This is a genomic window from Streptomyces oceani, from assembly GCF_001751245.1.
GTDB classification, from domain to species: domain Bacteria; phylum Actinomycetota; class Actinomycetes; order Streptomycetales; family Streptomycetaceae; genus Streptomyces; species Streptomyces oceani.
Map to the genome: position 1 here is coordinate 57,672 of NZ_LJGU01000127.1, position 57,671 is coordinate 115,342.

23 protein-coding genes, 2 tRNA genes and 2 pseudogenes (2 of these 27 cut by a window edge) are annotated in these 57,671 nt (G+C 71.5%); 16 read left to right on the forward strand and 11 right to left on the reverse strand.

Annotation, left to right across the window (positions count from 1 at the left end; genetic code table 11):
* From AN216_RS13890 to AN216_RS13915, 6 genes are all read left to right on the forward strand, one after another.
* Positions 1-1,537: the end of an alpha-(1->3)-arabinofuranosyltransferase domain-containing protein gene (locus tag AN216_RS13890; RefSeq protein ID WP_070196992.1), read on the forward strand. Its footprint begins 3,140 nt before the window's first position; the window shows 1,537 of its 4,677 coding nt (coding positions 3,141-4,677); its start codon lies beyond the left edge, outside the window; its stop codon occupies positions 1,535-1,537.
* On the forward strand, positions 1,534-3,066 hold the full coding sequence (locus tag AN216_RS28225) for a condensation protein (RefSeq protein WP_212732700.1): 1,533 nt from the start codon (positions 1,534-1,536) through the stop codon (positions 3,064-3,066). Before AN216_RS13890 ends, AN216_RS28225 begins: the two co-directional genes overlap by 4 nt.
* 252 nt (positions 3,067-3,318) lie before the next feature.
* The gene (locus AN216_RS13900; protein WP_070196993.1) at positions 3,319-4,098 is read left to right on the forward strand and encodes a class I SAM-dependent methyltransferase; all 780 of its coding nucleotides are present in this window, start codon (positions 3,319-3,321) and stop codon (positions 4,096-4,098) included.
* The gene (locus AN216_RS13905; protein ID WP_070196994.1) at positions 4,098-5,273 is read left to right on the forward strand and encodes a DMT family transporter; all 1,176 of its coding nucleotides are present in this window, start codon (positions 4,098-4,100) and stop codon (positions 5,271-5,273) included. The genes AN216_RS13900 and AN216_RS13905 overlap by 1 nt, the downstream gene beginning before the upstream one ends.
* Before the next feature lies 1 nt (position 5,274).
* Positions 5,275-5,502 carry a Trm112 family protein gene (locus AN216_RS13910; protein ID WP_070196995.1) on the forward strand — a complete coding sequence of 76 codons (228 nt, stop codon included), beginning with the start codon at positions 5,275-5,277 and terminating at the stop codon, positions 5,500-5,502.
* The gene (locus AN216_RS13915) at positions 5,499-6,263 is read left to right on the forward strand and encodes an FkbM family methyltransferase (protein ID WP_070196996.1); all 765 of its coding nucleotides are present in this window, start codon (positions 5,499-5,501) and stop codon (positions 6,261-6,263) included. Before AN216_RS13910 ends, AN216_RS13915 begins: the two co-directional genes overlap by 4 nt.
* Before the next feature lie 17 nt (positions 6,264-6,280).
* On the opposite strand, the gene AN216_RS26985 is transcribed toward AN216_RS13915, so the two are convergent.
* On the reverse strand, positions 6,281-6,475 hold the full coding sequence (locus tag AN216_RS26985) for a DUF397 domain-containing protein (protein WP_079166574.1): 195 nt from the start codon (positions 6,473-6,475) through the stop codon (positions 6,281-6,283).
* Positions 6,472-7,287, reverse strand: coding sequence for a helix-turn-helix domain-containing protein (locus AN216_RS13920; protein WP_070197283.1), 816 nt, complete (start codon positions 7,285-7,287; stop codon positions 6,472-6,474). The genes AN216_RS26985 and AN216_RS13920 overlap by 4 nt, the downstream gene beginning before the upstream one ends.
* Before the next feature lie 172 nt (positions 7,288-7,459).
* On the opposite strand from AN216_RS13920, the gene AN216_RS13925 reads away from it, so the two are divergent.
* Positions 7,460-7,948 (forward strand): ATP-binding protein, encoded by a 489-nt coding sequence (locus AN216_RS13925; RefSeq protein ID WP_070196997.1) that lies wholly within the window; start codon positions 7,460-7,462, stop codon positions 7,946-7,948.
* Between the two features lie 56 nt (positions 7,949-8,004).
* Here AN216_RS13925 and ku read toward each other — a convergent pair whose 3' ends face one another.
* Positions 8,005-9,090 (reverse strand): non-homologous end joining protein Ku, encoded by a 1,086-nt coding sequence (ku, locus tag AN216_RS13930; RefSeq protein ID WP_070196998.1) that lies wholly within the window; start codon positions 9,088-9,090, stop codon positions 8,005-8,007.
* Positions 9,091-9,120: 30 nt separating this feature from the next.
* Here ku and ligD point away from each other — a divergent pair, with 30 nt between their 5' ends.
* Positions 9,121-10,017 carry a non-homologous end-joining DNA ligase gene (gene ligD / locus AN216_RS13935; protein ID WP_070196999.1) on the forward strand — a complete coding sequence of 299 codons (897 nt, stop codon included), beginning with the start codon at positions 9,121-9,123 and terminating at the stop codon, positions 10,015-10,017.
* A 71-nt stretch (positions 10,018-10,088) separates the two neighbouring features.
* Here the strand turns inward: ligD and AN216_RS13940 are convergent, their stop codons facing one another.
* A complete protein-coding gene (locus AN216_RS13940; RefSeq protein ID WP_070197000.1) occupies positions 10,089-10,415 on the reverse strand; it encodes a hypothetical protein in 327 nt (108 codons plus the stop codon).
* A gap of 147 nt (positions 10,416-10,562) precedes the next feature.
* On the opposite strand from AN216_RS13940, the gene AN216_RS13945 reads away from it, so the two are divergent.
* The 5 genes and pseudogenes from AN216_RS13945 to AN216_RS13965 all read left to right on the forward strand — a co-directional run bounded on the left by AN216_RS13945 (position 10,563) and on the right by AN216_RS13965 (position 15,024).
* Positions 10,563-10,635: transfer RNA gene (locus tag AN216_RS13945), tRNA-Asn, on the forward strand.
* Between the two features lie 220 nt (positions 10,636-10,855).
* Positions 10,856-10,929 (forward strand) — tRNA-Ile (locus AN216_RS13950).
* 268 nt (positions 10,930-11,197) lie between these two features.
* Positions 11,198-13,417: pseudogene (locus tag AN216_RS13955) on the forward strand (Tn3 family transposase); the annotation flags it as partial.
* A 156-nt stretch (positions 13,418-13,573) separates the two neighbouring features.
* The gene (locus AN216_RS13960) at positions 13,574-14,701 is read left to right on the forward strand and encodes a tyrosine-type recombinase/integrase (RefSeq protein WP_070194549.1); all 1,128 of its coding nucleotides are present in this window, start codon (positions 13,574-13,576) and stop codon (positions 14,699-14,701) included.
* Positions 14,698-15,024: a helix-turn-helix domain-containing protein gene (locus AN216_RS13965; protein WP_070194550.1), complete on the forward strand. Its 327-nt coding sequence runs from the start codon at positions 14,698-14,700 to the stop codon at positions 15,022-15,024. The genes AN216_RS13960 and AN216_RS13965 overlap by 4 nt, the downstream gene beginning before the upstream one ends.
* 77 nt (positions 15,025-15,101) lie before the next feature.
* Here AN216_RS13965 and AN216_RS29245 read toward each other — a convergent pair whose 3' ends face one another.
* Positions 15,102-15,263, reverse strand: a complete 162-nt coding sequence (locus AN216_RS29245) for a hypothetical protein (protein ID WP_212732657.1) — start codon at positions 15,261-15,263, stop codon at positions 15,102-15,104.
* 696 nt (positions 15,264-15,959) lie between these two features.
* Here AN216_RS29245 and AN216_RS28230 point away from each other — a divergent pair.
* Both AN216_RS28230 and AN216_RS13975 read left to right on the forward strand, forming a co-directional pair.
* Positions 15,960-17,345, forward strand: a complete 1,386-nt coding sequence (locus AN216_RS28230; protein ID WP_079166094.1) for a hypothetical protein — start codon at positions 15,960-15,962, stop codon at positions 17,343-17,345.
* A gap of 10 nt (positions 17,346-17,355) precedes the next feature.
* A pseudogene (locus AN216_RS13975) lies at positions 17,356-18,192 on the forward strand (Tn3 family transposase); the annotation flags it as partial.
* Between the two features lie 173 nt (positions 18,193-18,365).
* Here AN216_RS13975 and AN216_RS13980 read toward each other — a convergent pair.
* The gene (locus AN216_RS13980) at positions 18,366-19,625 is read right to left on the reverse strand and encodes a PP2C family protein-serine/threonine phosphatase (RefSeq protein ID WP_244502459.1); all 1,260 of its coding nucleotides are present in this window, start codon (positions 19,623-19,625) and stop codon (positions 18,366-18,368) included.
* 197 nt (positions 19,626-19,822) lie between these two features.
* Between AN216_RS13980 and AN216_RS31055 the strand changes: the two genes are divergently transcribed.
* Entirely contained in the window at positions 19,823-20,008 is a 186-nt protein-coding gene (locus AN216_RS31055; protein WP_420855735.1) for a zinc finger domain-containing protein, read from the forward strand.
* Here AN216_RS31055 and AN216_RS13985 read toward each other — a convergent pair.
* The 5 genes from AN216_RS13985 to AN216_RS28245 form a co-directional block, all read right to left on the reverse strand.
* Positions 19,936-20,910 (reverse strand): tyrosine-type recombinase/integrase, encoded by a 975-nt coding sequence (locus AN216_RS13985; RefSeq protein WP_070197001.1) that lies wholly within the window; start codon positions 20,908-20,910, stop codon positions 19,936-19,938. The genes AN216_RS31055 and AN216_RS13985 overlap by 73 nt on opposite strands.
* 629 nt (positions 20,911-21,539) lie before the next feature.
* Positions 21,540-22,679, reverse strand: a complete 1,140-nt coding sequence (locus tag AN216_RS13990; RefSeq protein ID WP_070197002.1) for a MupA/Atu3671 family FMN-dependent luciferase-like monooxygenase — start codon at positions 22,677-22,679, stop codon at positions 21,540-21,542.
* Between the two features lie 17 nt (positions 22,680-22,696).
* Positions 22,697-36,676: an SDR family NAD(P)-dependent oxidoreductase gene (locus tag AN216_RS28235; protein ID WP_070197003.1), complete on the reverse strand. Its 13,980-nt coding sequence runs from the start codon at positions 36,674-36,676 to the stop codon at positions 22,697-22,699.
* Positions 36,673-49,323, reverse strand: coding sequence for an SDR family NAD(P)-dependent oxidoreductase (locus AN216_RS30695; protein ID WP_070197004.1), 12,651 nt, complete (start codon positions 49,321-49,323; stop codon positions 36,673-36,675). Before AN216_RS30695 ends, AN216_RS28235 begins: the two co-directional genes overlap by 4 nt.
* A protein-coding gene (locus tag AN216_RS28245) for an SDR family NAD(P)-dependent oxidoreductase (RefSeq protein WP_070197005.1) crosses the window boundary here: on the reverse strand, positions 49,320-57,671 show its 3' portion. It continues 4,503 nt past the right edge of the window; only the last 8,352 of its 12,855 coding nucleotides appear in the window; its start codon lies off the right edge, out of view; the stop codon is at positions 49,320-49,322. The genes AN216_RS30695 and AN216_RS28245 overlap by 4 nt, the downstream gene beginning before the upstream one ends.

The window sequence follows — 57,671 nt, forward strand, 5'->3', positions numbered from 1 at the left end:
CCGCTTCGGCGAGATGGAGACGGACTCACTGGACATCACGGTCACCGAGACCGAGCAGAAGACGGTGCACAACCCCTTCGCCGAGGAGCAGATGCAACTGCCCGTCGGACTCAGCGAGGTGCACATCCCCGCGCTGGACGAACTGCGGGCCGCCGCTCCGGACCCGGACAAGGAGTTCGAGTTGTCCTGCGGCTCGGGCCCCGTACTCGCCGTCGACGGCAAGCTGCACGCCACCAAGGCGTCCGGCAAGGTCAGCGACCTGACCGAAGGTCGACCCGTCGACGTCGAGTTGTGCGCGGGGAAGGCGAGGGACGGGACTCTGTCGCTGAACAGCGGACAGCACACCGTGGAGGCCGGCGGGGTCGGCCCGCTCGCCATCTCCCAACTGCGGCTCGGACGCGGAGACGCGGTCCAGGCCGGTTCCGAGACAGAGGCCGGGGGTGGTGACGCGGTGCGGACCCAGCGGTCCGCCTCGGAGCGCGCCGAGGGGCGCGACGTCACGGCGACCGACTGGACGGGCGACGACCGTACGATACGGGTCGGCGCCGGCGACGCGTCGTACCTCCAGACCCACCAGAACGTCAACGACGGCTGGAAGGCCACGCTGAACGGCGAGGAACTCACGCCGCTGCGGCTGGACGGCTGGCAGCAGGGCTTCCTGGTGCCGGCGGGCGAGGGCGGTGTCATCACGCTCGAGTACGAGCCCGCCGGTTGGTACACGGGCTCGCTGGTGGCCGGCGGCTTCGGCCTTCTCGCCCTGCTGGGTCTGGCGTTCGTACGCCGCCGCTCCGGTACGCCGCTGGGCGCGCAGGACCGCGCGTACGACGGCGCCTACGACGACGGAGAGCACGGCCGGTGCGGCCCCGGTGCGCCGCCTCGGCCCAGCTGGGTGCTGGGCACGGTGGTGGTGACCGCGGTGTTCGCGCTGGTCACGGGCCCGTACGCGCTGATCGTCCCACTGCTCGCGCTGTTGGCCCGGTTCCGGCCGGCGCCGTTGGCGCCGCTCGCGCTGCTCGCGATGCTCGGCGCGGGCGTCACCGCCGCTGTCGGCGCCGCAACCGCGGACTCCGGGATTCCCGTGGACGAGGGCGCCTTCGGACGGGTCGCGCAGGCGCTGGCGTTGCTGGCGCTCGCGGCGGCGCTGGTGACGGCGCCGGTCCGGGAGCGGGACGATACGGCGGAGGACTCGGCCGCCGATGCGGAGGGGGACGACGGTCCCGGCAGGGGAGGCGCAGGTTTCGGACCCCGACCGTACGAGTTCGACGAGCCGGCGACCAGCCAGTTGCCCGTGCTCCCCGGTCAGGCCGTGCCGGCCCCGGGCGGCACCCGGGAGCAGGCGCCGCTGCCGCAGCGGCATCCCGAGGCCGGCACGGAGCCGCCCGCCGGGCAGACCCGGCAGCTGCCACAACAGCCGCCACCGTCCGGGTCCCAGCGGCAAGCACCCCCGCAACACCCGACACCACAGCACCCGCCGCGCACTCGGCCGGCGCCGCCGCCACCGGCGCCACCACGGCGGGGGGAGGAACCCGGTCGATGACACAACAGCGCTTCGACGGCATGCCACCGGTCTCGCCCGGGGCGGACGCGCCACACGCCGCGTCCGCCCCGGGGGGCCTGGGCGCCCGGACCGACACCCCGGCCGGGCCGTCCGCTGACGGGCCGCCTTCGGCCGAACCGCCCGGTGGCACCAGCGCGGAGACCCCGCGTCAGCCCGGTGAACGGCCTCCCGAGGAGCGTCCCGCGGAACCGGGACGCGTCCCCTTCCCCACCGTCGACGAGATCTCCCGGCACTGCCTAGCCGACGGCGAGCCGGAGACCGTACACATCGAGATCCACCTGCCCGGCTCGCTCCGACCCGAGCGGCTACGGGCGGCCGTACGCGCGGCGCTGCGCCAACACGCCCGTATCCTCGTCCGGCAGGCTCCGCACCGCTGGTGGCACCGGCACTACTGGTGGGAGCTGACGGACGGCCCGGACCGTGACCCGGTGTCCTACCCGGGCGGCACCCTGGAGGAGGCCCGTCGGCGTGCCGTCACCGACTGCCCGCCACTCGACTCCGCGCCGCCGATCCGGATCGAGGTGATCGAGCACGACACGGGCACGGTGCTGCTCGCGGTCATCAACCACACCGCGCTGGACGGCCCGGCCTGCCTCCGGGTGCTGGCCACCGCTGCCGAGCGGTACGGCCAGGCGGACAACGCGCCCACTCCCGCGCCCGTACGCGCCCCGCACGGCGGCCAGGGTGCCCCGGAACCAGCGCCGTCCACGTCCTCCTGGACCCGGCCCGCCCGGATCAGCGCCGAAACCCGCCGGCCGGCGGCGAGCGGCAACGGCATGCTGGTCGTGGAGTTGCCGCTGCCGACCCGCCCGCCCCGCGCGCCCGACGGCGCGGCCGCGTACACCGTCAACGACCAGTTGCTGGTGGCGACCTGGCTGATGTCCGCGCGCTGGAACCGGCTGCACCAGCGAGCGTTCCGGCCCGTGCGTATCACCATGCCGGTGGACGACCGACCCCGTACCCTCGACATGCCCATCGGGAACGGCACCCGGCTCGTCGAGGTCACCTTCGGCGCGGAGGAGCGGGACCTGCACGAGGCCCTGGTCGGCGCCGAGACCCCGGACCCGGCCGCCGTGACCCGGATGCTGCGGACGACCGCGGCCCGCACCCGTGCGCTCAAGGCGCTGCGGCGTCCGCAACTCGGCTTCAGCGGGGGCCTGCTGACCACCGGTCTGCTGCCGATCGGGCTGCGCGCCGCGTACACCCGGGCGCTGCGGGGGCTGGCCGGGCCCTGGGCGTCGACCACGCTGCTGTCCAACATCGGCCGGGTGCCGTATCCGATGGACTTCGGCGACGCGGGACGGGCCACCGCAGTGTGGTTCTCAGCGCCCGCCCGATCGCCGCGCGGACTGTCGGTGACGACGGTCTCCACCAACGGACGACTCCAGCTCGCGCTGCGCTGGTCACACGCGCGGCTCGACGACGACGCCGGCCGGTCGCTGGGCGAACTCTTCGCACGGGCGCTGGAGTCGACCGCGCACCGGCCGGAACCGGGAGGCACGGAGTGACAGGTACACCGAACGGACTGCCCGACACCCCGGCGGAGGGGGTGTCTGCCACGGCGGCCGCGCCGACGGACACTCCGGCGGACGCGCCGTCGCACGCCTCCCCGCCACGGCCCGGCCACCCGACCCGACTACGCGACCTGTACGAGGACCCCGCCACCCCGGTGGCCTCCGGCCCCGACCGGAGCCGCCGACAGGCCGCGATCCTGCGGCGCGCCCCTGCNGAACGGACTGCCCGACACCCCGGCGGAGGGGGTGTCTGCCACGGCGGCCGCGCCGACGGACACTCCGGCGGACGCGCCGTCGCACGCCTCCCCGCCACGGCCCGGCCACCCGACCCGACTACGCGACCTGTACGAGGACCCCGCCACCCCGGTGGCCTCCGGCCCCGACCGGAGCCGCCGACAGGCCGCGATCCTGCGGCGCGCCCTGGGCAGCGCCCCGCAGACCGTCCTCGACATCGGCTGCGGTGACGGCAGCGCCGCGGCCACCGCCGCCCGTACGCTCCACCAGCACCGCATGATCGGCGTCGACTGGTCCCAGGACGCGCTGCGCCGGGCCTCCCGCCACCTCACCGCCGTACGCGGCGAACTCACCCACCCCGGCCTGCCGTTCGCGGACGGCGTCGCGGACGCCGCGCTCTTCAGCGAAGTCATCGAGCACCTCGTCGACCCGGACGCCGCCCTGGAGGAGCTGCATCGGGTGCTGCGGCCCGGCGGCCATCTGCTGCTCTCCACACCCAACCTGGCCGCCTGGTACAACCGCGGGCTGCTGCTGGCCGGGGTGCAGCCGGTGTTCTCGGAGGTCAGCATGCGCGGCATCCACGGCCGGCCCGGCTCCCAGGTGGTGGGCCACCTGCGGCTCTATACCGCGCGGGCGCTCCGCTCGCTGCTGCCCGCGTCCGGCTTCGAGGTGATGTCGATCACCGGGGCGCCCTATCACGACGTGCCACGGCCCCTGCGTCCCTTGGATCGGCTGGCCTGTCGCGCTCCGTCACTCGCCTCGATCCTGCTCGTCCACGCCCGGCGGCAGTGATGATCTGGGGGGTCGCCTCGGCCCTGCTGGCGAACGTCCTCTTCAGCGCGGGCTTCGTGGTCGAGAAGCGGGCGTTGGCCGGGCTGCCGCCGCTGTCCGCCGCCCGACCCGCGCAGGTGGTGTTGTCGCTGTTGCGCAGCCCCCTGTGGATCGTCGGGGCCACCTCGCTGCTGCTGGGCTTCGCCGCCCAACTGGCCGTCTACCGGACGCTGCCGCTGATCGCGGCCCAGGGGCTGTTCGTCACCGGACTGGTGATGCTGCTGCTCCTGTCGGCGCGTTTCCTGGGTGAGCGGCCCACCGGGCGCGAGCGACAGAGCATGGTGGCGATCGTCCTCGCCCTCGTGATGATCGTCTTCTCCCTGCGCGGCAGCGACGAACAGATCAGCAGGCTGGCGCCGGTGCCGACCATGCTGCTGATCTGCGTCCCCTCGCTGGCGGTCGGCCTGGGCGTCTTCCTGTCCGCCGAGCGGCGCGCCAAACGGCGCCACCGGCTGCCGACGGCGGGCGTGCCGTACGGCGTGGCGGTCGGCTTCCTGTACGGCGTCAGCTCCCTGGCCATCAAGGGAGTGGCCGGGCTGCTGGACTTCGGCGACCTCGCCGGCACCGTGTCGGCCATCCTGACCTCGCCCTACCCGTACCTGCTGATGGTCACGGGCTCCACCGGGCTCGTGCTCTCCCAGACGGCGTTGCAGCGCTGTCGGGCCTCGCTGATCGTGCCGGTGTGCACCACAGTCACCTTCCTGTACACGGTGGTCAGTGGCACCGTCGCGTTCTCCGAGCCGCTGCCGGAGGAACCGCTGCGGTTCGGGCTGCGGGTGGGCGGCGCGCTGCTCGCGGTGTCCGTGCTGCTGGCCCTCCCCCGGCACGACGAGCCGAGCGAGCAACCGGAAGGCGACTCGGGCACGCCCTCCACTGGTACGGCCGCCACCCCGGCTGACCCCGCCACCGCCGGCGCCACCGAGGACCCGCCGGCCCCCCGCCCCGAACTGCCGCTCGCCGGCCCCCCGATCTCCGCCGCGGGCCGTACGACGCCGGTGACACCGGTCGAAGCCACCACCGCTTTCGTACGACCAGCACCGCCGCTGCCGCGCCGCCGCCCCACTGCCGCCGAACCCCCGGCCACCCGCCGTTCCGAGTCCGAATCCGACCCGACCCCCCTCCGGAAAGGGCGCTGACATGTCTCCCGACGACCCACTGCTGAAGATCCTGGCGTGTCCCCTCGACAAGGGGCCGCTCAGCCTCGTCCAGCCCGAGGACACGCTCTACAACCCTCGGCTGCGCAGGAGTTACCCGATCGTCGACGGAGTGCCGCAGCTGCTGCCCTCGTCCGGGCAGCCCGTCACGGAGGAGGAGCACGCCCAGCTGCTGAAACGGCTCGCCGCCCCCGAGGAGCAGCCCTCATGACACTCGCCGCCCGCCTCGCCCCCCATCTGCCCCCGGCCATGCTGGCCTCCGCGACGGACCTGCTGTACCCGCGCTTCGAACCGGAGTTGCGGCGCCTCGCGGACTTCTGCCCGCTGGGCGGCACGGCGGTGGACATCGGGGGCTGGTACGGGCCGTGGAGCCGGCGGATGGCCGCGCGCGCCGAACGCGTGGTGACAATCGAGCCGGTGCCGCACCTGGCGGACCGGCTGCGCGCCACCACCCCCTCCCACGTCGAGGTCCTCCAGGCCGCGGCCACCGACCACAACGGCACCGCCACCCTGTGGCTGCCGCCGAACGGCCGTGGTGACCGAGGGGTCTCCTCCCTCGTACGCCGCGAGGTGCACGACGTGACCCTGGACGTCCCCTGCCTGCCGCTGGACGAACTGTCGCTGGCCGGAGTGTCGCTGCTGAAGGTGGACGTGGACGGCAGCGAACTCGCCGTACTACGCGGTGCGGAGGACACCATCCGACGCGAACGACCCGCGTTGTTCATCGAGTTGGAGGTACGCATCCAGCCGCTGGGCCCGGTGCTGTCCCTGCTGCGGGAGCACGGCTACACCGGCTGGGTGCTGCCGGGGCGCGAGTGGCTGAAGCTGGACGACTTCGACCTCGCCACGCACCAGAGCCGCACGGCGCACGTCGCCGAGGACGGTCTGCTACGGCGCTCGCTGGCCCCACACCGGCGCTACGTGAACTCCGTGCTCTTCCTGCCGGACGGCAGCCGGCCGGGCGCGGTGTGAGGCGTACGCGGGCGGCTCTACCGCGTGCCCACGAACGCCCGCCAGGCAGCGGGCGAGAACGCCAACGCCGCACGCCCCACCTCCTTGGAATCCCGCACCCGAACAGCGTCGGAAGCAGCGGCGACCTCAACGCACTCGCCACCATCACCACCGCTGTAACTACTCTTGAACCACGTCGTTTCGGCGTCGTCGGCAAGTTGCCTGATATTCATGCCTCTCCCATCACCCGGTCGACGAGGGCCAGCGACTCCTCGGGGTCCAGCGCCTGAGCACGGAGAATGCCGTACCGCTGTGTGAGCACGCTGACCTCCTCCTTCTCAGAGATCAGGAAACTGCCCCGCTGGCCCTCGATATAGGCGAGGTTACGTCGCTCAGGCGTCTCAAGCAGCACCATGGGCCCCTCCAATCCAGCATGCGACTCCCGCTCGGTGGGCATGACTTGCAGCGAGATATGACGCATGCGGGCACATTCGGCCAGGCGCTCCAGCTGTGCCTTGAGCACCGTTGGGCCGCCAATGGGGCGCCGGATCACCACTTCCTCGAGGACGAAGCCGAGAACAGGCAGTGGCCTGCGCGTCAGCAGATTCTGTCGGTCGATCCGCGCCGCGATCCGACGATCGGTTTCCTCGTCGTCCGGTGGCGGACAACTGCCGGAGATCACCGCACGCGCGTAGTCCTGGGTTTGCAGCAAGCCAGGAATGATGTGATTGCTGTAGAGGTACAAGCTCACCGCGTCCGCTTCCAGAAGCGCGAAGTCCTGGAACCAGGACGGGAACCGAGCCTCCACCAAGTACGCCCCGCCGGCCCGCAACAACCCACCGGCGGCGAGCGCTTCGTCCACCCGCTCGATGAGTTCCTGCTGTGGCACGCGCCGGCCCTGCTCCACAGACGCGATCGTGGACTCCGAGTATCCCGCCCGGTCCGCCAGTTCGGCCCTGGACAGGCTGGCGCGGGTCCGTAGGAGCTTCAGCTGACTGCCGAAGTACTTGAGCGTCGTGGACGCCGAGTCGCTGTGTTGCCCCATCCTCACCACCGTCTCCCGTGACGCGTCGCTCCGGCGACTCGCCAAGCTGCCCTCTGCGACGGGCAGGTGGTTACGGACCACCGCACGTACACGCCACAACTGTCCGCGTACTTCGCTGCCCGTACACCCAGTGCCCATCCACACACTACGCAGCGTTGCCGAAGCTTGCGGCATGACAGCAGAACTTCCCTCACCCAGAGTGATCCAGCACCGCCCGCACGACGAGTCCGCGCGGCGCGCGCAGTTCCGTATGCGCTTCTCCTCCACCGCTCGCGGAGCCCGGCTCGCCCGACGCCTCACGACCGTACGGCTCGACGAGTGGGGCGTCCCGTACGACAGCGACGCTTCCCACACCGCTGCGTTGATCGTCGGCGAGCTGGCGACGAACGCCACCGTCCACGGGCACACCTCGGGACAGGACTTCGCCCTGTCCCTCTCCCTCACGACCGTGGAAGGCACGCGCGTCCTGCGTATCGAGGTGTCCGACACTGTCGGCCGCGCTGGTCTCCCGGAAACCGTGACCCCGCCGGACCCCTCGGTCGAGACCGGTCGCGGTCTGCTCCTGATCTCGGCACTCGCCCGCCGATGGGGCAGCACCGAGCGCGCACACCCCACGGCCGCCGGTGGGAAGACGGTCTGGGCGGAGCTGGAAGTCGGTTGAGCCAGCAGGGCAGCAACACACAGGCCAGTCGCCAGACGTGCACACCCGGGTCAGCATCAGGCGGACTTGCGCGGCGCCCGCTTGGTCGCCGGCTGCTGCCCGGTCTGCTTCTTCCGGGTGGCGGGCTCCTCCGAAGCCCGCTTCGTGGCGCCCTTCTTCGCGGTCGTCTTCTTCGTGGCCGTCTTCTTCGTGGCCGTCTTCTTCGCTGCCCCCTGCTTCGCCGCGGACTTCTTCTCCGCCGTCTTCCGCTGTGCCGACTTGCGCGCGGCCCGCTTCCCGCCGGACCCGGCCTCCGCCGGTGCCTCGGCAGGCCCCTCCTGCTGCCGCAACTCGTGCACCGTCGCCTCGGCGTCCTCGGCATGGGACTCCTTCGCGGCCTGTACGGAGCTCTCCAGCACGGCCATCAGGTCCACCACCTTGCCCCCGGAGGCGGCCGGCGCGCCCGCGCCCTCCTCCCCCACCGGCTCGCCCTGCTCCTTGGCGGCGATCAGCGCCTCCAGGGCCTCCCGATACTCGTCCCGCAGCTCGGAGCGGTCCAGCTCGCCCAGCGTCTCCATCAGGGTGTCCGCGAGGTCGAGCTCCGCGTCCCGTACCGCCACGTCGCCACTCGGGGCCATGCCTTCCGCGGAGCGGATCTCGTCCGGCCAGAGCATCATGTGCAGGGCCAGCGTGTCCCCGTACACCCGCAGCATGGCCAGGCTCTCGCGACCACGCAGGGCGAGCTTGGCGATGGCGACCTTGCCGGAGCGGTTCAGCGCCTCGCGCAGCAGCACGTACGGCTTGCTGGCGCTCTGCCCGTCCCCCGCCAGGTAGTACGTACGGTCCAGCTGGATCGGGTCGATCTCCTCCGCCGGCACGAAGGACAGGATCTCCACCGTCTTGGCCGTGGGCAGCGGCAGCGAGGCCAGGTCCTCGTCGGTGAGCTGGATGCGCGAACCGTCCGCCGTCTCGTACGCCTTGCCGATCTCCTCGCTGGGCACCTCCTCGCCATCCAGGTCACACACCTTGCGGTAGCGGATACGGCCGCCGTCCGTCGTGTGTACCTGGCGGAAGGACACACTGTGGTTCTCGGTCGCGGACACCACCTTGATCGGGATGGAGACCAGGCCGAAGGATATGGACCCTTTCCAGATGGAACGCATCTTTTGTCCCTTCTATGGGACTCTCAGGGTATGCCCACTGTGGAGATCGAGGGCCGTCGAGTGGCGCTCAGCAACCTCGACAAGGTGCTGTACCCGGCGACCGGCTTCACCAAGGGCGAGGCGGTGCACTACTACGCCGAGCTGGCCGGCAGCGTGCTTCCGCACCTGCGGGATCGTCCGGTGTCCTTCCTGCGCTATCCGGACGGGGTGGAGGGCGACCGGTTCTTCGCGAAGAACGTGCCGCCCGGCGCCCCCGAGTGGGTGACGACCACCGATATCCCGCACAGCGGCGGCACCTCGGTGCGGCACGTGCTGTTGCAGGACCTGCCCTCGCTGGTGTGGGCGGCCAACCTCGCCGCGCTGGAACTGCACACCCACCAGTGGCGGGCCGCGACCCCGCGGCGGGCTGACCGCATCGTCTTCGACCTCGATCCCGGAACCGGCGCCGGCGTGCTCGACTGCCGTACGGTCGCGATCTGGCTGCGGGACCGGCTGGCCACGGACGGGCTGACCGCGCTGCCCAAGACCTCCGGCGCCAAGGGACTCCATCTGCTGGCGGCGCTGGAGCCCGCCGACTCCGCACGGGTCTCGGCGTACGCCAAGCAGCTCGCCCGGGAAGCCGAACGGGCGATGCCCGAACTCGCACTGCACCGGATGAACCGGGCCCTGCGCGCCGGCAAGGTCTTCGTGGACCACTCCCAGAACTCCTGGTCGAAGACCACCGCCGCGCCGTACACACTCCGTGCCCGCGGCGCACCGACCGTCTCGGCACCGGTGAGCTGGGACGAGCTGGCCGCCGCCGGCACCGAGGACGAACTGACCTTCCAGGCCGCGGACATGGCGGAACGGGTCCGGCGGCACGGTGACCTGCTGGCCCCGCTGCTCGCCCCCGGGCGGGCATCGTCCCTGCCGGAGCCCGCCGGGTGAGCCGCGCCGACGGGCCCGGTCGGCGGCGTACGTGCGCCGTACGACCGACCCCGTACGGCGCGCTCGGCGCGCTACCGCGTGGTGCTGCTGCCCCGCCAGCCGTTCTCGCGCTCCGTCGCCCACTGGTCGTCGGCGTGCATGCGGTGCTCCCGCATCGCCTGGACCCGCTCGCTGACCGACTCCGGCAGTCGATGTCCGACCCGCTCGTTGACCTGGTCAAAGGCCTTGGTCGCCATCCCCATGCCGTTGTGCGCCGCGGACTCCGCCACGTTGCGCACCGCGGGATTACGGGCCATCTGCTGGGCGCTGCTGCGCAGTTGCTCGTAGCGCTCCCGGCCGGAACGGGTGCCCAGCACATAGCCGATCGCCAGTCCGGCGATGAATGTGAGGCGGTGCATGCCGCACGCTCCTTCCCTCGGTCCTTCTCGCATGATCGTTGAGACAGGCACGATACCGATTTCGGCGTACCCGCTGGCATGCGCTAATGTATGGCCGCAGCGCGGAAACGTCGCCCGGAAACCGGTCGGCGCGTCCGGGTCAAGCGGTCCCCTGTAGCTCAATCGGCAGAGCAGCCGGCTGTTAACCGGCAGGTTACTGGTTCGAATCCAGTCGGGGGAGCTGTGCACAGGGCCCCGACGGGGCCCTTTCGCATGACTGCCCCCTGTTGGCCGGGGTCCGGTCCGGTCAGCGGAGACCCGCTCCCCGCCGCCTCTCCGCACGCCACGGTGGCACGGGCACCACGAGACATCGGGCAGCGGGCACCCGGCCCGGGCAGGAGATCGTATGAGCGGCTATGCTGCGGCACACGACGCACACGCGGAGCGTGGCGCGCCGTACCGGGGCGGTAGCTCAGCCGGTTAGAGCAACGGACTCATAATCCGTCGGCCGTGGGTTCGAGTCCCACCCGCCCCACCGCAGCACACCTGGCAGAACCGTCCTCACCTGCGACGGGGAGGAGCCGTCCGCGATCCCGGCGGCCTCTTGGCCCTCGTCAAGACCGTAGGCTCGCCCGACGCTCGCCCGAGATGCACGCACCGTGCTTCGACGGAGGTAGGGGTCTGAGGAACATCCGTGTCAGATCGTGCGCTAAGGGTTCGTCGGACTGGTTGGTGCTTTGACCTGGGGTGATTGAGCGTCGGAGCCTTCGTGGGTCGTTGTTGTCGATCTTCGGAGAGCTGTTGTGGCGGTCGAGTTCCTGACGGATGAGCAGGCGGTCCGGTACGGGTCGTTCCACGAGGCGCCCTCGCGGGCGGAGCTGGAGCGGTACTTCTTCCTGGACGACGCGGACCGGGAGGTGGTGCAGGCCAAGCGGCGGTCGCACAACCGGCTCGGGTTCGCTGTCCAGCTGACGAGCGTGCGGTTCCTGGGCCGGTTCATGCCGGACCCGCGGCAGGTGCCGGCGGAGGTGGCGGAGTACCTGGCCGGGCAGTTGGAGATCGAGGACGCCTCGTGCCTGAAGCTGTACGGCGAGCGGGACGGTACGGCCCGTACGCACGCGGGGGAGATCCAGGAGGCCGGGGGCTGGCGGGACTTCGCCGAGGTCCGCGAGGAGCTGGCGGGCTGGCTGGACGCGCGGGCGTGGACGACGGGGGACGGGCCGAAGGCGTTGTTCGACGCGGCGGCGGGGTGGTTGCGCGAGGGGCGGGTGTTGCTGCCGGGGGTGAGCCGTCTGGCCCGGCTGGTGGGGTCGGTGCGGGAGGCGGCGAACCAGCGGCTGTGGGACACCCTGTACAGGATGCTGAGCGTCGGGCAGCGGGGGGTGCTGGACTCCCTGCTGACTGTGCCGCCGGGTGAGCGGGTCTCGGAGTTGGACCGGCTGCGCCGCGGGCCGGTACGGATCTCGGGCCCGCAGATGAAGCGGGCCCTGGAGCGGGCCGAGGAGATCGCCGCGCTCGGGATGGGCGTCCTGGACGTGTCGGGGATACCGCCGCGCAGGTTGGCGGAGCTGTCGCGGTACGGGGTGGACGGCAAGGCGTCGCTGCTACGTCGGCACTCGGACGCGCGGCGGCTGGCGACGCTGCTGGCCACCACGGTCTACCTGACGTCGCGGGCGGTGGACGACGCCCTGGACCTGCTGGAGGTCCTGATCGCGACGAAGCTGCTGGCCAAGGCGGAGCGCGAGAGTGCGAAGGAGAAGCTGAAGACCCTGCCGCGCGTGGAGCGCGCGTCGGCGAAGCTGGCGACCGCGTTCCAGGTCATGTTCGACACCACCTCCGAGCAGGTCGACACCGACACCGGGGAGATCGCCCCGCCGAAGGTGGCGAGCCTGGAAGCGATGTGGGCGGAGATCGAGCAGGTGGTGCCACGCCACGAGCTGGCCTCAGCGATCGCCGCGCTGTTCGAGCTGACCCCGCCGCTGGACTCCGACGCCGACGAGGCATGGCGGGCCATGCTGGTCAACCGTTTCGGCACCGTCCGCCCGTTCCTGCGGCTGCTGGTCACCGTGGTGGACTTCGACGCCACCCCGGAGGGCGAGGCCGTGCTGAACGCGCTGCGGTCGCTGCCGGAGCTGATGGGCCGCAAGAAGGTCGGCCCGGTCGAAATCGACACCGGTCTGCTGACCGGGTCGTGGCGGCGCCTGGTCCTGGCGGCTCCGCACCTGGAGCCGGGCACGGTGGACTGGAAGGCGTACACGTTCTGCGTGCTGGAGCAGCTGTACCGGATGCTGCGGAGCAAGCAGGTGTTCGCGAAGAACTCCTCCAAGTGGGGCGACCCGCGGGCGAAGCTGCTGGCCGGTGAGGCGTGGCAGCAGGCGCGGCCGACCGTGCTGGCCTCGCTGAACCTGCACGGCGAGGCGGGCGGGCACCTGGCGGCGCTGGCCGCGCTGCTGGACGGTACCTACCGGGAGGTCGCCGGCCGGGTCCCGGACAGCGCGCAGATCGTCTTCGACGACGGGCGGCTGCACTTCGCTGCCCTGGAGCCGGAGCCCGAACCCGTCTCCCTGCTGGATCTGCGAGCGGCGGTGAACGCGATGCTGCCGCGTGTGGATCTGCCCGAGGTGCTGCTGGAGGTGTTCTCCTGGACCGGCGCCGACCAGGCGTTCACCTCGGTCACCGGCGGCGAGGCACGCTTGAAGGACCTGCCCGTGACGATCGCTGCGCTGCTGGTCGCGCACGGCTGCAATGTCGGCTACACGCCGGTCCTGGGCGGCGTGGACGCGCTGAAGTACGGGCGGCTGAGCCACGTGGACCAGACGTATCTGCGGCTGGCGACGTACCGGGCCGCGAACGCCACCCTGATCGAGTACCAGGAGTCCATCGGTCTCGCCCGCGTATGGGGCGGCGGGCTCGTGGCCTCCGTCGACGGGATGCGGTTCGTCGTGCCGGTGCCCTCGGTCTACGCGCGGCCGAACCCGAAGTACTTCGGCCGCCGGGGCGGTGCCACGTGGTTGAACATGCTCTACCGGGCGGAATTGCGTTGGGTGCAACATCCGACGCAGTCCGTACAGGTAGCTGACCAGCAGCTCATGAAGGGGACCGGCCTCCGGCCGGTCCCCTTTGCTATGCCTGTGACCTGGGCGGCGTAACCGGTTCAACGATGTTGCGTTGAATGCATCGTGAGTCGAGCCGTTGATCTGCCGGGTGCCGCGCATCTGGTGCTTGCCGATGGGGTTGTACACCTCGACCCTGAACCGGCGGTTTTTCAGGCGATGTTGGACGGCTGGGCCCGCCAGCAGCGAACCCGCTTCCTGGACGAGGACGGGACGATCAAGCCGCGGATGTCGGTGGTACGACGCTTCGCGGAGTTCACCAACCAGTACCCCTGGCAGTGGGAGCCCGCCGAGGTCGAGGCGTTCATCGACTACCTGAGATCGCGGCGGAAGACGTTCGCGGTCTCGACCGGGCGGAACTACCAGAACGCGCTGCGCATGTTCTGCGAGTACATCACCGACGCACGCTACGGCTGGCCCGTGCGGTGCTTGGAGCGCTTCGGCCAGGCCCCGGTCCAGATCCTGCACGAGTGGAACACCGTCACCCACAGCAGCGAGTACGAAGGTGAAGCCGACCGGCGCCCGCTGACTTACGACGAGGTTCAGGACCTGTTTGATGCGGCGGAAGCGCGGGTCGAAGAGATCCGGGCCCGGCACCGCAAGGGCTCACTGGCCGCCTTGAGGGACGCGATCCTCCTCAAGACCGTCTACGCCTACGGACTGCGCCGCCAGGAAGCGTGCGGACTGGACCTGGCGGACCTGCGGCGGAACCCGAAGATGCCGCACTATGGCCGGTTCGGCGGCCTGTTCGTACGCTACGGAAAGTCCTCCAAGGGCGGGCCGCCCAAGCGCCGCACCGTCCTGACGGTTCCCGAACTGGACTGGAGCACTGATCTCCTCGATCAGTACCTGGAGGAGGTCCGGCCGGCCTTCTCCCCGGACAAGCACCCGGCGCTCTGGGTTACCGAACGCCGCGGCCGGATGTCGCTCCGACGCCTGGACGAGGCGTTCGAGACCGCCCGCAGGGCCGCTGACCTGCCGGAAGAGCTCGATTTGCATGGGCTTCGCCACAGCTACGTCACGCATCTCGTCGAGTTCGGCTACCCCGAGAAGTTCGTCCAGGACCAGGTTGGCCACGCCTACGCAAGCACCACCGCGATCTATACCGGGGTCTCCGACGAGTACCGCAACCGTCTGCTCCAGCAGGTGTTGAAGGAACAGCACGCCGAACTCTGGGAGGACGACGAGACGTGATCAAGAAGATGGGCTACCACTGGCACCTGCGGCAGATCATGGCCACGCGGCAGATGTTCCAGACCACCGACCTGGTCGGGCCGCTCGCCGAGCGCGGCATCACTCTCTCCCGCGAACAGGTCTTCCGTCTGGTCACCCAGCCCCCGCAGCGGCTGTCGATGGATACCCTCGCGGCGCTCTGCGACATCCTCGACTGCCAGCCCGGTGACCTCATCGAAGTCCGAGTCGTCAACGAAGAGATCCGCAAGACCGCAGATGAAGCACCGGTCCGGCCGCTGCCGACTGTTCGCCGGACCACGATCCGCCGCCCCGAGGGGCTATGACCCGCGCCCGCGACCGCCAACGAGCCGAACAAAGGCAGGCCGCCCTCGATCGCGTGATCATCGCCTTAACCGGCTCACTACCCGAGCTCGATCAGACGGAAGTTCTCCGAGCCGTCACCGAGGCTCGGGCCGACCGAGGTATCCCGCTCCGGGATCTCGACCAGCACCTCGCCGACCATCCCCAGGCCCTGGTCTCCGGCGATGCTCACTGCCCGGCCGTGATCGTCCGCCTCGCTCAAGTCCTCCATACAGCAGGACACACGGCCGTGATCCGCCCGGCCTGCACCGACTGCGGAAGATCCCACGTGGGCCTCCCACGCTTCGGACCCAATGGACGCCTCTGCATCAACTGCTCTGCCCGCAGCGGCAAGGGCACCTGTCGGCGGTGCGGCCGAACGGCCACCCGGCTCGCCGCCCGCCGGGCCGAGGGCCCCATCTGCTACTCCTGCTACCGCACCGATCCGGACGTCGTCGAAGAATGTGCCACCTGCGGCCAGCTCCGCATGCCCGTCACCCGGCGCCCAGATAACTCGCCGCTCTGCACGAGCTGTTGGTCCGGCCCGCAGCACACCTGCGTGATCTGCGGTGCCATCGGCCCGGCCAAGTCGCACGGCTCCGACGGGCCGCTTTGCGCCCCTTGCCATCACCAGCAGCGCAGGCCGGTCCGGGAGTGCGGACTCTGCGGACAAGAGCGACGCATCGCCCGCAGGGCCACCGGAGCACGGCCGGACATCTGCGAAGACTGCTACAACGGCCCCACCACGGTCTGCTCGGCCTGCCGGGAATCACGCTCCTGCCAGCGCGGGCCGGACGGCGCATGGACCTGCCGGAGCTGCCGCCCCGGGCTCAACCAGGAATGCTGCCGCTGCCGGCGGACCCGCCGCGTTCACACCCGCTGGCCGATCGGCCCGGTCTGCTCGACCTGCTACACCGTCGTGCTGGACGCACCTGCGATCTGCCCGGGCTGCGGTCGCCACCAGCCCCTGATCGGCATCGCTGAGGACGGCACCAGGATCTGTGGCGCCTGCGCGGGCACCGCCTTCGACTACACCTGCCGCACCTGCGGACTCGGCGGCCGGACCTACGCCGATTCCGAGTGCGCCCGCTGCGTGCTCATCGCCCGCCTCCAGCAACTGCTGGCCGGGCCCGACGGGCGCATCCCGGCACAGCTCCAGCCGCTGCGGGACGCTCTCGCGCTGGCTGAGCGTCCCCGCGGCATCCTGCTCTGGCTCAAGCGCAGTCCGAACGCTGCCCTGTTCGCCAGTCTGGCCGCCTCCGGAGAACCGATCACCCATCAGCGGCTCGACCAACTCCCGCCCAGCCGTCACCTGCACTATGTCCGCCATACCCTCGTGCATCTCGGCGTCCTCCCCGAGCGCGATGAGGAACTGGACCGCATCCCTGCCTGGCTGGACACCGTCCTTGCTGGCCGCCCTGCCGGACACGTCCAGATGGTTCGCCCCTACGCGCACTGGTACTTGCTGCGACGAGCACGACGACGCGCCGCCCAGCGTCGCCGCCCAGCCGAGCCGGGTTCGTTCCTCCGCACCCGCGTCCTGCTGGCTCTGGAGTTCCTCGCCTGGCTCGACGAGCACGGCATCGCGCTGGACGAACTCCGGCAAGAGGACCTCGACCGCTGGCTCGACGCGGGCAACACCCGCACCTACGCAATCCGCTACTTTCTGTCCTGGACCACCAGCCACGGCCTCACCAGCAGGCTCAAGGTTCCTTCCATCCCACGTCAGCAGCCCAGTCACTTGATGGATGAAGACGGCCGCTGGCAGCTGCTGAAACGGTGCCTGACCGACGAGAGCATGGCCCTGGACACCCGGGCCGCTGGCGCGCTGATCCTGCTCTTCGGCCTGCACGCCTCCCACGTCCGGCATCTGACCACGACCCAGCTCACCCGTCGCGACGGCAACAGCTACCTCACCCTCGACCAGCACCCGATCCTGCTACCGCCCCGGCTCGCCAAGCTCCTGCACCAGCTCGCCGAGGCACCGCACACCCGAGCCGGCCTCACCCGAACGAATCGCGGCGAGCCATGGCTCTTCCCCGGTCTCGTTCCCGGGCGCCCCACCTCGCAGACCGGACTCAGCTCGAAGCTCCTGCCCCACGGCATCGACACTCGACCCGCCCGCAATGCCGCCTTGGTCGCCCTCGCCGGCGACCTGCCCGCACCGGTCCTCGCGAGCATCCTCGGGCTCCACACCAACACCGCTGTCCGCTGGGCCGGGTTCGCCAAGACTTCCTGGGCCGACTACGTCGCAGCTCGGGCCGCGGACCTCCAGCGAGAGAGGAATACGACGCCTCAGAAATAAGTGGTCTGCGCCAGTAAACGACCAGGCCGCGGGGCTGGGCGGGAAGGTCGTGGCCGGCACCCCGCGCGACTCGCTGTACGTGCTGGACGTGCTCTACGACCGCGACGGCGGCAAGCGTCCGGAGATGATCGTCACTGACACCGCGAGCTACAGCGACATCGTCTTCGGACTCCTCACCCTGGCCGGCTTCGCCTACGCGCCGCAGCTGGCGGACCTGCCGGACCAGAAGATGTGGCGCATCGACCGCACCGCCGACTACGGCGCCTTCCAGGACGCGGCCCGTGGCCGGATCGACCTGGCCCGGGTCGAGCGGCACTGGGAGGACATCCTGCGCATCATCGGCTCCATCCACACCGGCGCCGTCCGCGCCCACGACGTGATCCGGATGCTCTCGCGTGACGGCCGCCCGACCCCGCTGGGGGACGCGATCGCGCACTACGGGCGGATCGCGAAGAGCTTGCACATTCTGCGGCTGGCCGACGAGCCCGGATACCGCCGCCAGATCAAGGCGCAGGCCAACCTCCAAGAAGGGCGTCACGCACTCGCCCGGAAGATCTTCCACGGACGGGCGGGACAGCTCTACCAGCGCTACCAGGACGGCATGGAGGACCAGATCGGCGCCCTCGGCCTGGTCCTCAACGCCCTGGTGCTCTTCAACACCCGCTACATGGACGCCGCCGTCACCCAGCTCCGCGCGGACGGCTTCGACGTACGCGACGAGGACGTCGCCCGCCTTTCCCCGTTCGTGCGGCACCACGTAAACATGCTCGGCCGGTATTCCTTCCAGCTCCCGGACTTGCCCGGCGGCCTGAGGCCCCTGCGCGACAAGCACGCCACCGACGAGTGAGGGCTGGCCCGGGGGACGGTCGGCGGAAAGTCGCAACGGCCTTCCCCGCCAAGTGGGCGGTCAGCCACCCGCCCACCGACGGGCTGCGGTCTTGCACGCGGCGGAGAAGAAGATGTGGCCGGGCGGGCGCGGACTGTCCGCGCCTTGCGCGGCGAGGGCTGGATGAGCGGGGTTCACCTTTCCCTGGCGCGAAGTTCGCTACGGCTGTGGCGGGCGGGTGAGGCTTGCCCCGTGTCCGCGCCGGAGGCCACCTGGCGCTGGCGCTCCTGGGGGCCGTGCCAGTCCAGGCACATCACGGTGGAGTCGTCTTGGAGCCGTCCGCCGGCGGCGTCCCGGACCGCGCTGGTCAGCGTGAGCGCGGTCTCCCGCGGGTGCAGGTGGCCGGTGGCCTCGATGAGGCTTGGCAGGTCGACGTTGTCCGCTTCCTGTTCGAGCATGCCGTCGGTCAGCATGACCAGGCGGTCACCGGGCTGCAGATCGAGGTCCTGGACCCGGTACGGGTGGGGCGCAAGGTCCGGTATGCCGAAGGGGTGGTCCACCTTCAAGCTGACCTCCTCAACGACGCCGGCGCGCATGCGCAGTGGCAAGGGGTGGCCGGCGTTGATCAGCCGTGCCTGGCCCGTGTTCAGGCTGACGCGCAGCAGCTGCCCGGTGGCGTGGGAGCCGTCATGGTCGGCCAGAGCCTGGCTGGCCTGTTCGGCCTGCTCGGCCAGGCCCGTTCCGTTGCGGCGGGCCCGGCGCAGAGCGTTGACAAGGACCGTGGCGGTCAGCGCGGCCTTGGTGTTGTGACCTTCGGTGTCGGTCACCGACAGGTGCAGGACGTCCCGGTCCAGGGCGTAGTCGAAGGTGTCACCAGCGAGGTCCTCCGAGGGCTCCAGATTTCCGCACACGGCGAACTGCGCCGCCTCACACGAGAGCGCCAGCGGCAGCAGCTGGTACTGGATCTCCGCGGCCAGGTCCACGGGCCGGGAGCGTTTGCCCCAGGTGTAGAAGTCGGTGAAGCGCTGGTTGGCGATCACGATATAGGCCAGTACGTGAGCGGCCTCCTTGACCTCTTCGAGGGCGTCCTCACTGGGGCTGTCCGGCAGCTCCATCTCCAGCACACCGATGGCATCACCGCGGTTGGTGACCGGTGCGATCACCCTCTGCCCGCTGCCGTTCCCGTCCAGGTAGGTGGGCTGCTGGGTGCGGATCACCTGCTCGTATTCGCTGCCGAACAAGTCGACCCGTTCGGCCTCTCGCCCGACCTCCACATCGGCGACCATCGCCAGCCGCACCACCGCTTTCCCCGTCAGGTCCACGATATGGAAGGAGACCCGGCTGGCGTTGAACCGTCGCCGCAGACTCGCGGCGACCACATCCACAGCCTCCACCGGCGCCGCCGTCTCCGCGGCCGTCAGCAGCCGGGGCAGCCGACCCAACCCATCACCCACGGCCTCGCTCCCTTCCCAGACCGAGCACAGGCACAGGCATCAGGAACAGAGAGTAATGGCACCTAATCCCTGCGTTGGAAGAATGTCCTGCGTGGCCGCGATTACCGGAGCTCGTCCGGTGTGCGCCCGCTTCTCCTTCTCAGAATCCCTCGCACAACCGATCCGTGCAAATAGTCCAATATGGGCAGATTCCACGTATGGATCATCTTCCTGACCTGGCCACAGCCGTCGAACAGCTCGACTGCCCGACCTGTGCCGTGGCCGCCGGAAGCGCCTGCCGCACACGTGGAGGAGGGCCAGGACAGCTGACTCAGCGCCGCGCGTCTCCTGGCGCCAGCAGACTGGTCAGCTCCGAGATCACCTCCGGGGAGGGCTTGAAGTAGCGGCGGACGTTCTCCGGCTTCTTGTGCCGGGACTTCGCCATCAGCATCAGCAGGCTCGCGCCCTGCTCACCGAGGTGCGACAAGCTCGAATGCCGGTATTCGTGCAGGTCCCAGCCCGTCCCCGGCCCGCGCACGGCGGTGTGCTCATCGAGCAGGGCGCGGGCCTGACCGTAGGACAGGCGGGCGAAGCCGGTGTCCGGACACACATCCCGGGGGCTGACGACCTTTCCCGGCCCCGGGCGGCGGTGGGTGACGAACACCGGCCCGCGGGTGCGGCCCTTGAGTAGCCGCGGCAGCAGCCGGGCGGTGCCGGCGTCCCAGTAGACGGTCTCCAGCACGAAGTCCTCCCGCGCCTTGCCCCGTCGGCGCGACTTCGGCTTCGCGCCTTTGGCCTTGACGGGGCAGCGACGCGCGGCCAGGTCCAGGTCCTCGATGTTCACGCCGAGGATCTCCTCGGCGCGTCCGGCGGTCTCGTAGAGCATCCGGTAGAGCGTCTTCTCCCGCAGACGGACCTCGCGGCGGGCGATCAGCCGGTCGACGGCCATCTTCGAGCGGACCGGGGTCTCGCTGTCCGGTGTACCGAGCCGCTTCGCCCATCCCGGCACCGCCGGGGCGTCGTGCCCGCGTTCACCGCACCAGGACAGCCAGGAGAGCACCGAAGCGCGGCGGGCATTCCAAGTGTTGACCGCCGCGGTGCCCCACAGCTGTTCCAGGGCCGCACCCACTTCGTCGTCCGCCACCGTCGCCAGCGGCCGGCCACCGCCGAGTCGTTCGGCGGTCTTGCCCACCCCGATCCCGTAGTTGCGGACCGTATTCGGGTTGCCGAGCGAGTCGAGGAAGACGTCAGCCGCCGCCTGGACGGTCAGCGCCTTCCCTGCCGGCAGTTGTGCGACGGTGGGCACCGTTTTCCCCTTACCACAGATAACAGGGCCTCTTCGCGTAGGACCGGGACCAACGTAGCCGCAGGTGGCGTCAGCCGGCACCGCAGATAATAGAGCGTTATCTGTAGGAAACTTCAGGCGGGCCCGGCCGCCGACGCCCAGTCAGCCGTCCACCAAGGCCGACGAACGCTTAGCGCACGATCTGACACGGATGTTCCTCAGACCCCAGGTACTGCCGCACAACTGCCAGTCAGCGGCTCGCCTGCCTCCGAGCCTTTCCTCGAACCTCCAGGCCGCCAAGAGTTGCGGTTCCGCGTTGACGAGCGAACTCACTCGATCAAGCCCGCAGAAGGTCCAGTCGCGACCCTCACCGCTGCCCCCAGCTACGCCGTCGCCGCGGGCGCCGTGGCTGTGCGGAGCGGTCGTGGGGGCTTTTCGCTGTTTCGACTCCGTAGGGAGGTTTGCGCACCATCTGCACCAGCAACACACCACCGGCCTGGGAGACCACCTCCGACGAGCCGAAGCGCACGCCGGACGACGCCGGACCGCCCGGCCCGGGACTCCAGGACGGGCGGTACGACTCGCCGCTCCGGAGTTCCCGTGCCGGCGTGGACCGCCGCGAGAGGCGCGCACGTTGGTCTCACACAGGATCAGCGATCGTAGTACCAGCCCATGCTATTCGGTGTGGATCCGGCGGCGACGGCGGTCTGCGCGGCGCTGGTGACACGGCCGGCCGGCGGCGCGGTCCGGTCGCGCCGACTCGGTGCGGACGTGCCCACGAACTGGGCGCGCAGCCTGTCCAGTCCGGGAAGGGCGTCGAGGATCGTACTGAAGGGCAGCCCGAAGTCGACCATGCACGCGATCTCGTTGACTCCCGCGGCCTGGGCCCGACGGACCACGGAGGCACACTTCTCCTGGGTGCCCAGCAACGAGCGACGCTGGTAGAAGTCCTCGGCGACCAGCTTGGTCATCTCCTCCTTCTCCGCGGGCGTCATCGAGGCGGAGGACGCGTCGTTGCTCTTCTGGTTCAGGAACGTGCCGAGATAGCGGCGCACCGGTTCGGCCACCAGGTCCCGGGTCTTCTCCTCGTCCTCACCGACGTAGGTGTGCATGCCGGCGGTGACGACGCCCGCTTCCGGATCGTGCCCGGCCTCCTCTCTGGCCTGGCGGTAGCGGGCGATGTTGTCCTCCAGCCGCTCCCAGCTGTCAACCAGCGTGAGGACGTTGGTGCCCAGCTCACCCGCCGTGATCCAGGTCTGCGGGTTGGACGAGTGCACGATCCACAGGGGCAGTTCGGCGCGGTGCGGACGCGGATAGGTGCGCACCGGCAGCATGTCACCACCGGGCCCGGGAAACTCGACCCGCTCACCCGCCCACAACCTGCGCAGTACGGGAATGGTGTCGAAGGCCACGTCGCGCCGCTTGTCGTAGTTCTCCGGGTAGAAGACGAAGTCGCCACTGTGCCAGCCGGTGGCCACGCACAGCGCGGCCCGGCCCTGGGAGAGCTGGTCGACCAGTGCCCACTCCTCGGCGACCCGGACCGGGTGATGGTGCGGGAGGACCACGCTGCCCGCACGCAGTTCCAGCCGTTCGGTGGTGACCGCCAGGGCGGCGCTGAGGACCGAGGGGTTCGGGAAGCTGCCGCCGAACTCCTGGAAGTGCCGTTCCGGGGTCCAGATTGCCGCGAAGCCGAGCGAGTCGATGGTGCGTGCCACGTCAAGGATGAAGCGGTAGCGGTCGCCGAAGGAGTTGTCGTCGTTGGCGGAGAAGAAGTAGACGCTGAATTCCATGGTGTCCTCTGCGCTCCTCACGAGATCAGGTCGCCGGCCGCACCGGCGGCTGGGCCGCCGAGCGCCGGAAGCATCAACTGGGCCATGGTTCGAAGGCCCTGATCGTGGACGATCGTGAAGTGGTCGGCATCCACGTCGTGCACCCGTACGGGCTTGCCGATGAACCGGCCGAAGCCGTTGGTGCGGTCCTCGTCCAGGCGCCGCAGCGGGGACAGCCCGGACGGGTTCTGTGCGCCCACGAACCCCTGGGTGGCGTGGAAGAAGGTCACGTCCACGGGCTCCGGTAGCGGCTGCGGGACGTACTCGGTGAGCAGCCTGACGTTCTGGTTGAACGCCTCGTAGGTACGCTCCAGCAGCCGCAGGATGTTGTCGTACGCCAGCGTCACGGGCGCGTTGTCGACGACGTGGCGCGCGATCAGCCTCAGCTGCTCGTCCTCCTCCCTGCCCAGCAGCGATTCGAGTTTCACCAGCTCGGCTATGTTCCACCGGTGACAGTAGGAGTTGCCGAGCATCATCAGCGGCAGGCTCTCGGACTCCTCGTCCGTGAGTGAGGACCAGTCCACCCCGGCCCAGGCGGGTGTGGTCGGCATGATGCCGTCAGCGACGATCATGGACTGGACCCGCTCGCCCAGGTGCAGGAGCTGACGCGCGACCTCGTAGGCCACCGTGCCGCCGAAGGACGAACCGCCCAGCACGTACGGGCCACCCGGACTGTCGGCACGTATGGCCGCGACGTACTCGGAGCACATCTCCTGGAAGGTGTCGAACCGGTGCAGGTGCGAGTCCACGTCGATCTGTTCGACGCCCATCAGTGGGTAGTCGGCGCCCAGGAACCGCGACAGGTACAGTCCGTAGCTGACGTCACCGTACATGTGGTGCATCCAGTAGGAGCGGTACTTGTCGCCCGCCTGGTTGATGCGGGTGACGAACTGACGCTTCCGCAGCGGCTTCTCGGCACCCGAGCGCCACTCCCTGCGTAGGTCGACGGCGGCGCCGGCGCTGGTGAGGTACTCCGGACGGCTCGGCAGGTCGATGGTCCGCGGCGTGTCCGCCAGCCAGCGCTGCCAGTCCCCCGTCGCGGGCTGTCCGTTCGTCAGCGCGCGGACGACGGTGATACGCGCCGGACCCGCAAGGGGCCGGGGCGAGTACTCCGCCAGGGCCGTGTTCAGCGCGGTGCGGTGGGTATGGGCCTCCCGCAGCCAGTCCGTCAGAGCGGCCTCGGGCAGCGGCGGACGCGCGTGCTCGCTGAGCACCCTGGTCGCGTCGGCGAAGTCCGCCTCGTCGGCGCCGCTGCCCGGCACGTCGGCGCCGAGCCACCGGTACGCGCCCCAGAGAGTGCCGAAGGCACCGGTCAGCGCGCCGAGTCCGCGTCCGATGGGCGTGCCGGGCTCGGGGGCGCCGAGCAGCAGCAGTTCCTCAACCTGGTGGCCGAGATCCGTCAGTCCTCGGGCAACCTCGAACGCGATCACCGCGCCCGCTCCCTGACCCGCTATGCGGTATGGCCCCTCGGGGCGGTCCCGGACGATCGCGTCCGTGGCGGTCGCGGCCAACTCCGCCACCGAGGTGAGCGACGCCCGGCCGGCGCCGAACCCGGGCGGCTCCACGCCCATGACAGCGCCCCCGTCGGCGAGGGCGGACTGGAAGTGGGTGAGCCAGCTCAGTTCACCGGTGTCACCAGGCAGGCAGTAGACGGGGACACCGGCGACGTCTGGGACGAAGGAGATCACCTGGGATTCGCTCGGAGGTTCCTCCTTCTCGGCGGACTCCTTCCCGGCGGGTGTCGTCGCCTCGTCCTCCGGAGCGGCGACGCTCGCCCGAACCGAGGGCTGGGTGTGGCGCGTTGAGGCGTCAGACGGGTGGACGTCCGGAGTCTGGACGTCCGGAGTCCGGTGGTCGGGTTCCTGTGCGGGGGCGGGCCCGGTGACCGTCGCCGCCGGGTCGGGGCTCGTGGCGGCGATGTGCTCCACGAGGCGGTTCAGTGTCGGATACTCGAAGATCGCCGCCATCGGGATCTGGTCACCGAACTTTCCCTGCACCCGCTGCATGATCCGCAAGGCGACGATCGAGTCGATGCCGTACGCCGCGAAGTCCTTCGCGGGATCGACGTCCTCCGGTGGCAGCCCTACTCCCTGGGCCACCATTTCCCGGACTTGCCAGGCCACATCCGGCGCGTTACCGACCGTGTCCATCAGGTGGGTCTCCTCTCCTGTGTCCGTGTGCTGCCGCTGGGCCACAGAGACGGACGACGGCTCGGCGACCGTTGGCTCAGCGGCGGTCCTCACCAACTCCGGCTCCGCCTCGGCGACCGGTTCCTTCCGTCCCGTCGTGCCCTCGTCCGGTATCGCCGTGCGCTCGTCCGGCAGCGCGGTCTCGCCCCGTACCGGGTGTTCACCGCTCGCCAGGGGCTCGGGCAGCCAGTACGAGTCCGTCGCGAACGGGTAGGCCGGCAACGGAACCCGCCGCCCGGACACGCCCTCCGGTTCCGGCCACTCCGTCCCCTCCTGGCGCACCCACCGGACCGCCGACTCCCGCATGGGGCCGTCGCCCTCGGGCTCGCGACCGACGTGCCCCTCGACGTACCCACGCAGCCGCCGCACGAGTTCGGGCAGCGTGCCGGCGATCACCGCGAGCCGCACCTCCATGGCGGGCCGCCCCACCCGCAGGGTGTACGCCACGTCGGCAGGCCGGTGGGAGCCTTCCTCCAAACGGTCCGCGAGGGACTCCGCGTACCGGCGTAGCCTCTCGTCGGTCCGGGCGCTCAGCACGAACAGGTGCGGGCCCGAGTCGCTGTGCTCCGGTTCCGGCTCCTGGGACACGTCCGGCTCGTACTCCTCAACAACCACATGGGCGTTGACACCGCCGAAGCCGAACGAGCTGACGCCGGCCCGACGAGGCAGTTCACCGCCCCGCCCGTCCGGGAGTCTGTCCCAGGGCTTCAGCTCGTCGAGGAGGTGGAACGGTGTGCCGGCGAGTTCGATGAGCGGGTTGACGCGCTCGACGTGCAGCGAGGGTGGCAGTTGCTGGTGCTGTAGCGCCTTGATCACCTTGATGAGGCTGGCGACGCCGGCGGCGGTCTCCAGGTGCCCGACGTTCGTCTTGACGCTGCCGAGCGCGCAGTAGCCCGTACGGTCACCGGCGCCCAGCTCACGGTACGCCTGCACGAGGCCGTTGACCTCGATCGGGTCTCCCAGAGCCGTACCCGTGCCGTGTGCTTCGAGGCAGGTGACGGTATCCGCCCGTACCCCCGCGGCACGATGGGCGCGCACGATGACGTCGGCCTGTGCCTCCGGGTTGGGAGCGGTCAGGGAGTTCGCACGCCCACCGTGGTTGATGGCGGTGCCGCGTACGAGGGCGTAGACGTGGTCCCCGTCGGCCAACGCCCGGCTGAGCGGTTTGAGCAGCAGCGCCGCGACTCCCTCACCGCGCACGTAGCCGTTGGCACGGTGGTCGAAGGTCTTGCACAGCCCGTCGGGCGCGAGCATCCCGGACTTGCCGAAGGCCAGAAACCCGGTGGGCGACAGGATCGCGTTGACCCCGCCGGCCAGCGCGGCGTCGCACTCACCGGACCGGATCGCCTGTACGGCCCGGTGCACCGCGGTCAGCGAACTGGAGCACGCCGTGTCCACTGGCTCGCTCGGGCCGCGCAGCCCCAGCAGGAAGGAGATCCGGTTGGCCAGCACGCTGTGCGCGTTGCCGGTCGCGGCCTGCCCGTCGACCTCGACACCGTTGCTGATCAGCAGCTGCGCGTACTCGGAGGAACCGACGCCGACGAACACGCCGGTGCCGGTGCCCTCCAGCGAGACCGGATCGTGGCCCGCGTCCTCGACGGCCTGCCACGCCGCCTGAAGGAACAGCCGGTGCTGCGGGTCCATCGTGCGGGCCTCGCGCTTGGATATGCGGAAGAACTCGGGGTCGAAGTGGTCGATGCCGCTGAGGAAACCGCCCCAGCGGGACGGCACACGCTCGGGGTCCTGACGCGGGTCGCCGTAGATGTCCCGCCAGTCGAAACGGTCCGCGGGAATCTCCTCCACCAGGTTCCGGCCCGCGGCCAGGTTGTCCCAGTACGCCTCCAGATCCGGTGAGCCCGGGAAGCGACCCGCCATGCCGACGATCGCCACGGGGTCGTCGGTGACCGGCGCGGGCGAGTCCCCGGAGGCGGACGGTGCGCCGGCGATCCGTTCCGGCCCGGGCACACGCGCGGCGAGGGTCTCCACGAGCGAGTTGATGTCCGAGTGGGCGTACAGTTCCGGCGCCAGAACCTGTGTCCCCAGCCCCTCACTGAGTACTTCGGCCAGTTCGGTGAGGGTGATCGAGTCGAATCCGAAGTCGCTGAGGTGGTCGTCGGGCCCCACCTCCTCTCGCGCCAGGCTGAGTACCGTGCCGATGGCGGAGGCCGTCAGGTCGTACACCCGGTCACGGACCCGCTCGGCGACCCCGCCCCCGCCGGGCTCGGTCTCACTCACGGGCGCGGCCTCGCGTACGGGCGCGGCCTCGCGTACGGGCTCGGACGCCTCCGGTTCGGGCAGCCAGTACCGCTCCCTGGCGAACGGGTAGCCCGGCAGCGAGATCACGGCCCCCGCGCCACCGTGCTCACGCCAGTCCACGTCCCCGCCGTCGGCCCAACCGCGGGCCGAGTGCGCCTGTCGCGTCGGCAGCAGATCGATGTCCGGGTCCACGTCCAGCACACCGCCCGCCAACCGGTCGAGCTTGGCCGCCAGTTCCGGCAGGTCTCGCGCGACCAGCACCGTGCGGACGCGTAGTGACTCACGCCCCCTGCGCAAGGTGTGGGCGACATCGGCGAGGTCCGAGCCACTCCCCGCGCCTTGCAGGAACTTCCCCAGCAGGGAAGCGAGTTCACGCAGAGCCTCGGGCCGGCGGGCGGAAAGCGGGATGAGCTGCGGGCCCTGGCCTCCCCGGGCCAGGGGATCCGGCTCCGCCGTTCCGGGCGGGCTCTCCACGATGAGCTGGGCGTTGGCGCCGCCCGCGCCGAAGGAGCTGATCGCCGCACGCCGGACCCGCGTGCCGTCATCCCCCACGGGCCAGGGGGTCTCCTCCCGCACCAGTTCCAGTGCCGGGCCCCCGCCGCCCGACAGGGCCGCCGCGGGCGTGTCGACGTGAATGGTCGGGGTGATCACCCCGGCCCGCATCTGGAGCAGCACCTTGGTGAGCTGCGCGACGCCCGAGGCGGCCTCCAGGTGGCCGACACTGGGCTTGAGTGAGCCGACGAGCACCGGCCCGTGCCCGGCGTCCCGGCCGGCGAAGACCTGGCTCAGCGCCGTCGCCTCGACGGCGTCGGCCAACGGCGCGCCGGTCGCGGCGGCCTCGACGTACTGGATCGTATCGGGAGTCCGCCCGGCCCTGCGTAGCGCCCGGCCGAACAGCGTCGCCTGCGCGTCCGCGTCGGGTGTGGTGTACGTCGACTCGCCGGCGTTGTGGTTCACGGACGACCCGGCGATCACCGCGTGCACACGGTCGCCCGCGCGCCGGGCGGCGGAGAGCGGCTTGAGTACGACGGCACCGACGCCCTCGCCCGTCACCATCCCGTCGCCGTCGGGATCGAAGGCGCGAGCACGACCGTCCCGGGACAGCATCTTGGCCGCCGACAGCTCCGCGTGGTGGCTGGGGTGCAGGATGAGGTTCACCCCGCCGACGACCGCGGCGCCGCAGTCGCCCCGGCGGACACTCTCGCAGGCGAGGTGAATCGCGGTGAGCGAGGACGAACAGGCGGTGTCGACCGCGATACTCGGGCCGGAGAAGGCGAAAGTGTGCGAGACCCGGTTGGCGAGTGACCAGCCGGAGGAGCTACCGGTCAGTCGTTCCCCACGGCCCCAGCGCTCAGCCAGCAGGGACTGGTACGGGGTGTGCATGGCGCCGGCGAACACGCCGACCCCCGCACCCGTACCGGAGACCGCGTCGGCCTCAATCCGGGCGCGGGTCACGCCCGCGTCCTCCAGGGCCGCCCAGACGGTTTCCAGGAGCAGCCGCTCCTGCGGGTCCATGCCCGCCGCGTCACGAGGCGAGATGCGGAACAACAAGGGGTCGAAGCGGTCGACACCGTCCAGGAAGCCGCCCCAGCGGGTTTCCTCGCCGTCAGCGGCCGACTTCCGGGGGCCGTTCCGCTCCGGGACGTGCCAGCGGTCGGCCGGGACCTCCCCGATCGAGCATCGTCCCGCGCGGAGGTTGTCCCAGAAGGACCACAGGTCGTCCGCGCCCGGATAGCGCCCGGCGACACCGACCACGGCGATCGGGTCGTCGACGGGTGCGGCGTCGCCCGGTGTGGGCTGGCGGAGGTCCCCGGTGGCACCGGGTACCGCCACGGTGCTCCGGTCCGGCACGGTCGTCCCGGCGAAGTCGTGCGGACGGGTGTCCGTGGCGGGCCCCGGCCCGGCGCTCTCCTCCGGCCCGGACATGGACTCAGGCGGCGCGACGTCCATGTCCGTCAGTAGCTGGGCCACCTCAACCAGCGTCTTCCCGTCCAGGGCCTCGCCGAAGGTGACACGGCGACCCAGTTCACGCTCCAGGGAGTCCGTGACGTCCATGACGACCAACGAGTCGACGCCGTACGCCAGCAGTGGCACGGAGTCCTCGATCTCGGACTCGTCGAGCTTCAGTGAGCTGGCGAAGAGACCGCGCAGCAGACCGGTCAGCTGTCCGCGAGCGCGGCCCGCCCCGGCCGTGTCCGGGACGGGCCGCGGCGCCCGCTCCGGCGACGGTCCGATGTCCGGGCGCGACAGTACGGACTTGGTGGCGTCCTCGCGCCCGTCGGAGCCGCCGGTCCGCAGGTTGCCGCGTTCGGCCAGCAGCAGGCTCTGGTCCGCGTGCGCGTCCTCCTCCGCCGTGGCGGGGAGGGCGCGCACGTTCCGCAGGCCCGTGGCCGCGAGCACCGCGCCCCAGGTCTCGGGGCCGAGCAGCGGCGAGTGCGGCAGGCGCAGGTGCCCGTCGCCGTACAGCCACCAGCCCTCGGTGAGGCCGAAGATGAGGGTGACGGCGTCCAACACGGAGGTCGACTCGTTGATGGCGAGCAGGGCACCCGGACGCATCAGCGCCGACACGTTGTGCAACGTGGCCCGCAGGTCGGGCGTGGCGTGCAGGACGTTGGCGGCGACCACCACGTCGTACCGCCGGTCGGCGAGGTCCTGTGTACCGAGATCCGCTCCTATGTCGAGAGTCCGGAAGACCGCCTCGGGATACTCCGGGCCGAACCGCTCCTCGGCCTGTCGGACGAGCGCGGGCGAGAGGTCGGTGCAGACGTAGGACGGTGGGTCCCCGGTCTCTCGGAGAGCTTCCATGAGGGGGCGGGTGGTGCCTCCGGTGCCCGCACCCACCTCCAGGACGGAGACCGCCCTGCCCGGATCGCGCTGTCGCAGGTCGGTCACCCGGCGGACGACCGCGGCCGTGCACATCCGGTTGAAGTGCCGCGAACGTGGGTCGTCGTGGTAGAGAGCGGCGAGCCGGTGCTGGGAGCCGCCGGGGAACAGCACTTCCAGTCCCCGGCGCCGACCGGTGAGTACCTCGGCCAGGGACGCCGCGCAGTCGGCGATCAGTTCGACCGCCGGGGCACTGAACGGGTGATCGGCGGTCAACCGTTCGCGCAGTTCCGTCCGGTCGTGCCGTTCGTACGGATCGGCGGGGAAACGGAGCCGGCCGTCTTCCTCCTCGGCGAGGTCGCCGCCGACCAACGCGGCGAGCAGAGCGTCCCACAGCCGCCGCTGGGAGCCCGCGACGCCAAGGTCCTCGGCCAGTTCGGCCGGGGTACGGGCCTCGGCCGCGGCACGCGGAAGGCCTGTCTCCCGCAGCGCGGAAAGGATCTCGCGGCGTGCGAAGTCGTCCAGGCGGGCCAGGTAGCCCCCCGGTACGGACGAGTCCCGCCGCGCCTCGGTGGCGCCGGCCCCGGCGACCCGCACCGCACGGCCGTCGCCCGGCGACTCCAGGACGTCGGCGGCGCCGTTCACCACACCTTCCGGTGTCTCGTCCCCGGTGGTCTTCAGCACGGTCACCTGGGTCAGTGGCGAACCCATCGCGCCACGGAAGGCCGCGAGGCCCTCCGTGTCGGTGAGTCCCGCCACGCCCAGGCGGGCTACGCGGCGTCGGTAGTCCTCGGTGGCGACCGATCCGCTGTTCCCCCACAGCCCCCAGTTGAGGAGCTTGACCGGCAGCCGCGTACGGGCGGCCAGGTACTGGGCGTAGGCATCCTGGAAGGTGGAGGCCGCGCTGTAGTTGCCCTGTCCCGCGTTGGCCCGGTGGGAGATCGCGGACGAGAAGAACGCCAGGAAGTCGAGCGGCTCGGCCGCCAGCGCGTCAGCCAGCACGACGGTGCCGTGCGTCTTCGCGTGCAGCACGGAACGGAACGTCTCCTCCGTCATGCCGGCCAGCAGTCCGTCGGCGAGGGTGAAGGCGGCGTGAACCGCGCCGTTGACGGCACCGAACCGTTCCCGGACACGTGAGAGCAGCGCCCGGACGGCTGTGGGGTCCGCGATGTCCGCCCGCTCGTAGACGACCTCGGCTCCCGCCTCCCGCAGCTCGGACAGCAGATCGTGCGGGAGTTGGTCAGCGGAGCGGCGACCGACCAGCACCAGCCGGGCCGCGTACTCGTGTGCCAGCTGGCGGGCCACCGCACGTCCCAGCCCGCCGGCGCCACCTACCAGGAGATACGTACCGCCGTGCCGGAACGGCGGCGTCTCCTGGGCGGAATCCGGCAGGGTGACCGTGCGGAGTGTCCTGCCCAGCCGGGCTCTGCCGCGCAGGGCGATCTCCCGTACCGGGAAGACGGTCGGCTCGTCACGCACGGCCGCCGCGAGCCGCGGCAGCTCGGCCCCGCCGCGAGCCAGCGCCCTCCGATCCAGGTCGAGGCAGCTGACCGAGACGAAGGGCAGCTCCCGGGCTACCGTCTTGGCGAGTCCCGGGAGCGTGGCCGCGTACGGGTTCCGGGCCGCCACTCCCGGGTCGATCTGCTGCGTGTCGCTGGTGACGACGGACAACCGCAGCCCCTCGGGACGGACTTCGGCGAGCAGCTTGGCGAGCTGGAACAGCGCCACGCAGCCCTGGTCCAGCATGGTGTCGAGATGGTCCAGGTCGGCGGCGCTGTAGTAGCGCTCGTCCACCCCGCCGAGGAAGTGGATCTGGCTGTCGGCGGGCAGCGCCCGCACCGCCGAGTCCATCGAACGACCCGCGTCCGCCGCGTCGAGGCGCAGCGACCGGGCGCCGGGATGGCGTGCCTCCAGAGCCGCGCCGAGGCCGAAGTCCCGCGCGGTGGTGAGGATCAGCGTGTGACCCGTGTGCGGCTCCGGGGCGGCGGAGGATTCGAGCGCCTCCCAGGCGGTACGCAGGTAGGACACACCGCCGCCGCCAGCGTCCGCAACCCCGGTGCCCGTGGTCGCGCCCGCGGGCCGGGCAATCCGAAGTTCGTGGAACGCCGCCACGGGCACGCCCCGCTCGTCGGCCAGTACCACGTCGACACAGGCGGTTCCCCGCGCCGGATCGCTGTCACGCAGTCGCACGTGCACGTGCCGGGCGTCCCGGACACGCCCGGGCAGGTCCACCCGGGCCACCGCCGCCGGCAGCAGTGGCGCGTCGCCCGGGTTCGGGTCCAGCACGCCGTGTACGGCGTGCAGGGCACCGTCCAGCACGCCGGCGTCCACGGCCCACTCGGCGGCACCGCTCGCAGCGTGCGGAGTCAGTTCGCCGTGCGCTTCGCCGCCGGGCGCTGAGCGTACGACCGCGAGCCGCCGGAAGAGCGGCCCGTAGGAGAGCCCGGCCTGCTCGGCGACGGCGTAGAAGTCGGAACCCTCGTGCCGCACGGTGCAGCGTGCCCGCAACGCGTCCAGGTCGACGGGGCCGGGAGCGGAGGGCTGCTCCTGGTCCGGGCTGAACCGTACGGTGCCGGTGGAGTTGGCCTGGGGAGCGTCGCCTTCCGCGGCGCCGATCTCGTAGGAGAGCCCGTCGGCGCACCGCGTGAGCGTGACGCGTACGGTCGTGCCCTCCTCGGGGACCTCGACCGGAGCGCGCCACCGCACATCGGTGATCTCCCGCACCCGGCCGTGCCGCAGCGCCTCGGCCGCCGCCACCGCCATCTGGAGCTGTACCACTCCGGCGACCACGGCGCGCCCCTCGACGAGGTGGTCGGAGACGGCTGGCTCGTCCCGGCGCAGAGCGGCCTCGTACACCACTCCCTCAAGAGTCGGCACGACGCGGTCGAGTGGCCCGTACGTATCTCGGCGCGTCGCGGTGTCCGCCTCCAGCGGTGGCGTCGTGGTGACCCAGTGCCGGCCCCCCGCGAAGGGGTACGAGGGCAGTGGAACGCGCCGGGCCCCCTCGAAGGCCCCCGCCCAGTCGACGTGTGCGCCCTCCGTCCAGAGCCGACCGAGCGCGATCCAGTCCCCGGCGTCGAGCAGCCCCCGGATGTGCTCCGGGCTGGACGAGGCCGCGGGCGCGGAGTCGGTGCTTCCGATGACCAGGCCGTTCGACGCGCCGGTCCGGACGTACTCCTCCAGACGGCGGCGGAGCTCGGGCACGGTACGGGCGGTGACGGCGAGCCGTCTCTCCAGCTCCTCACGCCCCGTCGCCAGGGTGAATGCCACGTCGGCAAGCGCGGGTTCGGGCTCGGCCTCCTCAAGGTGCTGGTGCAGCCGCCGCGCCACGGCTCGTAGACGCTCGTCGGTCTTCGCGGACAGGACGACGAGCCGCTGCGTGCCGGCCGGTGCCGGGGTGCCCCGCCGCGGTGCCCGCGGTGGTTCCTCCAGGATCACGTGACCGTTGGCGCCACCCGCCCCGAAGGAGCTGACCGCCGCGCGAAGCGGTGTGCCGGGCTCGACCGGCTCCCACGGAGCGCCTTCGCGCTGGAGCACGAACGGCGAACGCGCCAGGTCGATCTGGGCGTTGACCTCCTCGCAGTGCAGCGAGGGCACCAACCGCCGGTGCGCGAACTGGAGCAGCACCTTGGTGATACCGGCCACGCCCGCGGCCGACTCGGCGTGCCCGATGTTGGACTTCACGGAACCGATCGCGCAGTAGCCGACGCGTTCGGTGTGCTCCGCGAAGGCTCGACGCAGACCCTCGATCTCGATCGGGTCCCCGAGAGCCGTACCGGTTCCGTGCGCCTCGACGTAGCCCACACTGTCCGCCGGGACCCCGGCGGATCGCAGTGCGGACGAGATCACGCTCGCGTGCGCGCGGGGGGACGGCACGGTGTAGCCGTTGGTCCGGCCGCCGTGGTTGACGCTGGTGGCCCGGATGACGCCGTGGACGTGGTCGCCGTCCTCCAGGGCCGCCGACAGCGGCTTGAGAACCAGCGCTCCGGCTCCCTCGCTGGGAACGAAGCCGTCCCCGCCGGCGCCGAACGCGCGGCAGCGACCGTCGGTGGACAGCAGCCGCATGTCCGCGAGCACCCCGTACTTGATGGGGTGTGTCTGGATGTGCGCGCCCCCGGTGACCGCCATCTCGCACTCGCCCCGGCGCAGCGACTCGACCGCCAGGTGAAGCGCGGTCAGCGACGACGAGCAGGCGGTGTCGACCACGAGGCTGGGTCCGTGCGCGTCCAGCAGGTAGGAAAGCCGGTTGGCGACCGAGAAGTCCATGGAGTGGGCGATGATCGGGTTGTTCTTTCCCCACTCCTCAGCGCCGATGAGCTTGTAGGAGGTGGCGGTGACGCCGGCGAACACTCCCAGCGCGTGCTCGTCGCCCCGACGCGTGCGCTCGTGCAGCGAACGGCGGGAGTATCCCGCGTTCTCCAACGCCGACCACGCCACTTCGAGGAACACCCGCTCGGTCGGATCGGCACGTTCGGCGTCACGGGGCGAGACATTGAAGTAGAGCGCGTCGAAGCGGTCAGCGTCTTCGATGAAGCCGCCCCACTTCGCGTACGTCCTGCCATCGGTACGCTCTCCCGGCGCGTAGTACCGGGAGTGGTCCCAACGGCCGGGAGGCACCTCGGTGATGGCGTCCCTGCCGTCGCGCAGCGTCCGCCAGTACTCGTCGAGACCGTCGCCGCCGGGGTAGCGTCCGGCGACGCCGACGATCGCGATCGGCTCGTCCCCGGGGCGGTCGGGGCCGGAGTCGGATGACGCGCCGTCATCAGCGGGCCGAACAGCGGCCGGGAGTTCGTGCTGGCCGGGTTCCCGGTGCGTCGTCGCGGCCTCACCGGGTGGGGCGGGGGTGGACGTCTTCTGGAGGAGGTCACGCAAAGCCTCGCCGTGTTCCGCCACCAGATAGCGGGTCAGTTCGCGTACGGTGCGGTTGTCGAAGAGGAGCGTGGCCGGAAGCGGCCCGAGCCGGTCCTCGAGAACGACGCTGATCCGCTTGATCAGGACGGAGTCCACGCCGACCGTGGACAGTTCCTGGTCGGCCTGGAGCCGCCCGGCGGGCAGCTGGATGACCTCGCTGACCAGGCCGAGCAGATACTCCTCCGCGGCGGGTCCGACGCCGTCGCCCCGCTCGCCGGAGTCCTCGCCTCCGACCCCGACGGCGACCCCGCCTCCGCCGGCCGCCGTGCGGTCGGCGGTCTCCGGGTCCGCGTCCCGGTCGGCGAGATGCCGTGCCAGGTACGTACGGATACGTGAGGCGTCCCCGTACATGACGAAGAACTCGGGTCGCCCGGACGCGAGCGCCGCGCCGATGGTGCCCAGCATGTGGCTGCACGGCATGGCGACCATGCCGTGCAGGTCACGGGCGGCGCGCTGGTCGCGCTCGTCCAGCCGCATACCGCCGCCCGCCAGGAGCGGCAGCGCCACTGAGACGGTGTTCCCGCGCCGGGTGCCCGCGGCGGCGGCCTCGGCGCGACGTGCCGCGCACGCGCCGAGGGCCCGGTTCGCGGCGGCGTAGTCGCTCTGCCCCGGTCCACCGATGTACGCGGCGACGGAGGAGAACAGTACGAACATCTCCAGCGGTTCGGCCGCGGTGGCCTCGTCGAGGAGGGCCGCGCCGGTGACCTTCGGCGCCAGCACCCGACGCACCGCCCGCGCGTCCTGGTTCACGAGATACGCGTCCTCGTTGACGCCCGCCACGTGCAGGACTCCGGTGAGCGGACCGAACTCCTCGCGGGCTCGGGCGACGGCCCGCTCGACGTCCTCGCGGTGGGTGACGTCCGCCTGGACGTAGATCGCCTGGCCACCGCACGTACGTACGCGGTCCAGCAGTTCACGTGTCGCGGTGTCCGGCGCCGAGCGACCGAGCAGCACCAGGCGTGCCGCGTAGCGGTCGGCGAGCAGTTCGGCGAGCTGTACGCCGACGCCGCCGGTGCCGCCGGTGACGAGGTAGACACCGTGCTCCCGCCACGGATCCGGGGTCTCCTCGGCTGTGGGAACGGGGGTGAGGATCCGGGTGGAGCGCCCGTCGCCGCCGTGGCGTACCTGGGCTGTCCCGGGGACGGGCAAGGTGAGTTCCGCCCTGGCGAGCGCGAGGGACGAGCGGTCCCCGGCGGGCACGGCGGGTTCGGTGACGTGTACGGCGACGGCGCGGACGCGACGGTCCTCCTGGCCGGCGATCTGGCACAGGCCCCCCAGGGCGTCCGCCGTATCGGAGTGCTCACCGCCCGCCGTCAGCACCGCCAGTGCGACCCGTTCCTGACCGTGTTCCGCTATCACCGCCCGCGCCAGGCCGAACGCCGCGTCGAGCACGACGGGCCCGGGCACGTCCCGGGCGTCCAGGACGACGCGGGTCGTCCCCCGGCCCGTCGCGCGCACCGCGTGCCACACGCGGGGCCAGTCCACGGTCGTGGCCGTCGGCACCAGGTACTGCCCGAGGTGGTCCTGGCCCTCGGCGCCTCCGGAACGCAGCACGACGACGAGGGCGTCAGCGTCCGGGAGGGGCTGGGTCACACGCGTGGACGCGGCCCACCCTGACTGGTAGTGAACGATCTGGTGGTTGCCGGACGGGGTGGGTGTCGCGGCCGTCCGTGACATGGCGAGCCGCCGCAGAAGGACGGCCGCCTCGCGGGTGTCCAGTTCCCCCCGGCGTACCCGGTCCAGGATCTCCCGCTTCACCGCTGCTGGGTTGGCGTTCATCGATTGCCCCCGTCCTCGACAACCAACATGTCGTCGACTTCGTCGAGAGACCTGGTCCCGTCCCGCAGGTCGTTGAGTAGGTGGAGCCATTCCTCGTCACTGTCCGGCGGAGCGGCGTCGGCCTCCGCCGGTTCGTCCGCCCAGTGCCGGGTGGGTTCGAAGGGGTAGCCCGGGAGCGGCACCCGACGCGGCGCGGACCCGGAACCGTCGGTGTGCGGTTCGGGCAACTCGCCTCCGGCGATCCAGTGCCGGGCGAGGGCGTCCGGGCTGGTGGCAGCCGCCGGGCTCGACGTGGTCGGCTGCGCGGTGGCCTCGCCGAGGAACGTCCCGGGAAGGTCGAAGTGGCCCTCCTGGCACGAGCGCAGCCGTTCCACCAGTTCGTGGCTGTCCCGCACGAGGAGAGCGAGTCGCCAGGGCATCGGGTCCCGGCCGACTCTCAGGGTGAACGCCACGTCGTCGAGCCGCGGTTCGGGCCGCCGCGCGGCACGCCGGGCCGCCAGGTGGTCCGCGAGCCGCCCGGCGCTGAGGCGCAGGGCGGCTTCGGTACGGGCCGAGAGCACGATCAGCCTCGGTGCCCCGGAAGCCGGTTCGGCCTCGCGCTCGGGCTCGATGTGCTCCTCCAACAGCACATGACAGTTGGTTCCGCCGAACCCGAGTGAGGTGACTCCGGCGCGGCGGGGCGTCTCGCGCCCCCGCTGGTCGGTGAGCCGCGGCCACGGCCGGTGCTCGCTGACCACCGTGAACGGACTGCCATCGAGCTCCAGTAGTGGATTGGCGCTGCCGAAGTTGATGCTCGCGGGCAGTTCACCGTGCCGCATGGAAAGCAGCGTCTTGACCGTGCTGACCAAGCCCGCCGCGGCCTCCAGGTGGCCGATGTTCGACTTCACGCTGCCCAGCGCGCACCAGGGCTCCACGGGTTCGTTCTCCGGCCGGCCGGTGAGGTCGGCGAACGCCTTGCGCAGGCCCCGGACCTCGATCGGGTCTCCGACATGGGTGGCGGTGCCGTGGGCTTCCACGTAGGTGACGGTGCGCGGGTCGACTCCCGCCCGCCGGTAGACGGAGGCGATCAGGTCTGCCTGGGCCGCCGGATTGGGCACGGTCATCGAGGGGACCTGGCCGCTGTGCCCCACTCCGCTTCCGCGTATCAGGCCGTGCACGGTGTCCCCGTCAGCCAGTGCCGCCGACAACGGTTTGAGGTAGAGCGCGCCCACACCTTCGCCGCGCACCATGCCGTTGGCGCCGTCGTCGAAGGGTCGGCACGCGCCGTCCGGGGAGAGGACCCCGAGCTGGCCCAGCGCCACGAACAGCCTCGGCCCCAGGTTGAGATGGACGCCGCCCACGAGTGCCGCCCCGCACTCCCCGTGCCGGATCGCGAGGGCGGCCCGGTGCAGTGCCGTGAGCGAGCTGGAGCACGCGGTGTCCACCGTCTCGCTGGGGCCGTGCAGCCCGAACTGGTACGAGATCCGGTTGGACAGGATGCAGTGACCGACGCCGAGGCTTGAGTGGGGTTCGCGGTCGCGGCCGATCCGGATCAGGTGCCCGTCGTAGTCGTGTGAGGTCGCCCCGACGAACACCCCGGTGTCGGTTCCGCTCAACCCGCCCGGCCGGTGGCCCGCGTCCTCCACGGCCCGCCAGGCGCTGGTCAGCAGAAGTCGCTGCTGAGGGTCCATGAGTCCGGCCTCCAGCGGCGAGATGGAGAAGAACTCCGCGTCGAACTCCTCGACACCCTCGATGAAGGCTCCCCAACGGGAGTCGGTCTTGCCCGCCTCCCGCTGCGGATCGCCGTAGACCGGTCGCCAGTCGAAGCGTTCCCGGGGAATCTCCGTGACCAGGTCGGCGCCCTCGCGCAGCCGTTGCCACAGTTCCTCGTAGTCGGGCGAGCCGGGGAAGATCCCGGCCATGCCGACAACGGCCACGGGATCATCGTCGCCGGCCCTGTCGTGTGCGGCGGCGGACTCGTACGTCGCCGGGCGGGGCGTCAGGGTGGCTCGCGGTGGTGCCGCCGGGCGCGGTGCCTCGGCGGCCCTCGGGTCAGCGACGACCGTGCCGCCTTCCTCCTCCCTGCCGGCGGGGGCTCGTTCAGCCGGTTCAGCGGGTTCAGCGGGTTCAGCGGGTTCAGCGGGTTCAACGAGTTCAACGAGTTCAGCGGGGAGCGTGGCGATCGCCGACGCACAGGGCTCGGGGGCGTTCTCCAGCAGGTACGCGGCGACCGCCGCCAACGTCCGGCATTCGTACAGCAGCACCTTGGGGAGTGGGCCGAACGTGCCCTCCATGGTGCGCACCAACTGGATGGACCCGAGCGAGTCCAGGCCGTAGCGCTCGAAGGTGGTGACCCCGTCGATCGTGTCGACGGGAACACGTAGGAACGTCGCCAGCTCGTGGCGGAGGTAGCGCACCAGTCGGGCGCTGGTGTCCTCCTCCGGGGTGTCGGGCCGGGTCGGGGCCGGAGCGGGCGGCTCCGGCGCCGCGCGCGTCTCGCCCGCCGGGACGCGGCGGGCCTGTGGCCCGGCCGTGGGCGCCCCGTCGAGCGCGCCGGGCGCCGCGCGGCTCAGCAGTACGGACTGGTCGGCGTCGGCCTCCGCCACGTCGGCGGCGCCGAACACGCTCACCTGGTCGAATCCGGCCACGTCCAGAACCGTGCGCCAGTGGGCGGCGTCCAGTAGCGGGGACCCCGGTAGTCGCCAGTCCCGTGCTGCCTGCCATCCCGGGGCGATGCCGAGCATCAGCGTCAGGTAGTCCAGTGCCCGGGTCAGCTCGTTGAGGGCCAACACGCCACCATCCGCGAGCAGTCGGCGGATACGGGCGGTCGAGTCCGCGAGCACCCGGGTGGCGTGCACCACGTTGCTGGCGACCACGACGTCGAACGAACCGGGCTCGAAGCCCTGCGGCTCCGGCTCCGTGTCCAGGTCGAACCTCTCGTAGCGCACCTCGGTCCGGTGTCCGGACAGCCGCTCCCGGGCGGCCGGGAAGAACGCGGGCGAGACGTCGGTGAACCAGTAGCTGACGGCACCCTCGGGCAGGCCGTACGCGTCGAGCTGCCGCAGGACGCGCTCCGTCGTGGCACCCGAGCCCGCACCGATCTCCAGCACCCGCAGCGGCGCCCCGGGATGGCGGGCGTGACGCTCCCGCAGGTGTCCAGCGGTCGCATGGGCGATGAGGTCGTTGTAGTGGTCGGCGATCCCGGTGTTCCCGTAGATGCGTGAGATGCCCGCCTCTCCGTCCGGGAAGAACAGCTCGATGGGGCTGGTCCGTCCGGTCAGCACCTCGGGCAGCCGTGGTGTCCAGTCGGCGACCAGGTCAATGTGCGGGTGGATCTCACGATGGGTCCGGGCCAGCTCCCGCAGCTTCTCCAACAGCCTGTCCCGCTCGGCCGCCTCGCCGTCGGCGGGCGGTTGGGTCTCCCGCAGGGCGCTCTCCAGGAACTCGATGAAGCGCTCCCGACCGGGCACGATCTCCATACGGTCGGCGAGCCGTTCACCGGCGGCCAGCCTGCCCCGGCCGGTGTGCTGCCGTAGCACCGAAGCCGCGAGCCGGCGGCCGAGGGCACCGAAGTCGAGCAGCCCGGTGAGAATCCGCGCCCCCGGATAGCGGCTGTCCGCGACGTGCGCGGCGAGCGCACCGGCGAGCTTCGCGGTGTCCTGAACCTCACCAACATGCGGGCCCGGGACACTCCGGGGCGCGTCCGCCGGCTGGGGGTCCTCGCACAGCCAGAAGCGCTCGCGCTTGAACGGGTAGGTGGGCAACGCGACCCGCGGCTCCGGGCGGCCGTCCGGGCCCGTCGGCCACGTGACGGACTCGCCACCGACCCACCGGCGGGCGCGTTCCACCGCCCGGTTGTGCCCGGCGGCGTCGCCCCCGGCGTGTGCCATGTCGTGGACACCGCCCACACCCTCCGCGGAATCCGCGTCGTACGCCGTGCTGAAGGACTCCAGACCACGGGCCAGCCCCGCTCGGCTCTCGGCGATCACGGCGAACCGTACGGCGGCCTCCTCACGACCGTTCTGCAACGTGGACGCGATACCGGACGCGGGCAGTCCGCACCCCGCCGCGAGGAAGTCCCGGTACCGTTCCGCCAGTGCGCGCAGCCGCTCCGGGTCCCGGGCGGAGAAGGGAAACACCAGCGGGCCCCCCGCTCCCGCCGCCGTCCGCCGCACTGGCGGTTCCTCCAGTACCACGTGCGCGTACGCGCCACCGAAGCCGAAGGAACTGACACCGGCCCTGCGCGGCACGCCGGGCGGCGGAGTCCACGGAACCGGCTCCCGGTTGACGTACAGCGGCCCCCGGTCGAGGCGGCAGTACTCGTTGGGCTCCTGGAAGGAGGGCATGGCCGGGATGAGGCCGTGCCGCATGGACAGGACCGTCTTGACGACACCGACCAGGCCCGCGGCGCCCTCGGCGTGCCCGAGGTGTGCCTTCGCGCTGCCGAGAGCGACGAACGGCTCGTCGTCGCCGTGACCATGGCCGCGCAGCGCCTCCCGCAGCGCCTCGACCTCGATCGGGTCGCCGAGCTTGGTACCGGTGCCGTGCGCCTCGACGTAGGTGAGCGTGCCGGGGTCGATGGCCGCTTCCTTCCAGGCGCGACGCAGCAGTTCCTCCTGGCGGGCCTGGCTGGGTGCGGTGACAGAGCTGGCGTGGCCGCCGTGGTTGACCGTGGCGGCCTTGATGACCGCGTGCACCGGGTCACCGTCCTCCAACGCCCGGCTCAGCGGCTTGAGCAGGACGGCGGCGACCGCTTCCGCGGGGACGTAGCCGTCGGCGCGAGAGTCGAAGCTGTAGCAGCGGCCACCCGGCGACAGCGCGCCGATAGCGGACAGCTTCAGGTAGTGACGCGGGCTGGCGACGAGGTTCGTACCAGCCGCGAAGGCCATGCCGCACTCCCCACGGCGCAGCGACTCGACGGCCAGCTGAAGCGCGGTCAACGAGGAGGAACAGGCGGTGTCGACGGTCAGGCTCGGCCCGCTGAGGTCGAAGAAGAACGACGGGCGGTTGGCCGTCATCGACATGGCGGCACCGATCGGGTCGTGCACTCCGACCGTGCGGTTCCGCGCGATCATCTCGTTGTCGTAGTCCTGGAAGCACTGCCCGGTGAAGACGCCCGTGTCGGAGCCACGCAGTGTGGACGCGACCCCCGCGTCCTCGGCCGTGGCGTGGAGCACCTCAAGCAGCAGCCGCAACTGCGGGTCCATGCTCTCGGCCTCGCTCGGCAGGACGTGGAAGAAGTCGGCGTCGAAGGCGTCGATCGCGTTGAGGAAGGCGCCATGCCGGCAGTTCGTCAGTCCCGCCTCGTTACCGGTCGGGTCGTAGTAGCGACCGTGGTTCCAGCGGCTGTCCGGTACCGGGGTCACCAGGTCCTCCCCGGCGGCGAGTTTGCCCCAGAACGCGTCCGGGTCGTCGGCGCCGGGAAACCGGCCGCCGATCCCGATGACGGCTATGTCCTCCTCCCGGGGATCGCGGTCACGCTGACGGTCCGGGTGCCTGGCGACGGTGGCCCGCTCACCACGGCCGGACGGCCCCGGGCCCCATGAACCGCTGTCGTGTGCGGGGGGCGGGGACTCCGCGTGGCTCCCGTGCACGGCCGGTCCGTCCCGTCGGGCGAGTTCCCGGCCGTACTCCCGGACCAGGTACGCGGACAGGTCAGGCACGTTGGGGTGACGGAACAGCACGGTGGGCGGCACGCTCACGCCGAAGGTCTCGTCGAGGGCGTTGTTGAACTCGACGAGAGCGGACGAGGTGAGTCCCAGCTCCATGAAGTTGTGCTCGGCCAGCTCGTTCGGGTCCTCCCCCGCGGGGCCGGGAACCAGCGAGCCGAGGATGGTGGTGACCCGTTCGGTCACCGTACGCAGCGATTCGGGTTGGTCTCCGCTGGCGACGGGCGTGGGCGCCACCTCCACGGCGGCGGAACGCGCCCGCTCCTCGACGGTGCGGTCACCGGCTGAGGTCGCGGCCTCACCACCCGGCTCCAGCCAGACGCTCCGACGGGCGAAGTTCGTGACGGGCAGCGGCTCCCGCCAGGGTCGGTGACCGGCGGGCGCCTCCTCCACGATGACGTGGCAGTTGGTGCCTCCGAACCCGAGGGAGGAGACCCCGGCCCGGCGCGGGGCGGACTCCTTGCGCGGCCAGTCACGCCCCGTCAGTACCGGCCGGAACGGGGTCTTCTCGAAACCGATCCGCGGATGCGGTTCGTCGCAGTGCAGGGTCGGCGGCAGATGGTCGTGCCGCAGACCCAGAACCACCTTGATGAACGAGGCGATGCCACCGGCGTGCAACAGGGCACCGATGTTGGTCTTGACCGAACCGACCCCGACCGGGCCCGCTTCACCCGCCCCCTCGTACGCCTCGGCCGCCGCGGCGATCTCGATCGGGTCACCGAAGCCGCTCGCGGAACCGTGTGCCTCCAGGTAGTCGATGCTCGCCGGGTCGACCCGAGCCGACCGCAGGGCCGTGCGGATGACGTCCGACTGGGCGTCGTGGCTGGGGGTGGTGAGCCCTATGGTGCGGCCGTCGTTGTTGACGGCGGAGCCCAGGACGGTGGCCAGGATGACATCACCGTCACTCAACGCCCGCTGCTCTTCCTTGAGAAGCACCAGGCCCACGCCCTCGCCCGGCACGAAGCCGGCCGCGTCGCGGTCGAAGACCCGGGAGCGGCCGTCCGCCGACAGTGCCCCCGCCCGGTCCAGCCCGACGTAGACGAACGGGTCGAGCAGCAGCTCGACACCGCCGACGACCGCCGCCTCGCACTCACCCGAGAGCAGACTCCGCGCGGCACGGTGCAGGGCGACCAGCGACGAGGAGCACGCCGTGTCGATGGTGAGGCTCGGTCCGCGGTAGTCGAAGGCGTGCGAGATGCCCGAGCCCGTCATGTTCAGCAGCGAGTCGGCCAGCAGGTACGGGGGCGTGGGCAGTCCGGACAGGAATCCGCGCCGGGTGTAGTCGTTGGGTGCCACGCCGACGAAGACACCGGTCCTGCTGCCCGCCACCTCCTGGCGGGTGTAGCCGGCACGGTCCAAAAGCTCCTGGGCCGCCTCGAGGGTGATCCGCTGCTGCGGGTCCATCCAGCGTGCCTCCTCCGGATCGATGCCGAAGAAGCCGGCGTCGAACTGGTCGACGCCGTCGATGAAACCTCCCCACCGGGCGGCCTCGGTGACCTCGGGGCCCGCGTGCCGAAGCCAGTCATCGGACCAGCGCCCCACGGGCACGGGACCGACGGAGTCTCGGCCGTGTACCAGGTTGTCCCAGAACCGCTCCAGGCTGGGCGCCTGGGGGAACCGGCAGGACGCCGCGACGACGGCGATCCGCCCGCCGGTCGCCCGCGCACTCTCCGCCGACGGCGACGTACCGGCCGCCACCGTCGGTTCGACGGGCACAGCGGGCACGGTCGGTTCGGCCGGGGACACACCCGGTGCCGCTTCGGACCCCGCCACGTCGCCCAGCACCTCGTCCGCGAGGTGCTGGGCCAGCGCCAGGACGGAACGGTGGCGCAGCAGCAGCGTGGGGGGCATGGCCACGCCGTACCTCTCCTCCATGCCGCTCAGGGCCCGCATGGCCGCCACCGAGTCCAGACCGTACTCGGACAGGTCGTCCTCGGCGTCCAGCTCCTCCTGGGGAATCTTGAGGACGTCCCCGATGACCGCGGTGAGTTCCCCCACGAGTGTGTCGGTATCCGGGCCCCTCCCCCGCGACGGGCGCTCGACGGCCGGCTCGTGGGACCGGCCGGTGGTCGGCTCCGTTCCCGGGTCCGGGTCCGTTCCCGGGTCCGGGTCCGTTCCCGGGTCCGGAGTGCCCCGCCCGTCCCTGGCCGCTTCCGGCCTGCTCTCGACGACGGAGGTCATCCGGGCCTCCAGCCGTACCGGGTCTCCCCGCAGCACGACCATCTGCGACCACTCCGCAGCCAGCGCCACCTCGAAGGCGGTGAGCCCGTCCTCGGTGTCCAGCGGCTCCAGGCCCGCCCGCGCGAGGACGTCCTCCTCCACGTCCCGCGGGATGCGCATGCCGCCGTCGCGCCACATCGGCCAGTTGACGGACAGGGCACGCCCCTTCGCCTCACCACGGGCCCTGCGCTGCTCGCGCCATTCCGCGTACGCGTCCATGAAGCGGTTCGCGGAGGTGTAGTCGGCGGCACCCACGCTTCCGAGCACGGACGAGGCGGAGGAGAAGAGCACGAAGTACTCCAACTCCTCACCGCTGGTGGCGAGATCGAGGTTGCGGGTGCCCGCGAGCTTCGGTGCCAGCACCCGGCGTGTCGATTCGAGTGGCTTGGTGATGAGCAGCGCGTCCTCGCAGACGCCCGCGGCATGGAGCACCCCGGTCACCGGGCCGAACCGGGACCGTGCCTCGGACACCACCCGCTCCGTGTCGGCCAGGATCGCCGTGTCGGCCTGTACGTAGACCGCGTCGGAGCCCGCACGCCGGATCTCGGCGACGGCCGCTTCCTGAACCGGGCCCGGTGCGGAACGGCCGAACAGGACGAACGAGGCTCGGGCCCGGGAGGCCATGTGCCGCGCCGTGTGCAGGCCGATGCCACCGGTGCCGCCGCTGAGCAGGTAGACGCCACCGTCCCGGACCAGTCGGGAGAGGCTGGTGGTCGGGTTCGGGGCGCGGGTGAAGGACAGGACGGCCCGCTCACCCGCCGTGTGGCGCACCTCGATGTCGTCGAGGTCCGAGGTCTCGGCGAGGAGCACGGTACACAGTTCCTTGGTGCTGCCACGGCCACGGACGTCCAGGGCCTTGACGGCGAGCTTGGGCTGCTCAAGCCGCACGCTGCGGGCGAAGCCCCCGACCGCGGCGTTGGCCGCCAGTGCGTCGTCACCGTCGAAGGCGTGGATCACCGGCAGCGTACGGTCCAGGCCGACCGTCCACGCCTGGCAGAAGAGGAAGACCGGAACCAGGGCGGCGTCCAGGTCATCGAGCGGCCCGTCAGTCGTGACCCGCTCGCCCAGTTGCCACAGGTGCAGCACCGCCGAAGGCACGACCCGCTCCTCGCGCAGGGCGCCGAAGAGGGCCTTGTGGTCGCCGGCACTGTCCGGGGCGAGTTCGTAGTCGTCGGGCGAGAGCCGAGTGAACTCCCGCCCCGGGCGTACCCACACGACACGCCCGGCCCGGGACCTGAGTTCGGCCACTCGCTCAGCCGAGGTGTCGAAGACCAGGAGAGTACCGGTGACGGGCTCGCCCGCGCCGGGTCGCCGGGCCCACACCGGGCGGTACAGCAGGGTGCCGTCGGCAGGACGCGGTACCGGGGCCGGGGCCGGGGCCGGGGCCGGGGCCGGGGCCGGAGCCGGAGCCGGAGCCGGAGCCGGAGCCGGCGAGACGCTGTCAGACGTGGCCGGCGTCTCAGACGGACCGGCGGGAACAACCGGGGCAGCCGGCACATCCGGCACGCCCGGCACGACAGCCTTGGCCGGGGTATCACCATGGCCCGGTATCCAGCAGTGCTGCCGCATGAACGCGTAGGTCGGCAGAGAGATCCGGCGCGCGTCGGCGGGCAGCATCTCGCGCCACGGCACGTCGTGGCCAAGCACCCAGCGCTCGGCCACCGACTCCGTGGTCAACGGCGCTCCCGCACCACCGGTGTCCTCAGCCGGCGGCGCCGGCTTGGTCCGCCCGGACCAGCGGCGTACGGTACCGTCCCGTCCGGCGAGGAAGTCGTCCAGCGCGCCACGGAGTTCAACGGTGTCACGCACCTCGACGGCGAGCCTCCACTCCATGGCACGGCGACCGAGGCTCAGCGTGAACGCGATGTCCTCGATACGTAGTTCGGCGGAGCCGTGCAAGTGGCTCAGCAGACGCCGGGCCTGGTCGTGCAGCCGGTCCTCGCCGCGCCCGGAGAGCGGGACGACATACGTGCCGGGGACGCGCCGCCCCGCCGCCTCCGACGGCTCGGGCTCGGGTATGTGCTCCTCGACCAGCACGTGGACGTTGGCCCCACCGAAGCCGAAGCCGCTGATGGCGGCGCGGCGGGGGGCGAGGTCGCCGGTTCGCGGATCGGCCACCCGTTCCCAGGCGCGGGTCTCCTGGGGGACGTAGAACGGGGTGCTGGAGAAGGGAATCTCCGGGTTCAGCTCGTCGGTGAACAACGAGGGCACCACGAGCCGGTGGCGCATGGAGAGCAGCACCTTGGTGAGTGCCCCGATCCCGGCCGCTCCCTCCAGGTGGCCGACATTGGACTTGAGGGACCCTATGGCGCAGAAGCCCCGATCCTGGGTGTACCGGCGGAAGGCCTTGGTGAGCGCGGCGACCTCGATCTGGTCGCCGAGCGTGGTGGCGCCGCCGTGCGCCTCGATGTACGTGATCGTCTCCGGTGGGACCTGGGACTTCTCCAGGACCTCCAGCACGACGCGGTGTTGCGCGTCCGGGCTGGGTACCGCGAAGCCGCTGGTACGGCCACCGTGCTGGACGGCGGAGCCACGGATCACCCCGTAGATCTGGTCGCCCTCGGCCACCGCGTCGGCCAGCGGCCGTACGAGCACCGCGCCCACTCCCTCACCGGGCACGTAGCCGTCGGCGCCGCGACCGAAGACGCGGCACCGCCCGTCGGTGGACAGCAGGTTGCTGTCGGACAGGCGGAGGTACTTGTAGGGGTGCAGCGACAGGTTCACCCCACCCGCGACGGCCGCCCTGCATTCGCCGTTGCGGACGCTCTCGCAGGCGGCGTGCAGGGTGAACAGCGAGGAGGAGCAGGCCGTGTCCATGGCCACGCTCGGGCCCTGGAAGTCAAAGGCGTAGGAGACCCGGTTGGGGATCAGCGAGAAGGTGGAGGCGACGATCTGCGGATCGCGGCGCTGCACCGACTCCAGGCCGTAGAGCTGGTAGTCGTTCCACATCACGCCGGCGAACACACCGACCCGGGCGCCGGTGGCCACGCTCAACGCCTCCGGGGTGTAGCCGGCGTCCTCGATGGTCTCCCACGCGGTCTCCAGGAAGAGCCGTTCGTGGGGATCCATCAACTCCGCCTGGCGCGGGGAGATGTTGAAGAAGAGCGGGTCGAACTGGTCGACACCGTCCAGGAAGGCGCCCCACTTGCTGTACGAGCGGCCGGTGACACCACGACGCGGCTCGTAGTAGTCGCGGTAGTCCCAGCGTTCCTCGGGGATCTCGGTGACGCAGTCCCTGCCGCCGCCCAGTACTTCCCAGAACTGGTTCACGTCCGCCGCCTGGGGATACCGCCCGGCGAGTCCCACGATGGCGATATCCACGTCTCCCGGACGCTCCTGGCCTCCGGACTGCACGGCCGGGGCGGGGCTGGGAGCGGGAGCGGGGCTGGGGGTGTGGGTGTGGCTGGGAACGGGGGAAGCCGAGTCAGTGGGCGCCGTCGTCGGTTTCGGCTCGGGCACGGCGGGCTCGGTGTCGGTCGGCACGGGCGCGGGAGACTCGTCGGCGGACGGTTCCATGCCCTCCTCCCGCAGATAGGCGGCCAGGCTCCGCACCGTCGGGTACTCGAACAGCAGGGTCGGATACAGCTCCCTGCCGAGCCGCTTCTCCAGCTTCCCCGCGATGGCGAGCAGGTTGACCGATGTCAGGCCCAGGTCGTAGAAGCCCCGGTCCTGCTCCACACCCTCCGTGTCCAGTACTTCCGTCACCAGCTCGGTGATCATCTGATCGACCGATCGGGACACGGGCGCGGGCGCGGGCGCGGGCGCGTCAGGTTCCGTCGTGTGCGCCGACGCGGGTACGGCCACGGGGGCCGGGCCGGGGTCGGGGGGTGGCGCGGGTTCGTAGTCCGTGGTAGCCGGTGCCGAGACCGCCTGGGTGAACTTGGTGATGTGCTCGGCGGAGCGCACCCGTTTGCAGGTGAATCCGGTGATCGAACCGAGCACGCGACCGTCCGTCCCGCAGACGCTGATGTCACCGGTGACGGTGTCCCCGTCCGCCTCCTGCTGGGAGAGCCGAGGCACGTGCACACAACTGTCCCGGCTCAGCGGCCCGCTGGCCCGGAAGGACTTGATGAAGATGGGGATGAACGGCCGGGTCATCGCCATCCGCTGCTCGCGCTCGAAGTGCAGGAACGGGACCAGCGTCGAGAAGTCGAGTACCACCGGATGAATGTGGAAGTGGTCGAGGTACTCGGAGGCCGCGTCGCCGAGTGAGACCTCCGCCAACGCGCCACCCGGGCCGTTCCGGACGCGCCCGCTCACCTTCATGAAGTCGCGGTGGTGGATGGCGAGTTGCCGTGCGAAGGCGTACAGCTCCTCGGCGTCACCCTGCTCGGTGACGCCTGACCTGAGGGTGTCCAGGTCGATCACCCGCCCCTGGGTGGGCGGCCCGAGCTTGATCTCCGCCTCGAAGTTGCGCTCCCAGGTGTCACCGGCTGGTGAGCCGCCGATCAGCGCCCGGCTTTCCACGTGCACGGGCACCGTGTCGGGCCCCGACCGCGTCCCCACCACTATCCGCAGTTCCTTGTCCATCCGGGAGGTGGCCACCACGGGTGCGATGAACAGGCAGCGGCGAAGTTCGGCCGAAGCCGGGTCGACGCCTGCTTGCCGTAGCAGTCGCAGTGTCAGGTCCAGGTGGAAGACGCCGGGCAGGACCGGCACTTCGTGCACCAGATGCCCTCGTACGATCTCGTCCGCCGCGGTCACGACCGAGCGCATCCTGCGTCCCTCGACGCGTGTGAGGTCCGCCTCCACGGAGGAGGGGTGGTGGGAGGGGGTCATGACAGCTCCTCCAGTTGCAGATACGGCCGGTGCGGGGACGTGGGGCCGTCGGCCGGGTGAGAGGCGACGGCGGGGGCCGGCCGGGATACCGGGTCGTCCGCGAGCAGTTCCAGGTAGCGGCGTCCCCCCCTCGGGCCGGTCACCGGCGCCGGTGGCTCGGTGACGGGGACCGGTGGCTCGGTGGCCCGTGCCGAGGCGGGGGAGGGTGCGGCGGGCTCGATCCAGTGCCGCGCACGGTGGAAGTCCGCTGGGGGCAGCGCCACACGGGTCACGTTGCCGCGCTCCTCGTCGAGGGGTTCGCGGAGGATCGCGTGGCAGTTGGTACCGCCGAAGCCGAACGAGCTGAGCCCGGCGCGGCGCAGCCCTCCCGACGGGGCCCAGTCGCGTAGCTCCGTGTTCGGGTAGAACGGCGAGGTGTCGAAGGAGAAGCGCGGGTTGGGTGTCTCACAGTGCAGGGTCGGTGGTAGCCGCCGGTGGCGCAGGGCCAGCACCAGCTTGTGCAGCCCGGCCATGCCGGAGGCCATCAGCAGATGGCCTATGTTGGACTTCACACTGCCGACCGCGCAGAACGCCGTCCCCTCGGTGGATCGACGGAAAGCCCTGGTCAGGGCGCGCAGTTCCATGGGGTCCCCGATCATCGTGCCGGTGCCGTGCGCCTCGACGCACGAGACCGTCCGTGGATCCACGTTCGCGGCGCGCAACGCGTCGAGTACGACCCGTTCCTGGGCGTCCGGGTTGGGCGTGGTGAGGCCCATCGTGCGGCCGTCGTTGTTCATCGCGACGCTCTCCAGGACGGCGTGGACACGGTCACCGTCGGCGACCGCGGAGTCGAGACGCTTGAGCAGCACCCCGCCGACACCCTCACCGGGCACGATCCCGTCGGCCCCGGTGTCGAAAACGCGGCACTGTCCGGAGGGGGACAGCGCCTGGGCGGCGCTGAGCTTGAGATACGGCCGCTCGTCGAGCAGCACGTCGGCGCCCGCCACCAGCGCCAGGTCACACTCGCCGAGCAGCAGCGCCTGACGGGCGAGGTAGAGCGCGGTCAGCGAGGACGAACAGGCCGTGTCCACGACCATGTTGGGGCCGCCGAAGTCGTATACGTGGGCGAGGTGGGCACCGATGAAGTTCGGGTTGAGGCCGGTGACGGTACCCCGGCGCGGCTCGGTGATCCGCGTGCCGTAGCCGGTCGTGCCCGCGCCCGCGAAGACACCTACCCGCCGGCCGGCCAGCTCGGAGCGCTCGTATCCGGCGTCCCGGAAAGTCTGCTCGGCGCACTCCATGACCAGCCGGATGACGGGATCGACGTGGGCGGCCTCCTCCTCCGGAACGCCGAAGAAGCCGGGGTCGTACTGCTCGATCCCGTCGAGGAAGCCGCCCCACTTGCTGATCGAGCGCCCGGGGGCGAGGGCGGGCGCGTAAAGCTGTCCCACGTCCCACCGGGAGGCCGGAGCCTCGGTCACCGCGCTGCGGCCGGTACGCAGCAGGTCCCAGTAGTCCTCGGTGGTGGGGGCGCCGGGGAAGCGGCTGGACATGCCGATGACGGCGAGTGGTCCGTGCGCGGTGGGCTCCTCGGCGGCGGGGCGCGTACGAGCTGGGACCGGGGGCTTCTCCGGTACGGCCGGGGTGCTTGTCCGCGCCTCCGGGGACTTCCACTCCGCCTGGGCGGACGACGACCTGTCAGCTGCCCACGCGGTCACGCCCCGCGCGTACTCCTGGAGCAGGTGGGCGGCGAGCCTGCCGGCGGTGGGGTGCTCCATGACCGCTGAGGGGGGCACGGGTTCGCCCGTCAGGGTCTCCAACTTCGCCATCACGCCGGCCAACAGGATGGAGTCGACTCCGAGCGCGGCCAGGTCGGTGTCGGGCTCCACACGCTCCCTCGGCACCATCACCTCTTCGGCGATCAGTTCACGGAGGGCCTCGGTTACCCGGGTCAGCAGCGGCTCAACGGGCTCGTCGCCGTCGTCCTCGCCGGTCTCCGGGGCGCCGGCCCGGGCCAGCGCCACCACCGTGGGGCCCACGTCCCGGCGCAGTGCCGCGTCCAGGAGTCCGACGCCCTCGGCCGGTGAGAGCGACGCGAAGCCCTGTTCGGTGTAGCGGGAGCCGCGCACCTCGCCCATGCCGATCTCGGACCAGCTGCCCCAGGCGACGGAGAGGTAGCGGGTGCGGGAGCCCCGCCGCGAAGCGTGCGCCGCGAAGGCGTCCAGGTACGCGTTCGCGCTGCCGTAGTCGACCAGCCCCACGGACAGGTCAGGCAGCACGGCCGAGAGAGAGGAGTAGAGCACCACGAAGTCGGGGGCGTCCTCGGCCAGCAGCTCGTCCAGTGTCGCGAGACCTTCACCCTTGGGTTCCCAGGTGGTCGCGATGTCCTTCCAGGTTTTCCGGACGAACACCGGGTTTCGCTGGTCCGCCGAACCCGCGCAGTGCAGGACGCCCGCGATGGCGCCGAGGCCGGAGCGCGTGTCGTCCAGGAACGCCCGGAGCGCCGCGCGGTCGGTGAGCGGCCCGCTGTGCACCCTCAGGTGCGCGCCCTGGTCGCGCAACGCGACCAGGTCCGGCATCCCGTTGGGGAGTCCGGGCGCGGTGGCGTCCGCGGCCCACTCCCCGACCGGGGCGACGGGCCGGCGGCCGAGCAACGCGAACCGCCGAGCCCCCCGTGCGAACAGCTCGCGGGCCACGGCCGCGCCGAGCCCGCCGGTTCCGCCCGTGATGACGTACACGCCCTCGGGGTCGATCGTGAACCCCCCGAAGCTGTCCCGGGAGGAGTGAGGCGCGTCATCCGGCGGCAGGTCGGCGAGCCGTGGGGCGTACCGCACCCTCCCCCGCAGGCAGACCTCCGGCTCCTCGCCCGCTGTCTCGGTCTCGCGAACCGCGTGGGCCAGGGCCGTGTCCGAGTCGGTGTCCCACTCCAGGTCGAGGGTGGTGGCGCGGACCGAGCCGTACTCGCTGCCGAGTCCCCGAACCACCGCCGCCATCCGCGCGCCGGTCAGACCGGGCCGCGGGTTACGGAGCGGGGCGAGTCCCCTGGTCGTGTGGACAAGGCGCAGTTCGGAGTCGGTGGTGTGTCGAACAAGGGCCTGTAGCAGGGCGACACGGCCCGCCTCATGGCCGAGCCCCGTCTCCCCGGCGGCACTCGCGGAGTCAGCGGAGTCAGCGGGGCCGTCGAGGTCAACGAGGTCGACCACGATATCCACCCGCGGGTGACGGGCCAGGATGGCGGCGGCGACCGCCTCGCCCTCCTCGTGATCGTCGAGGTCCAGCTCGTACTCGTACTCCGGCGGCAGCAGCCGTGGCAGGTCGGAGCGTTCACGCAGCACGATCCAGTCCGTGCCGGAGTCGAGCGCGCCGACCAGACCGAGGCTCTCCCGGCCGCGGAGCACGAGCAGACAGGTGACGCGCCTGCCCGAGTAGCGGGGGGAGTCCGGCAGGGGGTCCCATCGGCGCTCCAGCAACACGGGGTGGCGGCCGGAGCCGGTGTCCGCCGTGGTGTGGCCGGTCCCGGCCGACCCGGTGGCCACGCTCGGGTTCGCTGGTGCGCTCTCGGCCCGCGGTGGCGAGCCGCTCAGGGGACCGTGTCGCCGCGAGTGGTCGAACGGGTGGGAGGGCAACGGCACTCGACGGCGCGCCTGCCCGTCGTGCACGGCGTTCCAGTCGACCCCGGCGCCCGCGGCCCAGGCCCGGGCCAGCTCTTCCGGGCCGGCCGTCGCGGGGTCGGGCGCGGTGGGCGGCGGCTGCCCGGAGCCGGACGTCGGGACGTCCCCGGTGTACACGTCCGGGCCGCCACCGACGGCCAGGAACTCGGCCAACCGGTCGCGGAGTTCCTCGGCCGATTCGGCCACCAACGCCACCCGGCAGCCGAGGGAGGGCCTGCCCACCTGGGTGGTGTACGCGAGATCGGCCAGGGCGGGCACATCGTCGCCCGCGCGGGACAGCCGGTCACGCAGTAGCCGCGCGTACTCCCGCAGGCGTTCCGGGTCGTGCGCGGAGAGGGTGACGGCCTGCCGAGCGCTGTCCTCGAACGCGGAGACCGACATCAACGGCGGCTCCTCCAGGACCACGTGTGCGTTGGAGCCCCCGAAACCGAACGAGCTGACGCCGGCACGCAGCGGTGGCACGGTCCCGTCGGCACCCGTCGCGGGTTTCCAGGGCTCGGCCGTTCTCAGCAGCCGGAACGGGCTGCCGGTGAGGTTCAGGTGGCGGTTCGCGGAGTCGCAGTGCAGGTTCGGTGGCAGCGTGCGGTACCGCATCGTGAGCAGTACCTTGACCAGTGAGGCGATACCGGCCGCCGACTCCAGATGTCCGATGTTGGACTTGACCGCGCCGAGTGCGCAGCCGCCGGGGGTGTGGTCACCGGCACCCAGCCGGTCGAAGGCCAGTTGGAGGCCGCTGACCTCGATCGGGTCGCCCAGTTCGGTGCCGGTGCCGTGCGTCTCGACGAAGGTGACGCTGCCGGCCGGGACACCGGCCGCCCGGATCGCCTCGACGACCACGTCGGCTTGTGCGGACGGAGTGGGCGCGGTGAGCGAGTGCCCGCGTCCTCCGTGGTTGACGGCGCTGCCGAGGATCATCCCGTGCACCGTGTCCCCGTCGCGTCGTGCCCTGGACAGCGGCTTCAGGAGCAGTGCGCCGACGCCCTCGGAACGCACGTAGCCGTCGGCGGCGTCACCGAAAGCGTGGCAGTGGCCGGTTGGTGAGAGCATGCCGGCACGTGCGAGTGACTCGTACGTCCCGGTGGAGAGCAGGACGTTGACGCCGCCCGCGATCGCGCTGTCACACTCGCCGGAGCGCAGTGCGCCGACCGCGCGGTGCAGTGCTGCCAGCGAACTGGAACAGGCGGTGTCCAGCGCCTCGCTCGGGCCCCGCAGGTCCAGCAGGTGGGAAACCCGGTTGGGCACGATGCTGTGCACGTTTCCGGTCACCGTGTGGGCGGCGGGCCGCTCGCCGTGCTCGCGCAGCACGTCGACCCAGTCGTGCAGCGTCACTCCGGCGAACACCCCGGTACGGCCGCCCGCGAGGGAGCGCGGGTCGTAGCCGGCGTGCTCCAGGGCGGACCAGCTCGATTCCAGGAAGAGCCGTTGCTGCGGGTCCATGCTGCGGGCCTCACGCGGTGAGATACCGAAGAACTCGGCGTCGAAGGCGTCGACGTCGTCGATGAACCCGCCGTAGCGGCAGGACTCGCCCGCCACCGTCGAGCGCCAGTCCCAGCGCTCGGGGTCCACCTCGCGCACCGCATCGTCGCCCGCCACCAGGTTGGCCCAGTAGGTCTCCAGGTCGGGAGCGCCGGGGAACCGTCCGGCCATGCCCACGACCGCTATGGGCTCGGCTCCCGTGGGAGGGCCGCCTCGTTGGTCGGGGCCTCGGCCTTCGGGGACGGGCGGCGTTCCCCGGTTCCCGTCCGCGGCTACCGGGCGGCGGGCCGCCACGGGGCCCGTGGGCACGGACGAGACCTCCGCCTTCACCTCCGGCTCCGGCTCCGGCTGCGGCTCCGGCTGCGGCTCCGTTTCCTCCGCTACGGCGCTTGTCAGCGCCCGACGGACCGTCTCGTTCCGCTGCAACGCCGTCGTCAGCCTGTTGAGGGTGGGGTGTTCGAAGAACATCACCGGGGTGAGGGACGTACCGAAGGAGTCGTTGATCCGGGAGCAGAAGTGGGCCAGCAGCACGGAGGTGAAGCCGTACGATCCCAGTTCGGCGTCCGCGTCGATCTCCTCCCCCGGTGTCTTGAGCAGCCGGGAGGCCATGCCGCGGAGCATGTCGTGCAGGCTCTCCGCCACGTTGACCGAGGGTGGTGGCCCGGCGGCCGAATCCGGGGTGTCCTGGGTGTCCGAGGGGTCTTCCGGGGGCGTACCGGCGAAGGCCGCGACGAACCGGTCCCGGTCCCCCACCCCCACGACCGTGCGGCCCGGTTCCCCCACCAGCACCTGGTCCAGGGCGCCCAGACCGGCCTCCGTGCCCATGGGCCTGAGGCCGGTGGTGGTCTCGGCGAGCGCCAGACTCTCCGGAGGTGCCGACATGCCGCCCTCGTGCCAGTGCGGCCAGGCGACCGACACGCTCAGCCCGTGGCGCTCCCCCCGCGCGGCACGGGCGTCACGCCACAGTGCGAAGGCGTCCAGATAGCGGTTGGCCGCCGCGTAGTCGCTCTGGCCCGCGTTGCCGAGAGTGCCGTTGACGGATGACATCAGGCAGAAGAAGTCCAACTCACTGTCTGCCGTGATCTCGTCCAGCAGCCGGGCGCCGACGGTCTTCGGCGCGACCACCCGGGCGATCGAGGCGTCGGTCTTGTCCCGCAGCGAAGCGTCCTCGACGGTCCCCGCGGCGTGCACGACTCCGTGCAGCGGACCGAAACGCTCGACGCCCTCGGCGATGGCGGCGGTGAGCGCCCGCCGGTCACAGACGTCCGCGGACACGTACAGCGCCCGGCCACCCAGCCTCTCGACACGGTCCACCAGACGCCCGGTCTCCTCGTCGGCGGGGCGGCGGCCCAGGAGGATCAGCGAGGCCCGGTGAGTACGTGCGAGCCGTTCGGCCAGCAGCCCGCCGATTCCCCCGGCACCACCGGTGACGAGGTAGACGCCCCGCTCGCGCCACGGCGAGACGGACGTCGGGGTCCCGTCGAAGGGTTCCAGGGCCCGTACCCAGCGGCCCCCCGCCGCGAGTCGTACCTCCGTGGCCGTTCCGGACGCCTCCGTGAGCAGCTCGGACAGGCCGGGAACAGCGGGACGGGCCTCGGTGCCGGCCACCTCGTCCGTGCCGTCCATCTCGATCCGGATGCCACGGAAGCCGGTCATCTCGCGTTCCACGGACCGGGTGAAGGCGGCTACGGAGGCACCCGCGGGGTCCTCGGCGTCCGGGAGGCCGAGTGCCACGTAGGTGACCGTCGCCGCGCCGGTGGCGCGGGCCCTCGCCAGTTGGAGGGGCAGCCGCAGCGGATCCTCGTCGAGCGCGCCGGGGTCCAGCCGTCGGCCGTCGAACACCACGACACGGTTGCCGCGTTGGGCATCCTCGACGGTGCGCAGCACGTCGGACTCGTCCCTGGCGGCCACGACGCGGGGGTCCCAGGGCTGCCAGCCGCCTCCGGGCAGCGCGACGACAACCGGGTTCCCCGGGTCACTGAGCGGTTCGGCGGGCGGGGCCTTCCGCCAGCCGGTGCGCAGGAACCACGGTCGTTCCTCTCCGCGGTCCGTGGCGGCACGGTCCGGGAGCGCCGCCGGGGCGGCCGCGGGCGTCGAGCGCTCTTCGGGCTGGCCGTCCCCCAGGGGCGCGCCTTCCAGCCAGTGCCGGGTACGACGGAACGGGTGAGCCGGCAGAGGCACACGCGACCGTCCGGCGCCGTCGAACAACACGTCCCAGCGGACGGCCCCGCCCCGGGCCCACACGCGTCCCACCCGCGACAGCTCGCCCGAGGCGACGAGGCCGGACAGGAACGCCGCCGTCTCGTCGCCGTCGGGGAGGACATCCGCCAGGGAGTCGCCGCCGTCGGCCCTACCGTGGACGACTCCGGGTGTCTCGTCCTGCTCGGCCAGCTCCGACAGGTACTCCGTCAGTTGCCCGCGGTCCCGCGCGACGAACGCCGCCCGGTGTGTGAGGGCTTCGCGTCCGACGCGCAGGGTGTGCGCGACGTCCGCGAGGCGCGCGGCACGTCCGGGGCCCGTCGTGAGGTGGGCGTACAGGGCACGGGCGTACGCGCGCATCCGCTCCGGGTCGGCGGCGCTGAGCACCACCAGTTCGGGAGACTCCACGACCTCCCGGTCCGCCGGGCTTCGTGCCTCCCTCTCGGCCACGGGTGACTCCTCGACGACGAGGTGGGCGTTCACGCCCCCCGCCCCGAAGGAACTGACGCCGGCGCGGAGCGGAACACGCGAGTCTCCCGGCCGCCACTCCGCGAGTTCCCGCTGTACCCGGAACGGAGTGCGGTCGAAGTCGATGTGCGGATTGAGAGTGTCGGCGTGCAGGGTGGGCACGAGCCGGCGGTGCCGCAGCTGTAGCAGCACCTTGGTCAGCCCGGCTATGCCGGCCGCCGACTCCAGGTGCCCGATCGCCGACTTGACGCTGCCCACGGCACACCCGCCCGACTCGTCCGGGTCCGTGCCGAAGGCGGTGGTCAAACCGCGGATCTCGATGGGGTCGCCGAGTTCCGTACCACTGCCGTGGGCCTCGACGTAGCCGACCGTACGCGGATCGACCCGGGCGGCGGCGAGCGCCCGCGAGATCAGCTCGGCCTGCGCCCGCGGGTTCGGCACGGTGAACCCGCTGGTGTGGCCACCGGAGTTGGTCCAACTCCCCCTGATCACGCCGTGGATGTGATCGCCGTCAGCGAGGGCCCGGGAGAGCGGCTTGAGCAGGACCGCGCCAAC

Excerpts from the sequence above, each read along its gene's own strand:
- ku (WP_070196998.1), bottom strand. The coding sequence starts at position 9,090 with ATGCGTTCCATCTGGAAAGGGTCCATATCCTTCGGCCTGGTCTCCATC.
- AN216_RS31055 (WP_420855735.1), top strand. The coding sequence starts at position 19,823 with ATGGATCATCTTCCTGACCTGGCCACAGCCGTCGAACAGCTCGACTGC.
- AN216_RS13910 (WP_070196995.1), top strand. The coding sequence starts at position 5,275 with ATGTCTCCCGACGACCCACTGCTGAAGATCCTGGCGTGTCCCCTCGAC.
- AN216_RS13915 (WP_070196996.1), top strand. The coding sequence starts at position 5,499 with ATGACACTCGCCGCCCGCCTCGCCCCCCATCTGCCCCCGGCCATGCTG.
- AN216_RS13940 (WP_070197000.1), bottom strand. The coding sequence starts at position 10,415 with ATGCACCGCCTCACATTCATCGCCGGACTGGCGATCGGCTATGTGCTG.
- AN216_RS28235 (WP_070197003.1), bottom strand. The coding sequence starts at position 36,676 with ATGAACGCCAACCCAGCAGCGGTGAAGCGGGAGATCCTGGACCGGGTA.
- ligD (WP_070196999.1), top strand. The coding sequence starts at position 9,121 with ATGCCCACTGTGGAGATCGAGGGCCGTCGAGTGGCGCTCAGCAACCTC.
- AN216_RS28225 (WP_212732700.1), top strand. The coding sequence starts at position 1,534 with ATGACACAACAGCGCTTCGACGGCATGCCACCGGTCTCGCCCGGGGCG.
- AN216_RS26985 (WP_079166574.1), bottom strand. The coding sequence starts at position 6,475 with ATGAATATCAGGCAACTTGCCGACGACGCCGAAACGACGTGGTTCAAG.
- AN216_RS13920 (WP_070197283.1), bottom strand. The coding sequence starts at position 7,287 with ATGGGGCAACACAGCGACTCGGCGTCCACGACGCTCAAGTACTTCGGC.
- AN216_RS13905 (WP_070196994.1), top strand. The coding sequence starts at position 4,098 with ATGATCTGGGGGGTCGCCTCGGCCCTGCTGGCGAACGTCCTCTTCAGC.
- AN216_RS30695 (WP_070197004.1), bottom strand. The coding sequence starts at position 49,323 with ATGACCCCCTCCCACCACCCCTCCTCCGTGGAGGCGGACCTCACACGC.
- AN216_RS13990 (WP_070197002.1), bottom strand. The coding sequence starts at position 22,679 with ATGGAATTCAGCGTCTACTTCTTCTCCGCCAACGACGACAACTCCTTC.
- AN216_RS13925 (WP_070196997.1), top strand. The coding sequence starts at position 7,460 with ATGACAGCAGAACTTCCCTCACCCAGAGTGATCCAGCACCGCCCGCAC.